Source organism: Curtobacterium sp. UCD-KPL2560 (genome assembly GCF_001705035.1).
Taxonomy (GTDB): Bacteria; Actinomycetota; Actinomycetes; order Actinomycetales; family Microbacteriaceae; genus Curtobacterium.
Map to the genome: position 1 here is coordinate 1 of NZ_MCIG01000004.1, position 56352 is coordinate 56352.

At 72.6% G+C, this 56352-nt stretch carries 56 protein-coding genes (1 of these 56 only partly in view); 39 read left to right on the plus strand and 17 right to left on the minus strand.

Annotation, left to right across the window (positions count from 1 at the left end; all coding sequences use genetic code 11):
- Positions 1-31: 31 nt before the first annotated feature.
- Entirely contained in the window at positions 32-922 is an 891-nt protein-coding gene (locus BEP24_RS02055) for an aminodeoxychorismate lyase (protein ID WP_065959775.1), read from the minus strand.
- A gap of 20 nt (positions 923-942) precedes the next feature.
- A complete protein-coding gene (locus BEP24_RS02060) occupies positions 943-1293 on the minus strand; it encodes a tryptophan synthase subunit alpha (protein ID WP_065959777.1) in 351 nt (116 codons plus the stop codon).
- A gap of 64 nt (positions 1294-1357) precedes the next feature.
- Here BEP24_RS02060 and BEP24_RS02065 point away from each other — a divergent pair, with 64 nt between their 5' ends.
- A complete protein-coding gene (locus tag BEP24_RS02065) occupies positions 1358-1888 on the plus strand; it encodes an 8-oxo-dGTP diphosphatase (protein WP_065959779.1) in 531 nt (176 codons plus the stop codon).
- Between the two features lie 56 nt (positions 1889-1944).
- Here the strand turns inward: BEP24_RS02065 and BEP24_RS02070 are convergent, their stop codons facing one another.
- The 3 genes from BEP24_RS02070 to BEP24_RS02080 all read right to left on the minus strand — a co-directional run bounded on the left by BEP24_RS02070 (position 1945) and on the right by BEP24_RS02080 (position 5739).
- Positions 1945-2232 carry a hypothetical protein gene (locus BEP24_RS02070; protein WP_065959780.1) on the minus strand — a complete coding sequence of 96 codons (288 nt, stop codon included), beginning with the start codon at positions 2230-2232 and terminating at the stop codon, positions 1945-1947.
- Between the two features lie 77 nt (positions 2233-2309).
- Positions 2310-3950 (minus strand): ABC transporter permease, encoded by a 1641-nt coding sequence (locus BEP24_RS02075; RefSeq protein ID WP_065959783.1) that lies wholly within the window; start codon positions 3948-3950, stop codon positions 2310-2312.
- A 100-nt stretch (positions 3951-4050) separates the two neighbouring features.
- The gene (locus tag BEP24_RS02080; protein WP_065959909.1) at positions 4051-5739 is read right to left on the minus strand and encodes a sodium:proton antiporter; all 1689 of its coding nucleotides are present in this window, start codon (positions 5737-5739) and stop codon (positions 4051-4053) included.
- Between the two features lie 115 nt (positions 5740-5854).
- On the opposite strand from BEP24_RS02080, the gene BEP24_RS02085 reads away from it, so the two are divergent.
- From BEP24_RS02085 to BEP24_RS02095, 3 genes are all read left to right on the plus strand, one after another.
- Entirely contained in the window at positions 5855-7111 is a 1257-nt protein-coding gene (locus BEP24_RS02085; RefSeq protein ID WP_065959785.1) for an inorganic phosphate transporter, read from the plus strand.
- Positions 7111-7407, plus strand: a complete 297-nt coding sequence (locus BEP24_RS02090; protein ID WP_065959787.1) for a hypothetical protein — start codon at positions 7111-7113, stop codon at positions 7405-7407. The genes BEP24_RS02085 and BEP24_RS02090 overlap by 1 nt, the downstream gene beginning before the upstream one ends.
- 247 nt (positions 7408-7654) lie before the next feature.
- On the plus strand, positions 7655-9145 hold the full coding sequence (locus BEP24_RS02095) for an aspartate ammonia-lyase (protein WP_065959791.1): 1491 nt from the start codon (positions 7655-7657) through the stop codon (positions 9143-9145).
- Positions 9146-9165: 20 nt separating this feature from the next.
- On the opposite strand, the gene BEP24_RS02100 is transcribed toward BEP24_RS02095, so the two are convergent.
- Complete coding sequence (locus BEP24_RS02100) at positions 9166-10260, minus strand: YihY/virulence factor BrkB family protein (RefSeq protein WP_065959793.1); 1095 nt, start codon at positions 10258-10260, stop codon at positions 9166-9168.
- 149 nt (positions 10261-10409) lie between these two features.
- Entirely contained in the window at positions 10410-11726 is a 1317-nt protein-coding gene (locus BEP24_RS02105; protein ID WP_083229997.1) for an MFS transporter, read from the minus strand.
- Between the two features lie 138 nt (positions 11727-11864).
- On the opposite strand from BEP24_RS02105, the gene BEP24_RS02110 reads away from it, so the two are divergent.
- The 3 genes from BEP24_RS02110 to BEP24_RS02120 all read left to right on the plus strand — a co-directional run bounded on the left by BEP24_RS02110 (position 11865) and on the right by BEP24_RS02120 (position 15497).
- A complete protein-coding gene (locus BEP24_RS02110; RefSeq protein ID WP_065959796.1) occupies positions 11865-12236 on the plus strand; it encodes an FKBP-type peptidyl-prolyl cis-trans isomerase in 372 nt (123 codons plus the stop codon).
- Positions 12236-13072 (plus strand): aldo/keto reductase, encoded by an 837-nt coding sequence (locus BEP24_RS02115; protein ID WP_065959797.1) that lies wholly within the window; start codon positions 12236-12238, stop codon positions 13070-13072. Before BEP24_RS02110 ends, BEP24_RS02115 begins: the two co-directional genes overlap by 1 nt.
- Positions 13073-13250: 178 nt before the next feature.
- Positions 13251-15497 (plus strand): AAA family ATPase, encoded by a 2247-nt coding sequence (locus BEP24_RS02120; protein WP_065959800.1) that lies wholly within the window; start codon positions 13251-13253, stop codon positions 15495-15497.
- 76 nt (positions 15498-15573) lie between these two features.
- Here the strand turns inward: BEP24_RS02120 and BEP24_RS02125 are convergent, their stop codons facing one another.
- From BEP24_RS02125 to BEP24_RS02135, 3 genes are all read right to left on the minus strand, one after another.
- Positions 15574-15843, minus strand: a complete 270-nt coding sequence (locus tag BEP24_RS02125) for a protealysin inhibitor emfourin (RefSeq protein WP_065959802.1) — start codon at positions 15841-15843, stop codon at positions 15574-15576.
- A 9-nt stretch (positions 15844-15852) separates the two neighbouring features.
- On the minus strand, positions 15853-17010 hold the full coding sequence (locus tag BEP24_RS02130) for a M4 family metallopeptidase (protein ID WP_083229998.1): 1158 nt from the start codon (positions 17008-17010) through the stop codon (positions 15853-15855).
- Positions 17011-17076: 66 nt separating this feature from the next.
- Complete coding sequence (locus BEP24_RS02135; protein ID WP_065959804.1) at positions 17077-18159, minus strand: glycoside hydrolase family 6 protein; 1083 nt, start codon at positions 18157-18159, stop codon at positions 17077-17079.
- Positions 18160-18303: 144 nt separating this feature from the next.
- Between BEP24_RS02135 and BEP24_RS02140 the strand changes: the two genes are divergently transcribed.
- The 3 genes from BEP24_RS02140 to BEP24_RS02150 all read left to right on the plus strand — a co-directional run bounded on the left by BEP24_RS02140 (position 18304) and on the right by BEP24_RS02150 (position 19985).
- Positions 18304-18750, plus strand: a complete 447-nt coding sequence (locus BEP24_RS02140) for a VanZ family protein (protein WP_139197315.1) — start codon at positions 18304-18306, stop codon at positions 18748-18750.
- Between the two features lie 121 nt (positions 18751-18871).
- Complete coding sequence (gene rpsO / locus BEP24_RS02145) at positions 18872-19141, plus strand: 30S ribosomal protein S15 (protein ID WP_058742593.1); 270 nt, start codon at positions 18872-18874, stop codon at positions 19139-19141.
- A 175-nt stretch (positions 19142-19316) separates the two neighbouring features.
- On the plus strand, positions 19317-19985 hold the full coding sequence (locus BEP24_RS02150; RefSeq protein WP_065959805.1) for a CE1759 family FMN reductase: 669 nt from the start codon (positions 19317-19319) through the stop codon (positions 19983-19985).
- 37 nt (positions 19986-20022) lie between these two features.
- Here BEP24_RS02150 and BEP24_RS02155 read toward each other — a convergent pair whose 3' ends face one another.
- A complete protein-coding gene (locus tag BEP24_RS02155; RefSeq protein ID WP_065959808.1) occupies positions 20023-21219 on the minus strand; it encodes a lytic transglycosylase domain-containing protein in 1197 nt (398 codons plus the stop codon).
- A gap of 289 nt (positions 21220-21508) precedes the next feature.
- On the opposite strand from BEP24_RS02155, the gene BEP24_RS02160 reads away from it, so the two are divergent.
- Positions 21509-23782 carry a polyribonucleotide nucleotidyltransferase gene (locus tag BEP24_RS02160; protein WP_065959809.1) on the plus strand — a complete coding sequence of 758 codons (2274 nt, stop codon included), beginning with the start codon at positions 21509-21511 and terminating at the stop codon, positions 23780-23782.
- An 82-nt stretch (positions 23783-23864) separates the two neighbouring features.
- Here the strand turns inward: BEP24_RS02160 and BEP24_RS02165 are convergent, their stop codons facing one another.
- Both BEP24_RS02165 and BEP24_RS02170 read right to left on the minus strand, forming a co-directional pair.
- Positions 23865-24392 (minus strand): YbhB/YbcL family Raf kinase inhibitor-like protein, encoded by a 528-nt coding sequence (locus tag BEP24_RS02165; RefSeq protein WP_065959811.1) that lies wholly within the window; start codon positions 24390-24392, stop codon positions 23865-23867.
- Between the two features lie 100 nt (positions 24393-24492).
- Entirely contained in the window at positions 24493-25140 is a 648-nt protein-coding gene (locus BEP24_RS02170; protein WP_171898698.1) for a TetR/AcrR family transcriptional regulator, read from the minus strand.
- 246 nt (positions 25141-25386) lie between these two features.
- On the opposite strand from BEP24_RS02170, the gene BEP24_RS02175 reads away from it, so the two are divergent.
- Positions 25387-26721 (plus strand): pitrilysin family protein, encoded by a 1335-nt coding sequence (locus tag BEP24_RS02175; protein ID WP_065959814.1) that lies wholly within the window; start codon positions 25387-25389, stop codon positions 26719-26721.
- Between the two features lie 5 nt (positions 26722-26726).
- Complete coding sequence (locus tag BEP24_RS02180) at positions 26727-27329, plus strand: histidine phosphatase family protein (RefSeq protein WP_065959919.1); 603 nt, start codon at positions 26727-26729, stop codon at positions 27327-27329.
- On the opposite strand, the gene BEP24_RS02185 is transcribed toward BEP24_RS02180, so the two are convergent.
- Positions 27326-27814, minus strand: a complete 489-nt coding sequence (locus tag BEP24_RS02185) for a GNAT family N-acetyltransferase (RefSeq protein WP_065959817.1) — start codon at positions 27812-27814, stop codon at positions 27326-27328. The two genes, BEP24_RS02180 and BEP24_RS02185, sit on opposite strands and share 4 nt — an antisense overlap.
- A gap of 23 nt (positions 27815-27837) precedes the next feature.
- On the opposite strand from BEP24_RS02185, the gene BEP24_RS02190 reads away from it, so the two are divergent.
- Positions 27838-28584, plus strand: a complete 747-nt coding sequence (locus tag BEP24_RS02190; RefSeq protein WP_065959819.1) for a dihydrodipicolinate reductase C-terminal domain-containing protein — start codon at positions 27838-27840, stop codon at positions 28582-28584.
- 53 nt (positions 28585-28637) lie between these two features.
- Positions 28638-29051: a tetratricopeptide repeat protein gene (locus BEP24_RS02195; protein WP_065959921.1), complete on the plus strand. Its 414-nt coding sequence runs from the start codon at positions 28638-28640 to the stop codon at positions 29049-29051.
- A 139-nt stretch (positions 29052-29190) separates the two neighbouring features.
- Here the strand turns inward: BEP24_RS02195 and BEP24_RS02200 are convergent, their stop codons facing one another.
- A complete protein-coding gene (locus BEP24_RS02200) occupies positions 29191-30102 on the minus strand; it encodes a TIGR01777 family oxidoreductase (RefSeq protein WP_065959821.1) in 912 nt (303 codons plus the stop codon).
- A gap of 160 nt (positions 30103-30262) precedes the next feature.
- Here BEP24_RS02200 and BEP24_RS02205 point away from each other — a divergent pair, with 160 nt between their 5' ends.
- From BEP24_RS02205 to dapF, 17 genes are all read left to right on the plus strand, one after another.
- Positions 30263-31093 (plus strand): thymidylate synthase, encoded by an 831-nt coding sequence (locus tag BEP24_RS02205; RefSeq protein ID WP_065959823.1) that lies wholly within the window; start codon positions 30263-30265, stop codon positions 31091-31093.
- Positions 31093-31635, plus strand: a complete 543-nt coding sequence (locus BEP24_RS02210) for a dihydrofolate reductase (RefSeq protein WP_083230003.1) — start codon at positions 31093-31095, stop codon at positions 31633-31635. Before BEP24_RS02205 ends, BEP24_RS02210 begins: the two co-directional genes overlap by 1 nt.
- Before the next feature lie 281 nt (positions 31636-31916).
- Positions 31917-32894 carry a 4-hydroxy-tetrahydrodipicolinate synthase gene (gene dapA, locus BEP24_RS02215; RefSeq protein WP_065959825.1) on the plus strand — a complete coding sequence of 326 codons (978 nt, stop codon included), beginning with the start codon at positions 31917-31919 and terminating at the stop codon, positions 32892-32894.
- A gap of 47 nt (positions 32895-32941) precedes the next feature.
- The gene (locus BEP24_RS02220; protein WP_065959827.1) at positions 32942-34618 is read left to right on the plus strand and encodes a ribonuclease J; all 1677 of its coding nucleotides are present in this window, start codon (positions 32942-32944) and stop codon (positions 34616-34618) included.
- A gap of 191 nt (positions 34619-34809) precedes the next feature.
- Complete coding sequence (locus BEP24_RS02225) at positions 34810-35847, plus strand: efflux RND transporter periplasmic adaptor subunit (RefSeq protein WP_065959829.1); 1038 nt, start codon at positions 34810-34812, stop codon at positions 35845-35847.
- Entirely contained in the window at positions 35844-36593 is a 750-nt protein-coding gene (locus BEP24_RS02230) for an ABC transporter ATP-binding protein (protein WP_065959831.1), read from the plus strand. Before BEP24_RS02225 ends, BEP24_RS02230 begins: the two co-directional genes overlap by 4 nt.
- A complete protein-coding gene (locus BEP24_RS02235; protein WP_065959834.1) occupies positions 36590-37834 on the plus strand; it encodes an FtsX-like permease family protein in 1245 nt (414 codons plus the stop codon). Before BEP24_RS02230 ends, BEP24_RS02235 begins: the two co-directional genes overlap by 4 nt.
- Before the next feature lie 48 nt (positions 37835-37882).
- A complete protein-coding gene (locus BEP24_RS02240) occupies positions 37883-40849 on the plus strand; it encodes a DNA translocase FtsK (RefSeq protein WP_065959835.1) in 2967 nt (988 codons plus the stop codon).
- Between the two features lie 19 nt (positions 40850-40868).
- Positions 40869-41507 (plus strand): CDP-diacylglycerol--glycerol-3-phosphate 3-phosphatidyltransferase, encoded by a 639-nt coding sequence (gene pgsA, locus BEP24_RS02245; protein WP_065959837.1) that lies wholly within the window; start codon positions 40869-40871, stop codon positions 41505-41507.
- A complete protein-coding gene (locus BEP24_RS02250) occupies positions 41507-42139 on the plus strand; it encodes a nicotinamide-nucleotide amidohydrolase family protein (RefSeq protein WP_083230005.1) in 633 nt (210 codons plus the stop codon). Before pgsA ends, BEP24_RS02250 begins: the two co-directional genes overlap by 1 nt.
- Positions 42140-42291: 152 nt before the next feature.
- Complete coding sequence (locus BEP24_RS02255) at positions 42292-42600, plus strand: helix-turn-helix transcriptional regulator (protein WP_058742950.1); 309 nt, start codon at positions 42292-42294, stop codon at positions 42598-42600.
- A gap of 178 nt (positions 42601-42778) precedes the next feature.
- Entirely contained in the window at positions 42779-43003 is a 225-nt protein-coding gene (locus tag BEP24_RS02260) for a DUF3046 domain-containing protein (RefSeq protein WP_065959838.1), read from the plus strand.
- A 335-nt stretch (positions 43004-43338) separates the two neighbouring features.
- Positions 43339-44400: a recombinase RecA gene (gene recA, locus BEP24_RS02265; RefSeq protein WP_065959841.1), complete on the plus strand. Its 1062-nt coding sequence runs from the start codon at positions 43339-43341 to the stop codon at positions 44398-44400.
- Positions 44397-45272 carry a regulatory protein RecX gene (locus tag BEP24_RS16320; RefSeq protein WP_083230006.1) on the plus strand — a complete coding sequence of 292 codons (876 nt, stop codon included), beginning with the start codon at positions 44397-44399 and terminating at the stop codon, positions 45270-45272. Before recA ends, BEP24_RS16320 begins: the two co-directional genes overlap by 4 nt.
- 140 nt (positions 45273-45412) lie before the next feature.
- The gene (gene miaB / locus BEP24_RS02275; RefSeq protein WP_065959843.1) at positions 45413-46909 is read left to right on the plus strand and encodes a tRNA (N6-isopentenyl adenosine(37)-C2)-methylthiotransferase MiaB; all 1497 of its coding nucleotides are present in this window, start codon (positions 45413-45415) and stop codon (positions 46907-46909) included.
- On the plus strand, positions 46896-47849 hold the full coding sequence (gene miaA / locus BEP24_RS02280) for a tRNA (adenosine(37)-N6)-dimethylallyltransferase MiaA (protein ID WP_171898699.1): 954 nt from the start codon (positions 46896-46898) through the stop codon (positions 47847-47849). Before miaB ends, miaA begins: the two co-directional genes overlap by 14 nt.
- Positions 47846-48736, plus strand: coding sequence for a diaminopimelate epimerase (gene dapF / locus BEP24_RS02285; RefSeq protein ID WP_065959845.1), 891 nt, complete (start codon positions 47846-47848; stop codon positions 48734-48736). Before miaA ends, dapF begins: the two co-directional genes overlap by 4 nt.
- Before the next feature lie 104 nt (positions 48737-48840).
- Here dapF and BEP24_RS02290 read toward each other — a convergent pair whose 3' ends face one another.
- On the minus strand, positions 48841-49455 hold the full coding sequence (locus BEP24_RS02290; protein WP_065959846.1) for a methyltransferase: 615 nt from the start codon (positions 49453-49455) through the stop codon (positions 48841-48843).
- A 61-nt stretch (positions 49456-49516) separates the two neighbouring features.
- Here BEP24_RS02290 and hflX point away from each other — a divergent pair, with 61 nt between their 5' ends.
- Positions 49517-51055, plus strand: coding sequence for a GTPase HflX (gene hflX, locus BEP24_RS02295; protein WP_065959931.1), 1539 nt, complete (start codon positions 49517-49519; stop codon positions 51053-51055).
- 338 nt (positions 51056-51393) lie between these two features.
- On the opposite strand, the gene lexA is transcribed toward hflX, so the two are convergent.
- A complete protein-coding gene (gene lexA / locus BEP24_RS02300; RefSeq protein WP_065959848.1) occupies positions 51394-52038 on the minus strand; it encodes a transcriptional repressor LexA in 645 nt (214 codons plus the stop codon).
- 236 nt (positions 52039-52274) lie between these two features.
- Between lexA and BEP24_RS02305 the strand changes: the two genes are divergently transcribed.
- The 6 genes from BEP24_RS02305 to BEP24_RS02330 form a co-directional block, all read left to right on the plus strand.
- Entirely contained in the window at positions 52275-52652 is a 378-nt protein-coding gene (locus tag BEP24_RS02305; protein ID WP_065959850.1) for a LysM peptidoglycan-binding domain-containing protein, read from the plus strand.
- Positions 52653-52862: 210 nt separating this feature from the next.
- Positions 52863-53969 (plus strand): histidinol-phosphate transaminase, encoded by a 1107-nt coding sequence (locus BEP24_RS02310; RefSeq protein WP_141693322.1) that lies wholly within the window; start codon positions 52863-52865, stop codon positions 53967-53969.
- A complete protein-coding gene (gene hisB, locus BEP24_RS02315; protein ID WP_065959853.1) occupies positions 53966-54568 on the plus strand; it encodes an imidazoleglycerol-phosphate dehydratase HisB in 603 nt (200 codons plus the stop codon). The genes BEP24_RS02310 and hisB overlap by 4 nt, the downstream gene beginning before the upstream one ends.
- Entirely contained in the window at positions 54565-55215 is a 651-nt protein-coding gene (gene hisH / locus BEP24_RS02320; protein ID WP_253181533.1) for an imidazole glycerol phosphate synthase subunit HisH, read from the plus strand. The genes hisB and hisH overlap by 4 nt, the downstream gene beginning before the upstream one ends.
- Positions 55216-55516: 301 nt before the next feature.
- Positions 55517-56263, plus strand: coding sequence for a bifunctional 1-(5-phosphoribosyl)-5-((5-phosphoribosylamino)methylideneamino)imidazole-4-carboxamide isomerase/phosphoribosylanthranilate isomerase PriA (gene priA, locus BEP24_RS02325; protein ID WP_065959937.1), 747 nt, complete (start codon positions 55517-55519; stop codon positions 56261-56263).
- 4 nt (positions 56264-56267) lie between these two features.
- Positions 56268-56352 carry the start of an SseB family protein gene (locus BEP24_RS02330; RefSeq protein ID WP_065959854.1) on the plus strand. Its footprint extends 788 nt past the window's final position, so the window shows 85 of its 873 coding nt (coding positions 1-85); it begins with the start codon at positions 56268-56270; its stop codon lies beyond the right edge, outside the window.

A 56352-nucleotide genomic window follows, 5' to 3' on the forward strand; every position in this document is an offset into this window, starting at 1 on the left:
CCTCCCGTCCGCCCTCCCCGCCCCCGGCGGGCTACTGCTCGCGGGACAGCAGGAAGTCGTTGATGCGCTCGGTCATGTCGAGGTCCATCGCGCGCGCGACCCCGTTGACCGAGCGGATCGGCGCCGCCTGGCGGACGCTGGACAGCAGCCAGAGCGCGTCGGCGGCCTCGAGGTCTGCGAGCGTCACGAGCTCGTACGACGTCGCGATGCCCTCGCGCTCGGCGAACCGGAAGACGTCGGCCTGCGTCGTGCCGGCGAGGATGCCGATGTCGGTCCGCGGCGTCACGAAGCGCCCGCCGACCGCCATGACGAGGTTGGCGCGTGTGCCCTCGAGCACGTAGCCGTCCGTCGAGACGAACAGGGCGTCGTCGGCACCGCGGCGCTCGGCTTCGCGCAGCGCGGCCATGTTCACCGCGTACGAGAGCGTCTTCGCGCCCTGCAGCAGCCACGGCGAGGTCCGCTCGACGTCGTGCCGGTAGCCGCGGTCGAGCGTCACGACCGCGATGCCCTCGGTGCGGGCCGCGCTCTGGTCGCCCGAGGGTGCGGCGTACACCCACCCGGTGGGGCGACCGCTGCCCTCGACCCCACGGGTCATCACGGTCTTCGCGAAGGCCTCGTGCACGGGGTCGAGCCGTGCGCACACCGCCTCGATCGCCCGGCGCCAGGCGTCGAGGTCGGGTGTGGGCAGGTCGAGCATCGCCGCGGACCGGACGAACCGCGCCAGGTGCGGTTCGAGGGCCTGCGGACGGCCGTCGACGACCGTGATCGTCTCGAACACGCCGTCGCCGCGGACCGCACCGAGGTCCTGCACCTGCAGGTGCTCCTCGAGCGGCTTCGCCCACGTGTACGCGTCGGCCGCGGGGTCGTGCGGCGCGGCGTCGCGCGAGGGCTGGTTGAGGACGGCGAGGACGGTGTCGGTCATGGCCCCCATCCAACCGCAGGTCAGTCGGCGCGGGGCAGCGACCCGAGGAGCTTCCACACCGCCGGGGTCAGTTCGGGGTGTTGCAGGGCGATGCGGCGCAGCCGGTGGTACTCCTCGCCGAGGGCGGTGCCCTGCCCGGAGGCCGGGTGACCCGACCAGTGCGCGCTGCGCTGGCTGATCGCCGCGTCGAGCTCGACGGCGTCGGCACGGAGGATGAGCACGACCTGCTCGTCGACGGACGGCAGGGTGGGCATGAACTCCCACGGGTCCTCGCCGGCGCGGCTGCGGTGCTCGACGATCACCGAGATCTCCTCGGCGGCCTCGGCGCGCAGCACTTCGAGGCTGCGCCCGGTCCTGCGGGACTCAGCCACGGTGCCCCCACAGCACGCCTGCCATGCGCCAAGCCTACGTCAGCGGATCGGCCACACTGGACGCGTGACCCCGCGCGACCAGACGAAGTCCCAGCACCCACCGGTCGTCGTCGTGTACCTGCTGCGCGACGGCTCGGACGGCCCCGAGGTGCTGCTCGGCGAGAAGCGACGCGGGCTCGGCGCGGGGCGCCTCGTCGGTCCGGGCGGCAAGGTCGAGCCGGGGGAGCCGCCCGTGGCGGCCGCCGTCCGCGAGGTGGCCGAGGAGGTCGGCCTGCGGCTCGACCCCGCCGACCTGGAGGCGCGTGGCACGTTGGACTACCGGTTCCCGTACCGCCCGTCCTGGTCCCAGGTCTCGGACGTGTTCGTCTGTCGCCGCTGGCAGGGGAGCCCGACGGGCAGCGACGAGCTGGTGCCGCGCTGGATCCCGGTCGACGCCGTGCCGTACGACGCGATGTGGGACGACGCCCGCTACTGGCTGCCCGGCGTGCTCGCGGGCGGGACGGTGGACGCGCGGTTCACCTTCGCCGAGGACGACGCGACGGTCGCCGGGTTCACCGGCACGGGGGTGCGGGCGGAGGGCCGCCCGTCCCGGTAGTCGCTCGGCGCTCGTCGTCGGTCAGGTCAGCGCCGGGCTTGCGTCCTGGGGGCAGCTCAGCGCTGGGGCTGCGTGCGGGTGCTGCCGGTGCGGGCCTCCTCGGCCGCGGCGAGCACGTCGGCGTCGCCGCTGCGCCCACCGAGCGGCCGGACGAAGAAGTCGACCACGCCCGCGGCGATCGCGGCGAGCACCGCGAAGATCGCCCAGCCCACGAACAGCCCGGCGACGTTGCGCCCGTCGGCCGGGGCGAGCAGCACGCTCGCGGCGTACAGCCCGGCCGCGACCACGAGGAACACGACGACGACGGTGACGAGGGCGCGGTGCCAGGCGGTGCGGGAGGTCATCGGCCCAGGATACGCCCGCCGCTCGGCCGTTCCGCGTCCTGCCCGCGAGCCCGACGCGCCGCGGGTCGCCCGCGCCGTCACCGCTCCGCGTGCCGCCCGTGGGTGCGGGAGCGGTCCGCCGTGTCGGGCCGGGCCGTCGCGTCCGCGCGCCCGGACGCGACGGACCGGGCCGGTCCGTCGGGCCGGGCCGACGTCCTGGACCCGTCCACCCGCGGGACGGGACGGGTGCGCGGACCGTTCCCCGCGCCTCCCGTCCGGGTCGGACCGGAGCGGTCCGCCTGCCGCACCACGGGGATGCGTCCGGTCGGGGTCGTCTCCGTCTCGAGGCCGTCCCGACCCCCGGTGAAGACGTCCCCGGAGACGCGCTCGTCCTCCCAGTCGTCACGGAGGACGCTCAGCGTGCCCGTCTCGGTCGAGGTGAGGCCGTGCCGCTCGAGCTCGGCGTCGCGCTGCTTGCCGAGGAACTCGCGGTTCGCGTTCTGGGCGTCCTGGAACATCGTGGTGCGGTTGTTCACGATCGCCGAGATGCGGCGTCGCTCCCACCACTGCTTGCCGAAGAACATCAGGACGAGCCCGGCGGCGGCGTAGCAGCCCATCGTCAGCAACCCGCGGCCGAAGCCGGGGCCGACGCCGTAGACCTCGTGCTTGATCATGTCGACCATGCTCGAGCCGACCACCACGTGGTTCAGCCACGCGAACGGCTCGGGCATGAACCACTTCGGGTAGGCGCCACCGGACGACGGCATCGACAGGAAGACGAAGCAGATCATCGCGGGCGCGGCGATGAACCGCCCGACGAAGTAGCTCAGGCCGTTGACCGCGAGGCCGATCGCGACGATCCAGCCCCAGGCGATGAGGACGAGTTCGATCCAGTGCCCGTGGATCGCGCCGACCACCGGACCGGCGAGGGTGTTCGTGATGAGCGAGATGACGAGGCCGCCGACGACGATGACCGCCATCCGGGTGCGGTGCCGCAGCGGACCGCCCATGATGCCGATGAACATCGCGACCATGTAGCCGCCGATGCACCAGGCGAGCATGACGTACATCGCGACGGTGCCGTACTCGTCGTAGGCGGGCAGCGGCGCGAGCTCGGTGACGGTGGGGGCCGGGCCACCGGTGGCCTCGATCACGCTCGAGAGCGTCGCGGGCACGAGCGACGCGACCTGGAACTGGTGCGCGCTGGCCTTGAAGACCTCGTTCGCCGACGGGTCGACCGCGACGGCCATCGTGCCCGCGAGCACGTCGCGCTTCGCCTGTGCGAGGGAGTCGTAGACGTGGAAGACGTACTCGCCCGGCAGGGCCTTGTCGACCGCGGCGACGAGCGTGGGGTCGCTGCCGACCAGGGCGACCGGGACGTCGTGCGGGTGCGGGGCGTGGAACGCGAAGACGTAGCAGAGGCAGAAGCCGACGATGAAGAACAGCGGCATCCAGAGCTGCAGGCCGATGAGCTGCAGGGAGGGGTGCAGCGTGCCGTACCAGCGGCGGTACCGGCTGACCTTCTGCGGTGCGGGGACGGGCGCCTGCCGGACCTGGGACGTCCGGGAGACCGAGCGGCTGCCGGCGACCGGGGCACCGCGGCGGGGCTTCGATCCGCCGCGCGTGGACGGTCGGGTCTGCCGGGACTTCGGTGCGGGCTTCGGCGCGGTGGTGCGCGGCGCTCCGTCTCGGTCAGGGAGGTCGGTGTTCCTGGGGACGTCGTTCCGCGGCTCGCTCACTCGGCGCTGTGCTCCTTCTCCTGGTCGGAGCGTCACGATACGCCCGGGTTGCTCCCCGCGTGCCGTGAGCGGGCGCGGCCGCCGTCCCGCGCGGGACGGTTCAGGACCGGCTGCGCGACGCCTGTGCCGAGTCCATCGCGAGCTCCTCGGCGTCGAGCGTCACGAGCACGCGGCGCATGACCTCCTCGTCGAGGTTGCCCTTCTCGCGCTCCTCGAGCACGATCTCGCGCCGACGGTCGAGCAGCTCGCGCCGGATGTCCTGGATCTGCGCACCACGGAGGCGCATCGGGGCGTTGCGTTCTTCGTCCTCCTCTTCCTCGGCGTCACGGCGGAAGGTCTCGGCCTGCCGCTCGAGGCGCGCCTTGAGCCGGTTCACGACGGAGTCCACCGCCTGCGGGCCGTACTGCTCCGACCAGGCCGAGCGGCGGCGTTCGAGGAGCGCGATCGCGGCCTCGGTCGTGCGCTGGTTGAGCCGCATCTCGCTGCGGACGTCCTCTTCGCCCTCGCGCGGGTCCTGCACCTTGAGCGCGCGGATGACGAAGGGGAGCGTGAGCCCCTGCAGCAGGAGCGTGCCGACGGTCACGACGAACGCGATGATGAAGATCGTGTCCTGGGCCTTGATCTCGACCGGGTCCGCCACGACCGCGACCGCTGCGGCGAGCGTCACCACGCCGCGCATGCCGGTCCACGAGACGACGGTGAGCTCGCGCCAGTTGAGCTTCGGCTCCGCCGAGCCGCGGATCCAGCGCAGGGAGGGGTGACCGCGGGACAGCCGGATGCGCAGGGGCCGGACCCACCGCCCGTGGAAGCGGTTCCGCACGTACGACTCGAAGACGAACAGCGGCCGGACCAGGACCACGACGACGAGCACGACGGCCGCGGCGGTCAGGGTCTGGCCGAGGCTGCGGTCGCTCTCGACGAGGTCCTGCACGACGGTGTTCAACTGCAGGCCGATGAGCGCGAACACGAAGCCCTCGAGGATGACGTCCATGCTCGTCCACAGCGGGCGCTCCTGCAGGCGGGTCGCGTAGCCCTCCTTCGGCGAGTTGTAGCCGATGTACAGGCCCGCGGTGACGACCGCGATGACGCCGGAACCGGACAGGTGCTCGGCGAGGACGTAGGCGACGAACGGCAGCAGGATGCTCATGATCGTCTCGACGACCGGGTCGTTGATGCGCATCCGGATCCAGTGCACCGCGACGCCGAGCACGATGCCGACCGCGAAGCCGACGCCGATCGCGAGCGCGAAGATCCCGAGGTCCTGCCAGATCGTCAGCGAGGTGCCCGCCGCGATGAGGGTGAACACGCGCACGAGCGTCAGCGAGGCGGCGTCGTTGATGAGGCTCTCGCCCGACAGCACGGTCATCACCCGACGGGGGAGCCCGAGCTTGCGGCCGATCGACGCCGCGGACACCGCATCCGGCGGGGCGACGACGGCACCGAGCAGGATCGCCGCGGGCCAGTCCATGTCCGGGATGATCAGGTAGGCCGCGAGGCCGACGGCCAGCGCGGTGATGATCACGAGGAAGACGCCGAGTCGTCGGATCTGCTTGATCGACTGCCGGAAGCTCTGCCACGACACGTCGAGTGCCGCCGAGTACAGCAGCGGCGGCAGGACCACCGTGAGGATGACCTCGGAGTCGATCTTGATCTCGGGCAGCCCCGGGACGAACGACACCGCGAGCGCGACCGCCGTCACGAGCAGGGGCGCTGGTAGTCCCTTGGCGCGGGCGAAGCCGGTCACCGCGAGCGAGCCGACCAGCAGGATGAGGAGCTCGACGATGTCCATGGCCTCCATCCTCCCATCCGGTGGTTCCGATCCTGAACGACCCCGAAGGCCGGGTGGACGCGGGATGAACGACAGGGTTTGTGCTCAGGGGGCAGGCCTGGGACACTCGTCCGCGGTGGACATCACACTCATAGTCGTCCTGGTCATCGCGTTGGCCCTCTTCTTCGACTTCACAAACGGTTTTCACGACACCGCCAACGCGATGGCGACACCGATCGCCACGGGCGCCATGAAGCCCAAGGTGGCGGTCACGGTCGCCGCGGTGCTCAACCTCATCGGTGCGTTCCTCAGCACCGCCGTGGCGACGTCGATCTCGCACGGACTCATCAACGAGGGGCCCGGTGGCGTCGCCATCACCCCCGAGATGATCTTCGCCGGGCTCATCGGCGCGGTGGTCTGGAACATGATCACGTGGCTGCGCGGCCTGCCGTCGTCGTCCTCGCACGCGCTGTTCGGCGGGCTCATCGGTGCCGCGATCGTCGGTGCCGGGTTCGGCTCGGTGAACTACGCCGCGCTGCTGACGGTCGTGATCATCCCGGCGTTCCTGTCCCCGGTCATCGCGGCGCTCGTCTCGCTGCTCGCGACCCGCATCGCCTACCGCGTCACCCGCCGTCCGGTGTTCCCGAACGAGCGCGGCGGCTTCCGGATCGGCCAGGTGTTCACGAGCTCGATGGTGTCGCTCGCGCACGGCACGAACGACGCGCAGAAGACCATGGGCGTCATCACGCTGACCCTGATCGCCTCCGGCTCGCAGTCGGCGGACTCGGGCGTCCAGTTCTGGGTGATCGTCGCGTGTGCGCTCGCGATCGCCCTCGGCACGTACACGGGCGGCTGGCGGATCATCCGCACGCTCGGCTCGGGCCTCACCGAGATCCGCGCGACGCAGGGCTTCGCGGCCGAGGCGTCGACCGCCGCGACGATCCTGGCGTCGAGCCACCTCGGCTTCGCCCTCTCCACCACGCAGGTCTCCTCGGGCTCGATCATCGGTGCCGGTCTCGGCCGTCGCGGGTCGAAGATCCAGTGGTCGACCGCGGGCAAGATCGTGATCGCCTGGTTCATCACGCTCCCCGCCGCCGCCGCGGTCGGTGCGATCGCCTCGGCCATCGCCCTGCTCGGCGTCCCCGGCCTGGTGATCGACGCGGTCGTCGGCGCGGCCGTGATCCTCGGCCTGTACCTCTGGTCGCTCCGCAAGCCGCACGACCAGGCCGCCGCGATCGAGGTCGACGTGGCCGCGAACGCCGTGTTCACCCGCAAGGAGCTCCGCGACATGCAGCGCAAGAAGCGTGCCGCCCGGGTCGCGGAGCGTCGCGCCGAACTCAGCCGCGAGCGCACGCTGCGCCGCATGGCCGGACGCAACGGAGGACGCCGCTGATGAGCATCGACTGGTTGGCCTTCCTCACCGTCGCCGTGGTCGCGGTCGTCTCCGCGTGCTTCGTCGTCCTCGTGTACTCGATCGGGCTGCGCCTGTGGAGCGAGGCCGACACCCGTGCGGGCAAGTACACCGTGAAGGACGACGGCACGATCGGCCCGGCAACGGCCGGCTTCCCGCAGCCGGGGGCGGTGCAGCCCGCCGTGCGCGCGTTCCGCGCGCTGTCGATCGCGTGCTTCGCGGTCACCGGCGCCGCCGTGCTGTACGGGATCTCCCTGATCGTCCCGCAGTTCCACTGATCCCCGAGTCCCACCGGCGCCGGTCGCGGGACGCGACCGCGTGACGGACGGGAGGCCCGTGGCGACGCCGCCACGGGCCTCCCGTCCGTCCACCGGTCACCGCGACCACCCGGCGGCCGCCCGTCGGACCGTCCCGTCTCGCGGTGCCGTGCGCCCGGTGCGGCCGCCCGCCCGTCGTTCGGTCCGACGCCACGCAGCGCCGTGCGCGCTGCCGGACCGGACCGACCGGACGGGCTAGCCTCGTGGGGTGACCGGCAACGAAGCAGCACGCACCCGCACCGAGACCGACTCCCTGGGATCCCTGGAGGTCCCCGTGGACGCCTACTGGGGGATCAACACCCTGCGGGCGCTCGAGAACTTCCCGATCACCTCGGTGCCGATCGCGGTCTACCCGGACCTGATCGTGGCGCTCGCGACGGTCAAGCAGGCCGCCGCCCGTGCGAACAAGGCGATCGGGGTGCTCGACGCCGAACGTGCCGACGCGATCGACCGTGCCGCGCAGGAGGTGCGCGACGGCGCGCTGCGGGAGCAGTTCGTCGTGGACGTCGTGCAGGGCGGTGCCGGGACGAGCACGAACATGAACACGAACGAGGTGCTCGCGAACCGCGCCCTCGAGCTGCTCGGCCGCGAGAAGGGCGACTACGGGTACCTGCACCCGATCGACCACGTCAACCGCAGCCAGTCGACCAACGACACGTACCCGACGAGCGTCAAGCTCGCGATGATCCTCGGCGTGCACCGGCTGACCGAGCAGCTCGAGCTGCTGTCGAAGGCCTTCGCCGAGCGGGGCCGCGCGTTCCAGGACGTCCTCAAGGTCGGCCGCACGCAGCTGCAGGACGCCGTGCCGATGACCCTCGGGCAGGAGTTCACCGGCTTCTCGCACACCATCCAGGAGGACGTCCTCCTGCTCCGCACGGTGACGCCGCTGCTCGCGGAGACGAACCTCGGCGCGACGGCGATCGGGACCGGGATCACCGCGGATCCGCAGTACCGCGACGAGGTCCGGCGGCAGCTGCAGCTCGCGAGCGGGCTCGACATCGTGACGGCGCCCGACCTCATCGAGGCGACGAGCGACGCCGGCGCGTTCATGACGCTGTCCGGCACCGTGAAGCGCAGCGCCGCCAAGCTCTCGAAGATCTGCAACGACCTCCGGCTGCTCGCGTCCGGTCCGCAGGCCGGCCTCGGTGAGATCACGCTGCCGGCTCGTCAGGCCGGGTCGTCGATCATGCCCGGCAAGGTCAACCCGGTCATCCCCGAGGTGGTCAACCAGATCGCGTTCGCCGTCGCGGGTGCCGACACCACGGTGACGATGGCGGCCGAGGGCGGACAGCTGCAGCTCAACGCCTTCGAGCCGATCATCGCGCACTCGATCCTGCAGTCCCTGCAGTGGATGGCGAGCGGGTGCGCGACGCTCCGGGTGAACTGCGTCACCGGGATCGAGGCGAACGAGGCGAAGCTCGCCGCCCAGGTGGACACGAACGTGGGCGTCGTCACGGCACTGACGCCGTACATCGGGTACGCGGCGGCGGCGTCGATCGCGCACACGGCGCTGACGACCTCGACGCCGATCGCGACCCTCGTCACGGCCGCGGGGCTGATGGACGAGGACCAGGTGACCCGCGTGCTCTCCCCGGCACGGCTGTCCGGCATCGAGCTCGCGACCGGGGCGATCCCGGTCGTGACCGAGGAGATGCTCGACGCCGAGGCGGCACGGGTGGCGCGGGAGCGCGAGCAGTAGTCAGGGCTGACGCGGGCGCGTCAGGGCATCGGGGGTTCGCCGACGCGCACCTGCCGGGACAACGCCCGCAGGTGCTCGGCCGTCGGGTCCGGCTCCTCACCGGTCGACTCGTCCGCCGCCGCCTGCTCGGCAGCCGCCAGCCGGACGTGGTGCGCGGTCGCGATGTCCTGGTCCCGCCACCGGGCCAGCACGAAGTTCCGCGTGACGTCGCGCAGCGGCAGCCGGATCGACTCGTCGGCCTCGATCCCGGCGAGCAGCTGCCGCATCCGGATCACCTCGGAGTCGAGCTCCCCGCCGACCACGAGCACGAAGTTCGAGATGTACAGGTAGACGAGCAGCAGGATCGCGCCGCCGAGCCACCCGTACGCCTTGTTGCTGCCGCCGATCGTCTCGACGTAGAGGGCGAAGCCGACCGTGGCGACGGCCCAGGTCCCGATCGCGAACGCGGCACCCGCCGAGACCCACCGCAGCTGCGGCGTCTTCACGTTCGGCGTCGCGTAGTACAGCACCGCCACCATCACGACGAGGTCCACCGCGAGGACGGGCCACTTCGCCACGTTCCAGAGGTCGTCGACCCACGACGGCCAGCCCAGCTGCGTGATCACCGCGGCCGAGATCGTCGGGGTGACGAGCAGGATGACGATCGCGATCGCACCGCCGACCATCACGAGCAGGGTGACGAGGAGCATCATCGCGCGGAACTTCCAGATCCGCCGGCCCTCCTCGACCTCGTAGGCGGTGTTCATCGCGCGGCCGAACGCGGTCGCGTACCCGGACAGCGACCACAGCGTCAGCACCAGGCCGATCGTGAAGCCGGCCCACGGGTTGTCCAGGGAGAGCAGCTGGCGCAGCGGCCCCTCGAGGTGCTGCGCGGTCTCCGGCCGGACGATGAAGCCGAGCACCTGCACCACGTCGGTGAGGCTGTCGCCCTGCCGGTCGACGACCGACAGCGCGGACACCACGGCGAGGGCGCTCGGGAACACGGTGAGCAGGGCGAAGAACGTCAGCGAAGCTGCCGCGTCCACCACCCGGTGCCGGATGACGGAGTGGTAGGTGCGCCGGACGACCGCGCGGAGGCCGGTCCGCTGCAGGTCGCGCGAGGCGCTGTCGGGCATGCCGAGAACGGTACCCGACCCCGGGACGGACGTCAGGCGCGGTGCCGGGCCGCCACGCGCCTCCCGCTGCCGCGGTGCGGACCGGAGGCGCGGTGCCGGGCCGCCACGCGCCTCCCGGCTGCCGCGGTGCGGACCGGAGGCGCAGTGCGTCAGTTCGCGTGCGGGTGCAGCGCGTCGTAGCGGCGGAACGACGGCACCAGCCGGAGCAGCAGCGCGACGAGCCCGATGATGAGCACGCCGCCGATCACCGGTGGGTACGCGATCCCGGCGGCGACCACGAGCCCGGCGTACAGGTCACCGAGGCGCGGACCGCCGGTGACGACCACGATGAAGATGCCCTGGAGTCGGCCGCGCATGCCGTCCGGCGAGGCGGCCTGCAGGATCGTGTTCCGGAACACCGAGCTGACGTTGTCCGCGCCGCCCGCCATCGCGAGGAACAGTGCGGCGAGCCCGAGGGCGGGCAGGATCTCGACGCCGAACGCCTCGCCGGACCGGCCGCCGAGCGCGTGCGCGAGTGCGATGACCACGCCGAACGCCGCGATCGCCCCGCCGTACGCGGTGATCGCCCAGCCGACGGCCTCGCCCTGGCGGCGCACGTGCCCGAGCGGGCCGGAGAACACGCTCGACAGCAGGGCACCGATCGCGTAGGCGGCGGTGAGCGTGCCGACGGTGATCGATCCGCCGCCGATGACGAGCGCGCCGATCGCGGGGAAGAGCACGCGCGGCTGGCCGAAGGTCATCGCGACGATGTCGAGCACGAAGGTCATCGTGATGTTGCGGGAGCGCCGGAGGAAGCGCGCACCCTCGACGAGCGAGCTCAGCCCGGGCTTCAGCGCGTCGCGGTCGGCCGCCATCCGCGGCAGCGTGAACACCCCGAGGAACGCGAACGTGAACAGGACGACGTCGATCGTGTACGTCGGCGCGAACCCGACGCTCGCGATGAGCACGCCCGCGATCGCCGGGCCCACCGTGACCTGGAACCCGGACGCGATGCCGCCGAGGGCGCTCGCCGCGGGGAGCAGGTCGGTGCCGACGAGCCGCGGCACGATGGCCGACCGGGAGGCGTTGCTCACCGTGGCGGCGACGGCGTTCACGGTCGCGAGCACGTAGAGGAGTGCGACGCTCTGCAGCCCGAGCCAGGCGTGCGTGGCGATGAGGGCCACCGCGGCCCAGGCGATGATCGAGGACACCAGGGCGACGAGCCGCCGGTCGAAGGCGTCGGCGAGCATGCCGCCGTACAGCCCCGCGACGATCATCGGGAGGAGTGCGATCACCCCGACGAGCGCCACCGCGAAGGTCGAGTGGGTGATCTCGTACACCTCGAGGCCGACTGCGACGGTGGTCATCTGCGTGCCGATCCCGGCGATCGCGGTGCCCGCCCAGAGCCGCGCGAACGCGGGGGAGCGGCGGAGCGGGGTGAGGTCGGCGAGCAGGCGGCGGCGGGGCGCGGTGTCAGGTGGTGTCACGGTGGAACCATTCTGGTGCCTGGCGCGTCCGTCCGCGCGTCCGCGCGTTCGCGCGTTCGCGCGTCCGCGCGTTCGCGGGGAGCGAGACCCTGCGCGGCCCGGGATCGCCCAGACTGACGACCTGGTTGACTGGCGCGCATGACTGACCTCAACAGCAAGCCCGAGTTCGACGCCCCCGAGGGCCCGGCCCCCACCGAGCTCGTGATCACCGACATCGTCGAGGGCGACGGCCCCGAGGCCTCCGCGGGTTCGACGGTCAAGGTGCACTACGCCGGCGTCGAGTACGAGACCGGCGAGGAGTTCGACAGCTCGTGGAACCGCGGCGAGCCGATCGACTTCCCGCTCGCGGCGCTCGTGCGCGGCTGGCAGGAGGGCATCCCCGGCATGAAGGTCGGCGGACGCCGCAAGCTCGTCGTCCCGCCGGAGCTCGCCTACGGCCCGGCCGGCGGCGGCCACTTCCTGTCCGGCAAGACCCTGATCTTCGTGATCGACCTGCTCGGGGTCCGCTGATGCGCGTCGGCGCCCCGACGATCGAGCTGAACGACGGCCACCGGTTCCCGGAGCTCGGGCTCGGCACGTACGGGCTGAACGGCGACGAGGGCGCCGCGGCGGTCGGCGCGGCGATCACGAGCGGCTACCGGCTGCTCGACACCGCGCTGAACTACGGCAACGAGGACGCCGTCGGTCGTGCCGTGCGGGAGTCCGAGGTGGACCGCGAGGACCTCGTCGTCACGTCGAAGCTGCCCGGCCGGCACCACGGCTACGACGAGGCGCACCGCTCGGTCGAGGAGACCCTGGGCAACCTCGGCCTCGACCGCGTGGACCTGTACCTCATCCACTGGCCGAACCCGTCCGTGGACCGGTTCGTCGACACGTGGAAGGCGCTCGTCGACCTGCGTGACAGCGGCACCGTCCGCTCGATCGGCGTCTCGAACTTCACGCCGGCGCACCTGGAGCGGATCATCGACGCCACCGGTGTCGCGCCGGCGGTGAACCAGGTCGAGCTGCACCCGTACTTCCCGCAGGCCGAGCTCCGCAAGGTGCACGCGCAGTACGGGATCGTGACCGAGAGCTGGAGCCCGCTCGCGAAGCAGTCCCAGCTGCTCACCGAACAGCCCGTGCTGGACGCGGCGTCCGCGCACGGGGTCACCCCCGGCCAGGTCGTGCTGCGCTGGCACGTGCAGCTCGGCGCGGTGCCGGTGCCGAAGTCGGGCGACCCGGACCGGCAGCGCGAGAACCTCGACGTGTTCGGCTTCGCGCTCACCGACGACGAGGTGCACGCGATCTCCGCGCTCGAGCGCGGCCGCCTGTGGGACGGCGACCCGGACACCCACGAGGAGATGTAGGGGCTGACGCCCCGACGGTCGGTGCGTCCCGCACCGACCCGCTGCGGACGGGAGGCGCGGTGCCAGCAGGCACCGCGCCTCCCGTCCGTCCGCGGTCGCGTCCCGAGCCCGCACCTGCGTCCTGGGTGTCGGTGCGCCGGGACTACACTGGACACCCCTGTTTCCCGAAGGGTGGCGTGTGTCCGAACCGACCGAGACCGACCGCGAGCGCGGCTACGTGGACGGGCTCTTCGCCCGTCTCGACGACCTGACGGCCGAGGCCGAGCAGCGACTCGCCGAGACCCGCCGCCAGGCGGTCGGTGGCAACCACCAGAGCCGCAGCGAACGCGACGCGTACGCCCGCCTGTACGAGGACACCATCGCGACGCTCGAGCGCGTCGGCGACCGGCTGGTGTTCGGCCGGCTCGAGGTGTCCGAGCCCGCCGACGACGAGGACGCCTTCCGCTACATCGGCCGCGTCGGCCTCCGTGACGACGAGCACCGGCCGCTCCTGCTCGACTGGCGCGTGCCCGGGGCGAGCGCGTTCTACCAGGCCACCGCGGCCCACCCGATGGGGATGCGGGCGCGGCGGCACCTGACGCTCGAGGGCCGCCGGGTGGTCGGCGTCGAGGACGAGGTGTTCGACGCGACGCTCTACGACGACGAGCGCACCCACCTGCAGGGCGAGGGGGCGCTCCTCGCGGCCGTGACCGCCGAGCGCACCGGCCGGATGACCGACATCGTCGCGACGATCCAGGGCGAGCAGGACCGCGTGATCCGCTCCCCGCTCGAGGGCGTCCTCATCGTGCAGGGCGGCCCCGGCACCGGCAAGACCGCGGTCGCGCTGCACCGCGCGGCCTACCTGCTCTACACGCACCGTGACCGGCTCCGCGGGTCCGGCGTGCTCATGGTCGGGCCGTCCTCGGCGTTCCTGACCTACATCGAGCAGGTGCTGCCGTCGCTCGGCGAGACCGGCGTCGTGATGGCCTCGCTCGGCTCGCTGTACCCGGGCGTCCACGCCACCGTGCACGACTCCCGGGACGTCGCCGCCGTGAAGGGCTCCGGGCAGATGGCCGCCCTGCTCCGCCGTGCGGTGCGCTCGCGGCAGGTCGTGCCCACCGAGTCGGTCGTGCTCGACGTCGAGGGCGAGCGCCTGGCCGTCCCCGCGCAGCTCGTCGCCGACGCGGTGAAGCGGGCGCAGGACCGGGGCAAGCCGCACAACGTCGCGCGCGTGACCTTCAACAAGATCGCCCTCGACGCCATGACACGGCTGCTGGCCGACCAGCTGCGGGAGCGCGGTACGACGGTCGACGAGGCCGACGAGAAGGTCCTGCGCGAGGACATCCGCAGCTCGTACGACGCCCGGGTGCTGCTCAACACCGCGTGGCTGCCGCTGCCGCCCGAGAAGTTCCTCGAGGACCTCTACGCCCGGCCGAACTGGCTCGCCTCGCTGACCCCGGACTGGACGCCCGAGCGGCGTGCGCTCCTCGCCCGTCCGCGCGGCGCCGGCTTCACGGTCGAGGACGTCCCGCTCCTGGACGAGGCGGCCGAGCTCCTCGGTCCGTTCGACCCGACCGGCGGCGCGGCCAAGCGGCAGGCCAAGGCGAGCCGGGACCGCGACGTCGAGAACGCCCGCCAGGCCATCGAGAACATGGGCGTCGAGGGGATCGTCACCGCCGAGCAGGTCGCCGGGTCCTTCGCCGAGGGCGGGGACGGCCGGACCACGGCCGAGCGCGCTGCGGCCGACCGTGAGTGGACGTACGGGCACATCGTCGTCGACGAGGCCCAGGAGCTCTCGCCGATGCAGTGGCGTGTGCTCGCCCGGCGCAACCCGCTGCGGTCGTTCACGATCGTCGGGGACATGGCGCAGGGTTCCTCGCCGGGTGCCGCGCGGACCTGGGACGACGTGGTCGGTGCCCTCGCCCGCCGGCGTCGCGGTCGTGCGCCGCTCGTGCCGATCGACCACCGCATCGCCGAGCTCACGGTGAACTACCGCACCCCGCGCTCGATCGTGCAGGCCGCCGGGGAGTACGCCGACGCCGCCGGGCTCACCGTGACGCGCAACGAGGCCGTGCGCGACGGCGACCCGGTCGACCGCGTGACCGTGCGTCGTGCCGACCTGCTCGACACCGTGGCCGACCACGTCGCCGCCGAGCGGGAGCGCATCGGGTCGGGCACGATCGGCGTCATCACCCCGGAGGTGCTCGTCACCGCGGTGCGGGAGCGGCTCGCGGCGACGCAGGCCGACGTCCGCGGGCTCGGGTCACCGCGTCCGGGGTCGGTCACGGTGCTCACCGGTGCCGACGCGAAGGGGTTGGAGTTCGACGGGGTCCTGCTGGTGGACCCGGAGCGGGTCGGTGCCGACGCGGCACGTCCGGCGGCGGCGGTCTACGTCGCGATGACGCGACCGACCCGCCGGTTGGTCGTCGTCGACGTCGAGGACTGACGCGGCGGGCGGTGCGCCGGCCGGACCTGCCCGCCACCGCCCCGTCGTCGTCGTGGACGGCCGCTGCGTGCGGCCATCAGTCCGGGTCGCCCTGGTCGCGCACCCGCGCGACCAGGGTCGCCCACGGCCCGTCGAGCTGACTGCCCGGGATCGTGACCGTGGTCCGCGCGACCGTGACGGTCCACGTGAAGTCGTCGGGCGGTGTCCGGTGGCGGACGGGGGCCTCGCGCGGCAGGGCACCGACCAACTCGTGCCAGGTCTCCGGGTCGTCGCACGTGTCGGTGTCGATCCGCCAGCCCCGCGAGGTGCCGGCGAACCCACCCGAGCGGCGGACGACGATCTGCATGGCCGGAGGCTACGCCCTGTGGCGCGGGCCGTCCCCGCTGCCGTCCCCGCTGCCGTCCGTGACGGCGTCGCCGTCCGTGCCCACGTCGCCGTCCGTGTCCGTGGTGCCGGCTGCCGTCGCCCCGAGCACCCCGACCGTCCGCCAGGCGTCGGCGACCGCGGTGGCCTCGGCCGAGCCCCGGCCGAACCGTCGGGCCGCCGCGTCGACCGTGACCCGCGCGAAGCCCGCGAAGTCGATCGACTCCGTGGTCGCGTCGGAGGTCAGGGCGTCCCACCACACGGCACCGGCGCCCTCCCACGCGTTCCCGCCGATGGCCGTGGCCGCCAGGAAGAAGGCGTGGTTCGGGATGCCGGAGTTCAGGTGCACCCCGCCCGAGTCCTCGGTGGTCTGCACGTACCCGGCCATCGTGGAGGGCTGCGGGTCCTTGCCGAGGACCGGGTCGTCGTAGGCGGTCCCCGGCGCACGCATCGACCGCAGCGCGACGCCGTGCACCGCGTCCGTGAAGAGGCCCTCGCCGATGAGCCACGTCGCCTGCTCGGCGGTCTGGCCGGCGGCGTACTGCGCGACGAGCGAGCCGAAGACGTCGCTCACCGATTCGTTCAGCGCACCCGACTGCCCCTCGTACGTCAGGTCGGCGGTGTACTGCGTGACCCCGTGCGCGAGTTCGTGGCCGATCACGTCGAGCGCGACCGTGAAGCGGCGGAACACCTCGTCGTCCCCGTCGCCGAACACCATCCGCTGCCCGTCCCAGTAGGCGTTGTCGTAGTCCTGGCCGTAGTGGACCGTCGCGTCGAGGGGGAGTCCGGCGCCGTCGATCGACACGCGGCCGAACACCTCGAGCCAGAACGCGTGCGTCGCGCCGAGGCCCGCGTACGCCTCGTCGACCGCGGCGTCGCCGGTGGCGGGCTCGCCCTCGCGTCGGACGACGGTGCCGGGGAGCGTGGTCGTGCCTGCGGCGTCGGCGATCGTGCGCTGCGGTGACCGGTCGGGCGTGGCGGCGAGCTGTCGCGGTCGGACGCGGTGCTCGTGCTTGGGCGCGCTGACCGCGGACATCTCGGCGAGGGCGGTGCGGGCGGCCGCGGCGGCACGGGGGTGTTCGGCCGCCCGGGCCACGGCCTGCAGCAGGTAGGGCGGGACGACGGAACGGAACCGGTCGTGTGCGGTCATGGCGTCATGCAACCACCGACCGCCGACGGTCGCGTGGCCCGTGCGGGGAACGGCGGGCGGCGCGGCTCAGTCCTGGCGGCGGTTCGCCACCAGGTCGAGCGCGTAGGACTCCCACCACTGCCCGGCCGCCGGGCCGCCGTTGCAGGTGCCGTCGCTCAGCCCCGGGGTCTTCACCCACAGCAGCGCGTCGAGCCGGGTCGTGCCCCGGGTCACGTGCGGCGGCTGCCCGAGCCCCGCGCCCTCGGGGTTGCACCACGTGCCGCGCCAGCCCTGTCCGTTGCGGGAGACGTCGACGACGAAGTGCGGGTCGCCGCCGATCGCGTCGGCCAGCCGGTCGGCGTAGGCGCGCTCCTGGTCGACGCGGTAGAAGTTCGACACGTTCGTCGCGAAGCCCTGCACCCGGTCGACCCCGGCCTGTCGCAGCCAGCGGGCCATCGTCGCCACGGGGACCCGGTCCTCGTTGCCGCCGTCGAGGTACACCGTCAGGCCCCGCCCGGTCAGCTCGTCGACGGCCTGGCGCAGCAGGTGCAGTCGGTCGGCGCCGAGCCGCTCGCACACGTGGATCTGCGCGATCGAGTCCGGCTCGACCAGGACCACGGCGTGCGAACCGGCCATCGCCCGCACCGCCGACCGGACCCACGGCAGGTAGTCGCGCTCGGCCGTCCCGCCCTTCGAGAAGCTCCCGCAGTCCCGGTCGGGGATCGCGTACAGGACGAACACCGGGGTGCGGCCCTGCTGCCGGGCGTCCCGGACGACCCGGCGCACGACCTGGCGCGTCGCGGTCTCGTCGGGGTCGGTGAGCCAGGTCGCGACGGGCTGGTCGGCGATCACCGCGAGCCGCCCGGCGGTGCTCGTGTCGCCGGCGGCGCGGGCGTCGGCCTCGCGCCGGCCTGCCTGGTTGTCCTGCACGGGCTGCTGTGCGAGCCCACCCGGGAAGGCGGCCGCCGCGGTGCGCCGCACGGTGATCGTGCGGTCGTCGTGGTGGTCGGGCGGTCGGACCAGCACGACGGCGGTGACGATCGCGACGACGAGGAGCGCGACGGCGCCGATCCACGCCCACTGTCGGCGCCCGCTGTCCCGACGGGCACCGCGCGTGCGCCCGCCCGGACGTCCGGTGTCGCCCCGGCCGTGGTCCCCTTGCTGCGGCATGCGTCCATGCTGGCAGGTCGAGCGCCGGGGGACCACTGCACGACGTCGGGTCACAGGCTCGGCGGTCGGTCCGTTCAGGGTCGCCGGGCGTCCGCACAGCCCGGACGCCGGGTCCTGCCAGGCGTGCACCCCGATACTTGCCGGATGTTCCGGAAGGCCCTGCTCCTCGCCACCACCGTCGGCTACGGCTGGGTGATCTGGCGGATGACGCTGACCCCGCGGGTCTTCTCGCACGCCCAGGACGCGCTGGTCCTCCGGGCGATCGCCTGGGTGCAGCAGCTGCCGCACGGCACGTGGTTCACCTACGACCGGGTCGAGTTCCTCGCGAACATCGCGATGTTCGTCCCCGTCGGCGTGCTCGCGGCCCTCTGGCTGCCGCGGCGCTGGTGGGTCCTCGGCGCCGTCGTCGCGGTGGGCCTGTCGACCGGCATCGAGCTGGCGCAGGCCGCCTTCCTGCCGTACCGCGTCGCCGACCCCCGCGACGTGCTGTCGAACGGTCTCGGCGGACTGCTCGGGGCGACGCTCGTCGGCCTCGTCCGGAGCCTGCTGCCGGCGCCGCGCCGCCGCCGGCTCCGCGTCCGCACGGTGTGACCGGCGGCGTCGGCGTGCCCGATCTCTGGTAGTCTCGTCCGGTTGCCGTCGAACGGCCGCGGACAAAGAGCGCTCGTGCATCAGGCACGGGCACCGCGCAACGGACAGAGAGGGGATCACCATGGCACTTGACGCGAAGGTCAAGCAGGAGATCATCGAAGAGTACGCGACCCACCCGGGCGACACCGGATCCCCCGAGGTCCAGGTCGCCGTTCTGACGCGTCGCATCAACGACCTGAACGAGCACCTCAAGGAGCACAAGCACGACCACCACTCGCGTCGTGGTCTGCTGCTCATGGTCGGTCAGCGTCGCCGTCTCCTCGGGTACCTCTCCGACGTCGACATCAGCCGCTACCGTGCGCTCATCGAGCGCCTCGGCCTGCGCCGCTAGTCGTCTCGCAGACACTGCTCGACCGGACGCCCCGGTCCTCCTCGTGAGGACCGGGGCGTTCCTCGTTCCCACCCGGCGCGGACGGAGGTGCTCCTCGTCCGCACCGGGAATGGTTGCGTCCGCCTCCCGGTTCGGTAGGATGTTCATGCAAACGCATCGAAAGACAGGACGCACCATGACCACCATCGCCGTCGTCTCCGCCGGGCTCTCCGAGCCCAGCTCCACGCGCCTGCTCGCCGACCGCCTCGCCGAGGCCACGGTCGCCGCCGTCGCGGCCGACCAGGCATCGGCCGGCCCGACGACGGCCGACCGGACGACGGGTGACGGCCGGGGAGGCGCGGTGCAGGTCCGCCACGTCGAGCTGCGTCCGATCGCGCACGAGATCGTCGACGCGATGCTCACCGGGTTCGCCGCGCCCGCGCTCGCCGCCGCGCAGGCGACCGTCCTCGAGGCCGACGCGGTCGTGTTCGTCACGCCGGTCTTCACGGCCGGGGTGAGCGGCCTGGCGAAGAGCTTCCTCGACGTGCTCGACAAGGACGCGCTCGTCGACGTGCCCGTGCTCCTGGCGGCCACGGGCGGGACCGCGCGGCACTCGCTCGCGATCGACCACGCGCTGCGGCCGGTCTTCGCCTACCTCCGTGCGGCGGTCGTCCCGACGGGCGTCTTCGCCGCGACCGACGACTGGGGGAGCGCCGCCGACTCGGCCGCGCTCGACGCGCGCATCCGCCGGGCCGGGGTCGACCTGGCCTGGGCGATCCGCGCCTCCCGGCGGACGCCGCAGCGGGCCGACGCCCTCCCGGAGACGGTCGACGTCGCGTCCCTGCTCGGCGGCCTCGGCCACTGAGCCGAGGGGCCGGCCGACCGACGGTCCGGTGGGCCCGTCAGTACCAGTGCGGGTTGACGCTCATCTCGTGGTGCCACGCGCCGCACGGCGACCCGTAGGCGTCCCGGATGTACGCCAGGCCCCAGTCGACCTGCGTCGCCGCGTTCGTGCGCCAGTCGGCCCCGGCCACCGACATCTTGTTCGCGGGGAGTGCCTGCGGGATGCCGTAGGCCCCGCTCGACGCGTTGAGGGCGTTCGCGCGCCACCCGGACTCCTGCGTCCACAGCGACACGAGGCACGAGTACTGGTCGGAACCCCAGCCGTAGCTGCCGAGCCGGCTCTGCGCGTACGCCTTGGCGCCCGCCGGGTCGACCGCGACGCCGTCGGTGCTCGGGTAGGCGTTCCCGCCGCCCGACGACGCCGACGATCCCGACGACCCCGCCGCCTGTCGTGCCTGCTCCGCCAGGGCGGCGGCCTGCGCGGCGCGGGCCTGTGCGGCGGCCTGTGCCGCGACCGCCTGGCCGACGGCGTACTGCTGCTCGGTCGCCGCGGTCGTGTCCTTGAGCGCCGCGAGCTGCGCGTACAGCTCGTCGCTGTGCTGCTGCGTGCTGTCGACCGCCTGCTGCGCGGCGTCCGACGCGGACGTGGCGGCGTCGGACTTCTGCTCCGCCGCCGCGGCCAGCGCGGTCCGCTCGTCCTCGGCGCGGAGGGCCTGCTCGTGCAGGGACGACGCCGTGTGCGCCGCGACGGACGCGTCGTCGAGGACGTCGGTCCAGGTGCCGGTGAGCTGGTCGAGTGCGCCGAGCTGGTAGAGCAGCTCGTCCGGGTCGTGGGCGCTCGCGATGCGGGTGGTCATCGCGCCCTGGTTGCCGTCCCGGTACAGGCTCGCCGCCAGTTGGCCGGCACGGGTCTTCGCCCGGTCGGCGGTCTGCTGCGCCTCCGTCGCCTGGGCCTGGAGGCTCGTGGCGGTCTGGGTGGCCACGGTCAGGTCCGCCTCGGCGCGGTCGGCGGCCGCGGACGCGTCGAGCGCGGCCTGCGACTTGGTCGCGGCGTCGGCCTGTGCCGCGTGCAGGGCGTCCTGGATCGTGGCGACCTCGGCCTGCTTCGCCTGCTCGTTGCCCTTCGCGGCCTCGACGTCCTGCCACGACGGGTAGGTGGTGGCGCTGGCGGGGACGGCGGTGACGACCGGGGCGACGAGCGCGCCGGCGACCAGGGCCACCGCGACGAGCACCGTCCGCGAGGGAGAGGAGCGCATGGCGGCAGGTTACCGGGGACACGCCCGTTCGCCACGAGCCTCGCCGTCCGGCGCCCGAGGGCTGGTAAAGTCCTCATCGTCCAGGGACCGATCCCCGGACGTCACACACGCTGTGACACCACAACATCGCGCAGACCGGGCACGGAGCTGGTCATCGGTGGTGGTTCGCGGGCCGTCCGGAGTCCCGAGTGCTTCTACTGCTGGCCAGACATGCGCCCCGACACATCGGCGCGCACGCACCACGAGTGCCGTCGCCCAGGTCTGCCGAACACGTCAAGGAGGCACCCTTTTGGAGGGTCCCGAGATCAAGTTCGCCGAGGCTGTCATCGACAACGGCCGCTTCGGCACGCGCACCGTCCGGTTCGAGACCGGTCGGCTCGCACAGCAGGCCCAGGGCGCGGTCGCCGCGTACCTCGACGAGGAGACCATGCTCCTCTCGGCCACCAGCGCCGGCAAGCACCCGCGTGAGGGCTTCGACTTCTTCCCGCTGACGGTGGACGTCGAGGAGCGCTCGTACGCCGCCGGCAAGATCCCCGGTTCGTTCTTCCGTCGCGAGGGCCGCCCCTCGACCGAGGCGATCCTGGTCTGCCGTCTCATCGACCGGCCGCTGCGCCCGTCGTTCGTCGACGGTCTCCGCAACGAGGTCCAGATCGTCATCACCGTCCTGAGCATCGCGCCGGACGAGTTCTACGACGCGCTCGCGATCAACGCCGCGTCGGCGTCGACGCAGATCTCCGGTCTGCCGTTCTCCGGCCCGATCGCCGGTGTGCGCCTCGCGCTCATCGACGGCCAGTGGGTCGCGTTCCCGAAGGCGTCGCAGCTCGCCGAGGCCGTCTTCGACCTCACCGTCGCGGGCCGTGTCGTCACGGACGAGGCCGGCAACGAGGACGTCGCGATCATGATGGTCGAGGCCGAGGCCACCGAGCACAGCTGGGACCTCATCCAGGCCGGCGCGACCAAGCCCGACGAGGCCGTCGTCGCGCAGGGCCTCGAGGCGGCCAAGCCGTTCCTCAAGGTCCTCGTCGAGGCGCAGGCGAAGATGGCCGCCCAGTCGGCCAAGGAGATCCAGGACTACCCGGTCTTCCCGCCCTACGCCCCCGAGGTCTACGACGCCGTCGAGGCGATCGCCCTCGACGAGCTCAAGGACGTCTACCAGATCGCCGGCAAGATCGAGCGTCAGGACAAGGACGACGCCCTCAAGGCCCGCGTCAAGGAGGCCATCGCCGCCAAGGTGACGGCAGGCGAGCTCCCCGAGAGCGCCAACGGCCAGGTCAGCGGCGCCTACAAGTCGGTCACGAAGAAGGTCGTCCGCGGCCGCATCCTGACCGAGCAGGTCCGCATGGACGGTCGCGGCCTCGCCGACATCCGTCCGCTCGACGCCGAGGTCGCCGTGATCCCGCGCGTCCACGGTTCGGCGGTGTTCCAGCGCGGCGAGACGCAGATCCTCGGCGTCACCACGCTGAACATGCTCAAGATGGAGCAGCAGATCGACTCGCTGTCGCCCGTCACGAAGAAGCGTTACCTGCACCACTACAACTTCCCGCCGTACTCGACCGGTGAGACCGGTCGCGTCGGGTCGCCGAAGCGTCGCGAGATCGGGCACGGCTTCCTCGCCGAGCGCGCCCTCGTGCCGGTGCTGCCGTCGCGTGACGAGTTCCCCTACGCCATCCGCCAGGTGTCCGAGGCGCTGAGCTCCAACGGCTCGACGTCGATGGGCTCGGTCTGCGCGTCGACCCTGTCGCTCCTCAACGCCGGTGTGCCGCTCAAGGCCCCGGTCGCGGGCATCGCGATGGGCCTCGTGTCCGACACCGTCGACGGTCAGACCCGCTACGCGGCGCTGACCGACATCCTCGGTGCCGAGGACGCACTGGGCGACATGGACTTCAAGGTCGCCGGCACGGCGGACTTCGTCACGGCGATCCAGCTCGACACGAAGCTCGACGGCATCCCGTCGTCGGTCCTCGACGCCGCGCTCAAGCAGGCGAAGGAGGCCCGCTCGGCCATCCTCGGTGTCCTCAACGAGGCCATCGACGGACCGGACGAGATGGCCGACACCGCCCCGCGTGTGATCTCGGTGCAGATCCCCGTCGACAAGATCGGCGAGCTGATCGGCCCGAAGGGCAAGACGATCAACGGGATCCAGGACGAGACCGGCGCCGACATCTCCATCGAGGACGACGGCACCGTCTACATCGGCGCCGTCGACGGCCCGTCGGCCGAGGCCGCCCGTGCCCAGGTCAACGCGATCGCGAACCCGACGAACCCGGAGATCGGGGACCAGTTCCTCGGCACGGTCGTCAAGATCGCGACCTTCGGTGCCTTCGTGTCGCTGCTCCCGGGCCGCGACGGTCTGCTCCACGTCTCCGAGGTGCGCAAGCTCGCCGGTGGCAAGCGTGTGGAGAACGTCGAGGACGTCCTCGGCGTCGGCCAGAAGATCCTGGTCGAGGTCACCAAGGTGGACGACCGCGGCAAGCTCTCGCTCGCGCCGGTCGTCGCCGACGAGGTGGACACCGAGGGCCGCGAGGGTCACGAGAAGCACGCCGAGGCTCCGGCCGAGGGCTGAACCCCAGCGCGCTGACACACGGACGGCCGCCACTCCCCGCCGGGAGTGGCGGCCGTCCGTCGTTCGTGGTCCGGTCCCGCCGTCAGGAGGCGGGGGTCTCCTGCGTGCCGGTGAGCTGCGCGCGCCCGAGCAGGTGCTCGCGCAGCAGGAACCCGACGACCGCGGGCGTGGCGTCGGCGGGTGCCTCGAGGACCGGGACGTCGAGCGCGCTCACCGTGAAGACGTAGCGGTGCGGTCCGTGTCCGGCGGGCGGTGCGGCGCCGAGGAAGGTGTCGGTGCCGTACTCGTTGCGGCGACGCAGTGCCTCGGCGGGCAGCAGCGCGTCGTCCGTGCCGGCGCCGCGCTCGAGCGACGTGGTCGACGCGGGGAGGTCGGTCAGGCTCCAGTGCCAGAAGCCGGAGCCGGTCGGGGCGTCGGGGTCGTACACCGTGAGCACGTAGCTCTGCGTGCCCTCGGGTGCCCCGGACCACTCGAGCGCAGGGGAGCGGTCCTCGCCACCGGCGTCGCCGCCGCGTGCCCAGTCGGGCAGCACGCCGCCGTCGGCGAAGTCGGGACTCGTCAGGGTGAACGTGGGGACCTCGGGGAGGTTCCAGTTGGGGTCGTTGGCCATGGGACCAGCCAACACCCGCGCCCTGTCCCGGGGACGGGACGGACGGGAGGCCCGTGGCGGGCCCGCCACGCGCCTCCCGTCCGGGGCGTGGACCGGTCGGTCAGGCCGCGATGACGCGGTCGACCACGCGACCGAGCGCCGCCGTCGCGGCGATCGCGTCGCCCGCGTAGGCGCCGGACATCGCGCCGTCGCGCGCGAGCATGAGCTCGTCGGCGCCGTCGCCCGGCAGCGGGTGGCCGGCGCGCTGCAGCAGGGCGAACAGTTCCTCCGTGTACCAGTCGCGGTGGCTGGCGACGACCTCGCGCACGGGGTGCCGGGGGTCGTGGTACTCCGCGGCGGCGTTGAGGAACGCGCACCCGCGGAACTCGGCCCGGCTCACCTCGCCGGAGACGGCGGCGACCCAGGCGCGGACGGCCTCGGTGGGGGTCTCGGCCTCGGCGACGAGCTGTTCGAAGCCGGCGCGGACGCGCTCGTGCTGGGCGTGCACGTAGGCGAGGATCAGGTTGTCCTTCGAGCCGTAGTGCTTGTAGAAGGTGGCCTTCGTGACGCTCGCGGCCGAGATGAGCCGGTCGACGCCGACGCACTGGATGCCCTCCTCGTAGAAGAGCCGCGACGCGGTCTCGAGGATGCGGACCTTCGCGCCGCCGGAGCGGGGAGTCGGGGGGACGCTCGACCCGTCCGGCGACGCGAGGTTCGTGCTCGGGCCGGGGAGACGCTGGACGGCCGGTTGGGGGGAATCGACCGTCACAGCGTTGCTCCTCGGACTCATCGGCTCCGCGGGGGAGTGGGGGGACTCCGCCGCGCAGGACTGATGTCCCGAGCCACCGGGTCGGAATCTAGGGGGGCTTCCGACCCGATGAGAAGAACTGTACCACAGTGAGGACAGACAGACGAGTCTTTCTATCCTCCACGGATGTACCCCAGTTCGAGGCACGCGGCGTGTGGCTGGGGAAACTGGGCGGCGCGCTCGTGCGGATCAGTAGGCTCTCCTGCGATGAACCAACCAGTGCCGTTGCCGCTCGAGGCCCCTGACACGTCGTTCCTGACGTCCGGTGGTGCATTCGTCCGTCGAACCGTGCTGCCGTCCGGTGTGCGGGTCCTCACCGAGACCGTCCCGGGGGCCAGCTCGACGAGCCTCGGCTTCTGGGTGGGCGTCGGGTCCCGCGACGAGCGCGAGGGGCAGTACGGCTCCACGCACTTCCTCGAGCACCTGCTCTTCAAGGGCACCGAGCGTCGCAGTGCGCTCGACATCGCGATCTCCTTCGACTCCGTGGGCGGCGAGCACAACGCGGCGACGGCGAAGGAGTACACCTGCTACTACGCCCGTGTCCGGGACACCGACGTCCCCATGGCGGTCGAGGTGATCGGCGACATGGTCACCGGATCCGTGCTCGAGGCCGAGGCGTTCGACGTCGAGCGCGGCGTCATCCTCGAGGAACTCGCGATGGCGGCCGACGACCCCGCCGACGTCGCGGGCGAGGCGTTCTTCGCCGCGGCCTTCGGCGGGCACCCCCTCGGTCGCCCGATCGGCGGCACCCCCGAGAGCATCCGCGCGGTCGGACGCGACGAGGTCCTGTCCCACTACCGCGAGCACTACGCGCCGAACGGCATCGTCGTGACCGCGGCCGGTGCCGTCGACCACGACCGCTTCCGCGAGCTCGTCGAGCAGGTCTTCCGTGACGCCCCGGACGCCGCACCGCTCGCCCGCCGGACCCCGAGCGCGGCGGCCGACCCCGCGGTCTCCGAACTCACGGTCACGCACCGGCCGACCGAGCAGGTCAGCATGCTGCGCGGCTCGCAGGGGCTCGACCTCCGCGACGACCGCCGCCCGGTGCTCAGCGTGCTCAACGCCGTGCTCGGCGGCGGCATGAGCTCTCGGTTGTTCCAGGAGGTCCGCGAGCGTCGCGGCCTCGCCTACGCCGTGTCGTCGTTCGCGCCGGCCTACCTCGACAACGGTGCGTTCGGCGTGTACGCCGGGTGCGCGCCGGACAACGTCGCCGGGGTCGTCGAGATCATCGACGCCGAGTTCCGCCGCATGGTCGACCACGGCATCACCGAGGACGAACTGCGCCGCGCCAAGGGCCAGATCGAGGGCGCGCTCACCCTGTCGCTCGAGGACTCCGACGCCCGGATGACCCGGCTCGGCCGATCCGAGCTCGGCACCGGGGAGTTCACCGACCTCGGCACCGCCCTGCAGCGCGTCGACCGGGTCACGCAGGTCGACGTCCTCGAGCTGGCGCGCGACCTGCTCACCCGTCCGACGATCACCTCGGTGGTCGGTGCCGTGCAGCAGTCCGAGCTGGCCGCGGCCCTCGGCGTCGAGGGGTGACGGACGTGTCGCACTACCTGTACCTCGTCCGCCACGGTGAACACCAGGACGCCGAGCACGGCCTCCGCGACGGCAAGCTCTCCGAGCGCGGGAAGCGGCAGTCGATGCTCGTCGCCGACCGCCTGGGCGGCGTGCCCTTCGACGGCGTGTACCACTCGCCGCTCGACGCCCCGAGCGAGACCGCGTCGTTCCTGGCGAAGCGCCTGCCCGCGATCCAGCCGCAGCCGTCGACCCTGCTGTTCGACTGCATCCCGTCCGGACCGACCCCGGACATGCCGCACGCCTACCAGGGCTGGTACGGCGGCGTGACCGAGGAGGAGATCGTCGCCGGTCAGGCCCAGATGGGCGACGCCGTCGCGGAGTGGTTCACGCCCGCGCGCGAGGACCGGCACGACCTGCTCATCACCCACAACGCCGTCATCGGGTGGTTCGTCCGCGAGGCGTTCCAGGCACCCGAGTGGCGGTGGATGGGCACGAACGTCGCGCACACGGCACTGACGATCATCCGCATCCGCAGCGCCAAGCCCGCCGAGGTGGTCACGCTGAACGACCTCGCGCACCTGCCGGTCGAGCTGCGCACGGGCCTGCCGGTCGACCAGCCCGTCTAACGGCTCCCGTCCGCGAGCGGCAGCCGGTACCAGGCGGTCGCGTTCGGGTTGTCGTTGAACGGCTCCGTCCGCCGGTAGCCACGACCGCGGTACATCGCCCCGGCCGCGACGAGCGAGTCGTTCGTGTCGAGCACGACGCTCGTCGCCCCGGCGTCGCGGGCGGCGGCCTCGAGGGCGTCCATCACGGCCGTGGCGACGCCCCGTCCGCGACCAGCGGGGGAGACGTACACGTGCTTCACCTCGAAGCGGACGTCGTCGCCGTCGTCCGCCATCCGCCGGAGCCCACCGCAGCCGACCGGGACGCCGTCGTCGTTCGCGACCACGAAGGTGCCGCGCGGTGCCGTGAACTCGACCGCCGGCGTGCGCTTCCGTGCGTACGTCCCCTGCGCACTCGGGAAGGTCGCCTCGCGCTCGTCGAGGTACGCGTCGAGCAGCACGTCCACCTCGGGTGCGTCCGCGGGCACGGTCCTGACCTGGAGCGTCATGCGTCGATCCTAGGATGGGAGGCATGGTCACTCCCGTCGCCGTCGTCGGCGCCACCGGTCGTCTCGGAGGCCTGGTGTCCTCCGTCGTCGAGTCGCTCGAGGGCTTCGCGCTCGTCGCGTCGCTCTCGTCGCGGGACGGCGCCCACGAGGCACCCCCGTCGGTGTTCGGCGGTGCCGCGCTCGTGGTCGACGTGACCGTCCCCGCGCTGAGCCCCGCGATCGTCGACAACGCCCTGGCGAGCGGTGCGAACGTGCTCGTCGGCACGTCCGGCTGGTCCGCCGCACGGCTCGCGACGCTGCGCTCCGGGCTCGAGGACCGCCCCGAGCAGGGTGTCCTCGTGGTGCCGAACTTCTCGATCGGGTCGGTGCTGGCGACCCACCTCGCGACGATCGCCGCGCCCTGGTTCCCCTCCGCCGAGATCGTCGAGACGCACCACGCCGGCAAGGTCGACTCGCCCTCGGGCACCGCGGTGCGCACGGCCGAGCTCATCGCCGAGGCCCGCCGCGACGTCGGTCCGGTCGAGGCCCCGCACGTCGACCAGCGGGCCCGCGGGCAGCAGGTCGCGAGCGTGCCGGTCCACTCGCTCCGTCTGCCCGGGGTGAAGGCCGTGCAGGACGTCGTGCTGAGCGGGCCGGGCGAGACCGTCACGATCCGGCACGACACGAACGACGACGTCGCCTACGTCGCCGGCATCCGGGCCGCGCTGGCCGACACCGTCGGAGCCCGCGGGCTCACGGTCGGCCTCGGCAGCGTGCTGGGCATCGCGTGACCGAGCGTCCGTTCCTCCGGGCCGTCCGCTCCCCGTTCTGGGGCGCCGCGCTCATGGCCGTCCTGCTCGCGCTGTACATCGTGCTCGTCGGGCAGCGCGCGGTCGCGTTCGTCGCCACCGGGCAACCGATCGGGATCGGCATCGGGGTCGCGCTCGTCGTCGTCGCCGTGATCGGCGCGCTCCTGCTCGTCCTCGAGTTCCGCTTCGGCATCCGGATCACCCGCCTCGGCGCGCGCCTCGAACGCGAGGGCGGGACGCCGCAGGAGGTCGTCGCGCTCCTGCCGAGCGGTCGCCCGGACCGCGCGGCCGCCGACGAGCTGTTCCCCGCCCACCGCGACGCGGTCGAGGCGGACCCGGATGACTGGCGGGCGTGGTTCCGCCTCGGCGTCGTCTACGACGCCGCCGGCGACCGCAAGCGCGCCCGAGCGGCGATGCGGACCGCGCTCGCCAAGGCGAGCACGCGCTGACGGGAGGCCCGTGGCGGGCCCGGCCCGCGCCTCCCGTCCGGCGCCGCGCCGGTCAGGAACGGACCAGCGGGGCCGACCCGCGCCTCCCGTCCGCAGCGCCGTGCGTCGGGACGCGGCCTGCGTCGGGACGCGACCTGCGTCAGAACGCGGCGTCGACCGCGTCCTCGGCGCGCTCGTACCGGAACCGGTAGCCGGTGTCGAGGAGCTTCCTCGGCACCATCCGCTGGTTCGACAGGAGCATCTCGTCGGCGGCCTCGCGCAGCAGCGCCTTGAGCGCGAACGTGGGCACGCTGACGAGGTAGGGGCGGTGCAGGTCCTCGGCGACGCGCTTCGTGATGCGGTCGGCGACGGCGGGCTCGGGTCCGGCGAGGTTGACCGGGCCGCGGACCTCGGCGGCGTCCGGGCTGGTCGCGAGGTGCACGATCGCGCCGACCTCGTCGTCGAGTCCGATCCACGGCCACCACTGGCCGCCGGTGCCGAGCTTGCCGCCGAGGCCGGCCTTCGTGAGCGGGACGAGCGGTGCGAGCGCGCCGCCGCCCTGGCCGACGACGACGCCGGTGCGGAGCAGCACGACGCGGACGCCCTCGGGTGCGGCGGTCGCGGCGGCCTCCCACGCGGTGCAGACGTCGGCGAGGAAGCCGCGGCCGGCGGGGGCGTCGTCGTCGAGCACGTCCGCGGGGCGGTCGCCGTACACGCCCGAGGCGGACCCGGACAGGAAGAGCGCGGGCGGGGTGGGTGCCTTCCGCATGGCCGCGACGAGCGTCTCGGTCGCCTGCACGCGGGAGTCCAGGATCTGTCGCTTGTAGGACTCGGTCCACGGGAGCTTGCCGATGCTCGCGCCCGCCAGGTTGACGACCACGTCGGCACCGTCGAGGACGGCCGGGTCGAGCGGGCGGGAGCCGGGCGACCAGCGGAACTCCGACGCGGTGCGCGGCTCGCGTCGCACGAGCGTCGTCACGTGGTGTCCGGCCTCGCGCAGGGCACGGACGAGGGGGGTCCCGATGAAGCCGGACGCACCGGCGACGAGGATCGAGAGCGGCTCTGTCGTCATGCCGTCGACGTTACTCAGCCAGCTGACGGGAGGCCCGGTGCGCGTCCGGTGGTCGGCTCGCCGTGGCGGCGGCGCGCGTCCCGCGCTCGGCTCGCCGTGGCGGCGGAGCGCGTCCCGCGCTCGGCTCGCCGTGGCGGCGGAGCGCGTCTAGGCTGCTGGCGTGACCGACAGCGTGACCGTGCAGCCCGACCCCACCGTCCCGACCCCGTACGAGGACCTGTTGCGCCGGGTGCTCGAGGAGGGCGCGCCGAAGGGCGACCGCACCGGGACCGGCACGCGCAGCCTGTTCGGCGCGCAGCTGCGGTACGACCTGTCGCAGGGCTTCCCCCTGGTCAGCACGAAGCGGGTGCACTTCAAGTCGGTCGCGTACGAGCTGCTCTGGTTCCTGCGCGGCGACGGGAACGCCCGCTGGCTGCAGGAGCACGGCGTCCGGATCTGGAACGAGTGGGCGGGTGAGGACGGTGACCTCGGCCCGGTGTACGGCGTGCAGTGGCGCTCGTGGCCGACGCCGTCCGGGGAGCACGTCGACCAGATCGCCCAGGTCATCGAGCAGATCCGCACGAACCCGGACAGCCGACGGCTCATCGTCTCGGCGTGGAACGTCGCCGACGTGCCGGACATGGCGCTCGCCCCGTGCCACGCGTTCTTCCAGTTCTCCGTCAACGACGGCAAGCTCTCGTGCCAGCTGTACCAGCGGAGCGCGGACATGTTCCTCGGCGTCCCGTTCAACATCGCCTCGTACGCGCTGCTGACCCACATGGTCGCGGCGCAGACCGGGCTCGAGGTCGGCGACTTCGTCTGGACCGGCGGCGACTGCCACGTGTACGACAACCATGTCGAGCAGGTCCGCGAGCAGCTCACCCGGACCGCGTACCCGATGCCCCGGCTCGAGCTCGCGCCGCGCGACTCGATCGACGACTACGTCTACGAGGACATCACGGTCGTCGGGTACGAGCACCACCCGGCGATCTCGGCCGCGGTCGCGGTCTGATGCCGGAGGCCCCCTCGACCGACCCCGTGCGGACCGACCCGACGTGGACCGAGCCGGCGAGCGGCGTCGGGCTCGTCTGGGCACGCACGGCCGCCGGCGTGATCGGTGCCGACGGCGGCATCCCGTGGCACGTGCCCGAGGACCTCGCGCACTTCCGGCGGGTCACCGGCGACGGCGTCGTCGTCATGGGGCGCCGCACCTGGGACTCGCTGCCGCCGCGGTTCCGGCCGCTGCCCGGACGCCGCAACGTCGTGCTCACCCGGGACGCGACCTGGTCGGCCCCCGGCGTGGAGGTCGTGCACGACCTGGCGACCGCGCTCGACACCGACGAGCCCGTGTGGGTGATCGGCGGGGGAGCGGTGTACGCCGACGCCGTGCCGTTCGCCGACCGGGTGTCCGAGACGATCGTCGACCTCGAGGTGCGGGGCGACACCCGGGCGCCCGACCTCGGCGACGGGTGGACGCTCGTCGAGGACGGGCCGTGGCAGGAGTCTCGCGTGGACGGCACCCGCTACCGCTTCCGGGAGTGGCGCCGCGCCTAGGGCCCGATGCACGCCGCGGTCGCGGCGCGACGTGCTCGCGCACAACCGGAAGCACGTCGCGCCACGCGATCCCGCGGCGCGACGTGCTTCCGGTTGTGCACGGCGCCAGTCCCGGTCGCGAGCCGAGCACCGGGCGTGACCACGCGCCTCCCGGCCTGGACCGTCCGGGCGTGACCACGCGCCTCCCGGCCTGGACCGTCCGGGCGCGACCACGCGCCTCCCGGCCTGGACCGTCCGGGCGGACTGCGGAGCGGACGCACCGGGCCGGTACGCTGGTCGGCGTGTCCCAGCGTGAGAATCCCTTCGGTCAGGTCCTCGTCGCCCTCGTGACGCCGTTCACGGCCGACGGCGAGGTCGACTGGCCCGGCGTCGAGCAGCACATCGACGACTGCATCACCGCCGGCGCCGACGGCATCGTCGTGACCGGCACCACCGGCGAGACGAGCACCCTGACCGACCCGGAGAAGCTCCGCCTGGTCGAGGTCGGCAAGTCCGTCGCCGCGGGCCGCGCGAAGATCATCACGGGCGGTGGCTCGAACGAGACCGCGCATGCGATCCACCTGTACAAGCAGAGCGAGCGGGCCGGCGCGGACGGCGTCATGATCGTCACGCCGTACTACAACAAGCCGACGCAGGCCGGCGTGCTCACGCACTTCCGGATGATCGCGGACGCCACCGACCTGCCGGTGATCCTGTACGACATCCCCGGACGCACCGGCATCCCGATCACGTACGAGACCATCGTGCGCGCGTCGAAGCACCCCAACATCCTCGCCGTGAAGGACGCCAAGGGCGACTTCGCCGAGGTCTCGCGCGTGCTCAACAACACCGACCTCATGTACTTCTCGGGCGACGACACGAACGTCCTCCCGCACCTGTCGATCGGTGCCACGGGGCTCATCGGCGTCACCGCGAACATCACGAGCACGCCGTACCGCACCATCGTCGACGCCGTGAACCGCGGCGACCTGGCGACCGCGACCGCCGAGCACAAGCGCGTCGAACCCCTCGTCCGTGCGATCATGACCCACGTCCCCGGGACCGTCGCCGCGAAGTACGTGCTGCACGGGCTCGGCCGGATCGGCAGCCCGCGCGTGCGGTTGCCGCTCGTCGGCCCCGAGGACAGCGAGGCGTACGCCATCGAGACCTCGCTCGAAGCGGTCCGGGACGTCCCCGGCGCCGACTTCTCGAACTTCCGTCCGGACCGCAACGCAGCGGCGGGCGGCGCACTGCCGAAGGTGCCAGGCACCACACGTTAGGAAGACCGCGGCGCGCTGGTGGCGCGTCGCACGACAGTCAGGACCGAATGCCCACCCAGATCTCCACACCGCAGCCGCTCGAACCCGGAACCCTCCGCGTGATCCCCGTCGGGGGTCTCGGCGAGATCGGTCGCAACATGACCGTCTACGAGTTCGAGGGCAAGCTCCTCGTCGTCGACGCCGGCGTGCTGTTCCCCGAGGAGCACCAGCCCGGTGTCGACCTCATCCTCCCGGACTTCTCGCTCATCCGGGACCGCCTCGACGACGTCCTCGGCGTCGTGCTCACCCACGGGCACGAGGACCACATCGGCGCGGTGCCGTACCTGCTCAAGCTCAAGGGCGACATCCCGCTGATCGGCTCGACGCTGACCCTCGCGCTCGTCGAGGCGAAGCTCAAGGAACACCGGATCAAGCCGTACACGCTCGTCGTGGCCGAGGACCAGACCGAGCAGCTCGGCCCGTTCCACCTCGAGTTCGTCGCCGTGAACCACTCCATCCCGGACGCACTCGCCGTCGCGATCACGACCCCCGCGGGGCGCGTGCTGCACACGGGTGACTTCAAGATGGACCAGCTGCCGCTCGACGACCGGATCACGGACCTCCGTGCCTTCGCGCGCCTCGGCGAGCAGGGCGTCGACCTGTTCCTGCCCGACTCGACCAACGCCGACGTCCCGGGCTTCACCGCCCCGGAGCGCGACATCGGCCCGGTCCTCGAGAGCATCATCTCGAAGGCCCGCAAGAAGGTCGTCGTCGCGAGCTTCTCGTCGCACGTGCACCGCGTGCAGCAGGTCCTCGACGCCGCCGCGGCCGCGAACCGCAAGGTCGCGTTCATGGGCCGCTCGATGATCCGCAACATGACGATCGCCGCCGAGCTCGGGTACCTGCGGGTGCCGGAGGACGTGCTGATCGACACGAAGAAGGCCAAGAACGTCCCCGACGACCAGGTCGTCTACATGTCGACCGGCTCGCAGGGCGAACCGATGGCCGTCCTCGCGCGCATGGCGAACCTCGAGCACCAGATCGAGATCGGCGAGGGCGACACCGTCATCCTCGCGTCGAGCCTCATCCCGGGCAACGAGAACGCCGTCTACCGCGTCATCGACGGGCTGACGAAGCTCGGCGCGAAGGTCGTCCACAAGGGCAACGCGAAGGTGCACGTCTCGGGCCACGCATCGGCTGGCGAGCTGCTCTACTGCTACAACATCCTCCGCCCGAAGAACGTCCTCCCCGTGCACGGCGAGCACCGCCACCTGTACGCGAACGCCGACCTGGCGATCCAGACCGGTGTCCCGCCGCGCAACGTGATCCTCGGGCAGGACGGCATCGTCGTCGACCTCAAGGACGGCGCCGTCACGGTGGCCGGCCAGCTCGACATCGGCTACGTCTACGTCGACGGGTCGACCGTGGGCGAGATCACCGACGCCGACCTCAAGGACCGCCGGGTCCTCGCGGAGGAGGGGTTCATCTCGGTCTTCTGCGCCGTCGACTTCACCACGGGCCAGTGCGTGGTCGGGCCGGAGATCCAGTCGCGCGGTTTCGCCGAGGACGACTCGGTCTTCGACAGCGTCCGCCCGCAGATCACCAAGGCCATCGCCGAGGCGGCGGCGAACGGCACGCGCGACGCGCACGCCTTCAGCCAGGTCGTCCGGCGCACCGTCGGCCGCTGGGTGAACACGAAGCACCGTCGGCGCCCGATGATCGTCCCGGTGGTCATCGAGGCGTAGCGCGCACGGCGCGCTGCGCGCCGCAGGGCCGGCCAGGAGGCGCGGTGCACGTCCGTCAGGAACGTGCACCGCGCCTCCTGGCCGTCCACCGTCCGTGGTCCGTCGGCCGACGGCGGTCCCGTCCCACGGGCCAACCTGGTTCATCCCACAGGATGATGCTCCCTCGGTATGTCAGCCAATACCGTCCAGAGGTGACCGTCCTGCGACGCTGGGTGTGGCCCGGCCTGAAGTTCCTCGTGTTCGCCGCCATCGCGGTGGCCCTCCTCCGCCTCGCGTTCTTCGCGGCCCAGCCCGACGGCGAGGAGACCACGCCGACCGCGCAGCTCGAGGACCCGACGGTCGCCGTGACCACCGGCGACGTCGTCAACGACGTCGAGGCGACCGGGACCGTCGAGTCCGTCCCGTCGACCGCGGTGCGCGCCACGGCCGAGGGCACCGTCAACCGGGTGTTCGTCGCGAACGGCACCGCCGTGCAGCAGGGCACGCCGATCCTCGACCTGCGCGTCGAGACGCCGTCCACCGCGACCGCCGAGGACGGCTCCGCGCTGCCGCCCAAGGTGACGTTCGCCACCGTCGTCGCACCCGCGGCCGGGAAGGTGTCCGGCCTCGACCTCGTGGCGAAGCAGCCCGTCGCGATCGGTGACACCGTGGCGCGGGTCGCCCCGGACGCCTACCGGGTGTCCGCGACGCTCGCCGCGGCGCAGCTGTACCGTCTGACCGCGCGCCCGTCCGAGGCGACGGTCACGGTCACCGACGGCCCGGCCCCGTTCACCTGCACGAACCTCACGTTGACGAGCGCCGGCCAGGACGCCGGCTCGCCCGGGTCCGCCGCGGGCGGGTCGCAGTCGGGCGACCAGGGCGCGGGCACCGGCACCGAGGGCGGCGCCGGGACCTCCGGCGGCACGCAGCTGCAGTGCGACGTCCCGGGCGACGTCACGGTGTTCCCCGGGCTCGAGGTCAAGGTCGCCGTCGCGGCGGGTTCGGCGAAGGGCGTGCTGACCCTGCCCACCACGGCCGTGCAGGGCACCGCGCAGCAGGGCGTCGTGACGGTCGTCGACGACGAGGGGAAGCGCAGCGAGCGCACCGTACAGCTCGGCCTGAACGACGGCGAGACCGTCGAGGTGCGCGCCGGCGTGGCCGAGGGCGACACCGTGCTGCAGTTCGTGCCGGGCAAGCAGGAGCAGCCCGAGGACGACGCGACCGAGGGCGGGACGGTGACGGGCGGATGAGCCTCGTCCACGTGCGCGGGCTCCGGAAGTCCGTCCCGCTGCCCGACGGGTCGACGCTGGAGATCCTGCGCGGGGTCGACCTCGACGTCGAGGCGGACAGCCGCGTCGCGATCGTCGGTCGCTCCGGCTCGGGGAAGTCCACGCTGCTCAACGTCCTGGGGCTGCTCGACACCCCGACCGACGGGCTGCACGAGTTCGACGGACGCGACGTCGGGCGTGCCGGTTCGGTGCGCCGCGACGGCATCCGGGGCGCCGACGTCGGCTTCGTGTTCCAGCAGTTCAACCTGCTGCAAGGCCGGACCGCGGTCGAGAACGTCGAGGTCCCGTTGCTGTACGCGAGCGGGCGTACCTTTTGGACGCGCCGCCGTGCCGCCCTCGAGATGCTCGACCGCGTCGGGCTCGCCGACAAGGCCGACACCCAGCCGCACCGGCTGTCCGGCGGTGAGCAGCAGCGGGTCGCGATCGCCCGGGCGCTCGTGCGCGGGCCCCGGCTGATCCTGGCCGACGAGCCGACCGGCGCGCTCGACGTCGACACCGGACGCGTCGTGATGGAGCTGCTCGAGACGGTGGCGTCGGAGACCGGAGCGGCGCTCGTCACGATCACGCACGACCCCGCGGTGGCCGCACGGGCGGACGTGGTGCACACGATCGACCACGGGGTGGTCGTGGACGGGCCGGTCCCGGACGGGGGCGGCGCGGGTCCCACCGAGGAAGTGCGCGTCGCCGGTGCGGGGGTCGTCGCGTGAACCGGCTGCTCACCACCGTGGTCGGGACGTTCGTCGAGTCCTGGCAGGAGCTCCGCGTCCACCGGGGCCGCGTCGTCCTCAGCCTGGTCGGCGTCACCATCGCGGTCGCCTCGCTCGCGGTCGTCGTCGGGTTCGGCTCGCTCGCGGAGCGCGTCACCGCCGCCTACAGCGAGCAGTACGGCGGCCGGGCGGCGACCTGGACCTTCAGCGGGACCTCCCCGGCCTCGTCCGGGACCGGTCCCGCGGCCGTCGCGGACGCCGCCGCACTCGACCGGGAGCTCCGGGCCGGGGCCGAGCGCTACCGCGTGCGGTACGTCACCGAGGCGACCTACCTGCAGCGCGACGTGCAGTTCCCCGACGGCGTCGCCTCGGTGTCCGGCACGACGGTCGACCCCGCCTACGCCGAGATGCACCGGGTGCGCCTCGGTGCGGGGGAGTGGTTCACCGAGGCCGACCGAGACCGACTGGCTCCCGCGATCGTCGTGAACCAGGCGTTCCTCGACCGCATCGGGAACCCCGACATCAGCACCCACCCGACCGTCCGGCTCCCCGGGAGCCCGGCCGTCACCGCAGTGGTGATCGGGTCCGTCGTCACGTCGGAGTACGACACCGAGCCCACGATGTTCCAGCTCGCGAACTCCGTCGCCACCGCGAACGCCACGGCGTCCCCCGACCTCGGGACCCAGCGCGCCTTCGAGGTCTGGGTCCCGGAGGCCGACGGCAAGGCGGTCGCGAAGCGCATGGCGTCCGACGCGGAGCGCGCGCTCGGCCCCGGGTGGACGGTCGAGCCCTCGCGGTCGGACGCCGGCGGCTCGGTGGGCGGCGACCCGCTCGGTGCGCTCCGCTGGGTGATCGCGGGCACCGCCGTCCTGGTCCTGGTGCTCGGCGGCCTCGGGCTCCTCAACGTCTCGCTCGTCAGCGTGCGACAGCGCATCCGCGAGATCGGCATCCGGCGCGGGGTCGGCGCGACCGCGGGCCGCATCTTCGTCGCGGTGCTGCTCGAGAACGTGCTGGGAACCCTCGTCGCCGGCGGGATCGGCGTCATGGTCGGCGCCGCGGTGCTCGGCAACGACACCGTGCGCGGGCTCATCACCGACGGTGTCGAGATCGGCGGGGCACCGTTCCCCGTCGAGGCGGCGCTCGTCGGGGTCGGTTCGGCGGTGCTCGTCGGGGCGCTCGCCGGCTTCCTGCCGGCGCTCGTCGCGGTCCGGGTCAAGGTGATCGACGCGATCCGGTACTGATGGCGGGGCATCCACGGAATGTCCCGGCCGGGGATTAGGGTCGACGCCATGGCCGGAGGCACCAAGTCGACCACGCGCTCGCGCGCGTCCACGTCGTCCCGCGGGAGCGGGTCGCGCGGGACGTCGCGCACGCAGGCGACCACGAAGAAGCTGCCGCAGGCCGCCCCGACACCGGTGTTCCGCGAGCAGAACCCGCTCGTCACCGCGTGGCTCGGCATGGCGCACGGCGTCGGCGCGCTGTTCCGCCTGCTCGGCAAGGAGTCCCTGGCCGCCGACGAGCGGCGCGACGGCTTCCCGTTCCTGCTGTTCGTGCTCGCGCTCGCCGGTGGCGTCGTCGAGTGGCTCAACCCGACGAACCCGGTGTCGATCGCCCTCGACGCCTACACGTTCGGCGGGATCTTCGGCCGTCTGGCGTTCGCGCTCCCGGTCATCATGATCGTCTTCGCGGGCTGGCTCTTCCGGCACCCCGCCTCGGTGCACGACAACACCCGGATCGGGATCGGCCTCGGGCTGCTCCTGGTGTCCATCGCCTCGCTCTGCCACGTGTTCGGCGGGCAGCCGAGCGCGGCCGACGGCATGGTCGCGCTCGCGTCCGCCGGTGGTGTCCTCGGCTGGGTCGTGATCAGCTGGCTCGTCGCGGTGGCCACCGTGTGGGTCGCGGTCCCGGTCGCCGTGGTGCTCCTCGTGCTCTCGCTCTTCATCATCACCAAGACGCCGCCGAACAAGACCGGCCGACGGCTGCACGAGCTCTACGCGTACCTGTTCGGCGCCCCGGCGCCCGCGGACACCGACGACGTCGACGAGGCGGCCGCCCCGGCGCAGCCGACGCCGCGCACCAAGGGGTCGCGTCGGACGAAGCAGGACGGACCCGAGCTCCAGCTGTTCGACGACCTCGGGTTCGACGAGCAGGGCGACCCCGAGGCGGCCGACGCCGAGGGCAGCACCGTGCCCTGGTGGCGGCGGAACAAGTCCGGCCGCGAGGAAGACCCGGCGTACGACAGCCCCGTGCTGCCGGCCGCCGCGACGCAGCAGGCACCGCCCGTGCCGCCGACGGTCGCCGCGCCCTCGGTCTCGCCGAACGCCGGAGCCGCCGCCGGTCTCGTCGACCACACCCCGGCCGTGCCCTCCTCGGTCAACCTCAACGACTCGGTCGAGCAGGACGTCGAGCACGACCTCGACGTCGCCGAACAGGCGCTGCGCAACTCCGGGGTCGCCGTGCCCGAGCGGCCCGCCCCACCCGTCGTCCGTCCCGACGCGGGTGTCTCGCCGGTCGTGTCGGCCTCGGCGCCCGAGCCCGACGACGCGGGACCGCTCGCCGCGACGGACGCCGACGAGGACCCCGCCGCGCCGTACCGCCTGCCCGCCGCGACGACCCTGAGCGCCGGCACGCCCTCGGTCGCCCGCAGCCAGGCGAACGACGACATCGTCGCCGCGATCACCGGCGTGCTCACCGAGTTCAAGGTCGACGCGAAGGTCACCGGCTTCTCGCGCGGCCCGACGGTCACGCGCTACGAGATCGAGCTCGGCCCGGGTGTGAAGGTCGAGCGCGTCACGGCGCTGTCGAAGAACCTGTCGTACGCGGTCGCGTCGAACGAGGTCCGGATCCTGTCGCCGATCCCGGGCAAGAGCGCCATCGGCGTCGAGATCCCGAACACCGACCGCGAGGTCGTCTCGCTCGGCGACGTCCTCCGTTCGAACGCGGCGACCAAGTCGAAGCACCCGATGACCATCGGCGTCGGCAAGGACGTCGAGGGCGGCTTCGTCGTGGCGAACCTCGCGAAGATGCCGCACATGCTCGTCGCGGGTTCGACCGGCTCCGGCAAGTCGGTGTTCATCAACTCGATGATCACCTCGCTGCTCATGCGCGCGAAGCCGTCCGAGGTCCGGATGGTCCTGGTGGACCCGAAGCGCGTCGAGCTCTCGATCTACGCCGGTGTCCCGCACCTCATCACGCCCATCATCACGAACCCGAAGAAGGCGGCCGAGGCGCTGCAGTGGGTCGTGAAGGAGATGGACATGCGGTACGACGACCTCGCGTCGTTCGGGTTCCGTCACGTCGACGACTTCAACAAGGCCGTGCAGAACGACGAGATCATCCTGCCCGCGGGGAGCGAGCGGAAGCTCAAGCCGTACCCGTACCTGCTCGTCGTCGTCGACGAGCTCGCGGACCTCATGCTCGTCGCGCCGCGTGACGTCGAGGAGTCGATCGTCCGCATCACGCAGCTGGCACGTGCGGCCGGCATCCACCTCGTGCTCGCGACGCAGCGACCGTCGGTCGACGTCATCACCGGTCTCATCAAGGCCAACGTGCCGTCGCGCATCGCGTTCGCGGTGACGAGCGTCACCGACTCGCGCGTCATCCTCGACCAGCCGGGAGCCGACAAGCTCATCGGGCAGGGCGACGCGCTGTTCCTGCCCATGGGGTCCTCGAAGGCCGTGCGCGTGCAGGGCGCCTGGGTGCAGGAGAGCGAGGTCGCCGAGGTCGTCGCGCACGTCACCCGGCAGGCCCGCCCCGAGTACCGCCAGGACGTCCAGGCCGTGGTCGAGCGCAAGGAGATCGACGCCGACATCGGCGACGACCTCGAGCTCCTGCTCGCGGCCGTCGAGCAGGTCGTGTCGACGCAGTTCGGCTCGACGTCGATGCTGCAGCGCAAGCTCCGCGTCGGGTTCGCGAAGGCCGGACGGCTCATGGACCTCATGGAGTCCCGGGACATCGTCGGGCCGTCCGAGGGGTCGAAGGCGCGCGACGTCCTCGTCACCCCGGACCAGCTCGCCGGTGTGCTGGCGAAGCTGCGCGGCGAGGACCCGCCGGCCGCGGTCGCTCCTGCCGCTCCTGCCGTCGGTGCGGCGTCCGACGGCATCGGTGGCGCCGCGGGAGCAGCGGGCGGTGCGGTGTCGTCGGACGGCGACGACGACCGCTACGGGGCCGACCCGGTGGCGGACATGACCCGTGGGTACCCTGAGGAGGACGAGGGGCCGGACGAGGACGCGTGGGGGTTGACGGGTCGTGACTGACGGACGAGGGACGGGTGCGATGAGCGGGACGGGCAGCAGCCGCAGCGCGGCACGGTTCCCCTGGCGGGGCCGCGTGCTGCGCAAGGGCCCGGGGCCGGCGTCGACGGCGAACGTGGCGAACGTCATCACCGTCGTGCGCATCCTCATGGCGCCGCTGTTCTTCGTCATGCTGCTCACCGACGGCGGGCAGGACACGTCGCTGCGCATCTGGGCGGCCGTCGTGTTCGTCGTGGCGATCGTCACGGACAGCGCCGACGGGATCATCGCCCGCCGACAGGACCTCGTCACCGACTTCGGCAAGCTCGTCGACCCGATCGCCGACAAGGTGCTCATCGGCGGCGCGCTCGTGGCGCTGTCGATCCTGGGCGAGCTGCCCTGGATCGTGACGGTGCTCATCATGGTCCGCGAGATCGGCATCACGGTGTTCCGGTTCGCGGTGCTGTCCGACCGCGTCATCCCGGCGAGCCGCGGCGGCAAGGTGAAGACCGTGCTGCAGGCCGTCGCGATCACCCTGGCGCTGTTCCCGTGGTGGAACCTCGTCGGCGACCTCGCGCACTGGGTGAACGGCATCCTCATGACCGCGGCCCTCGCGGCGACCGTCCTGAGCGGTGTGGACTACCTGTGGCAGGCCTGGAAGCACAACCGGACCACGTCCTGATGGCGACCGACCCGGGGGCGCACGACGCCCCGGCGACGCGGGTCGCGCCTCCCGGCCCGTCGTCTGGCGACCACGTGCCGGACGTGCCCGACCAGTCGGAGCCGACCGGCCAGGCGGAGCCGACCGCCCGGCCGGACGCGACCGCCGGGGTGGCCCGGGCACTCGTCGCGGCGCTCACCGAACGCGGCGAGACCGTCGCGGTCGCCGAGTCCCTGACCGGGGGCCTGGTCGTCGCGACGCTCGTCGGGGTCCCCGGTGCGAGCGCCGTCGTCCGCGGTGGGGTCGTGGCGTACGCGACGCCCGTGAAGCACACCGTGCTCGGGGTCGATGCAGCGCTCCTCGCGGCGAACGGCGCCGTGGACCCGGAGGTCGCACGGCAGATGGCGAGCGGCGTCCGCGCCGCGCTGGCGGTCGACGGCGAGCCCGCGACGTGGGGGATCAGCACGACGGGTGTCGCCGGTCCGGACCCGCAGGACGGCAAGTCCGTCGGCACCGTCTTCGTCGGCATCGCGTCGGCCGACGGGGCCCGGGCGGTCGAACTGCACCTCGACGGCGACCGCGGGGCAATCCGGGACGCGACCGTCTCCGAACTCCTGACACGGATGTCGGCGACGGTGCACGAGGGGGAATAGGCCTCGTTACCGCTGGGTTACATCCCACGCAATCTCCAGCAGGACGGCAGGCAGCGTCGCTAGCATGCTGCGATCGGCAACGTCACTGTTGCAACCCGACCCCGGTCACCCGGACCAGGCGGGCGCGGAGACGACAGGAAGGAGGAGTCCACATGGTTCTCGTTCGTCAGGAGATCGGCGACGTGCTTCGGGACTTCCGCTTGCAGAAGGGCCGGACCCTCCGTCAGGTCGCGTCCAAGGCCAGCGTCGCGCTCGGTTACCTGAGCGAGGTGGAGCGTGGGCAGAAGGAAGCCAGCTCCGAGATCCTCGCCTCGGTGGCCGACGCACTCGACACCCCCATCTCGACCATCATGCGAGAGGTCGGAGACCGTCTCGCCGTCGTCGAGGGACTCACCCCGGTCCCCGACACGCTGCCCGACGACCTCGTCGCCGAGTTCGACAACGACCTCGCGGTGCGCTGACCCGTCCCGCCACGACACGTGACGCCCCTGCCGACCACGGCGGGGGCGTTCGTGCGTCCGGGGGCGTGCGTGCGGCCGTGACAGGTCGTGCTCCCGGCGGTGCTCGTGCGCTCCCGGCGGTGCCGGTGCGCTCCCGGGGCTGCGGGAGGCGTGGCTTCGGCCTCGGTACGCTGGACGGATGCGGGTGAGTGAGTTCTGGCGGGCCGTCGACCAGGTGTTCGGTGCGGCCTACGGTGCCGTCGTCACCCGGGACGTCGTGCTCGAGGAGCTCGGCGGCCGGTCGGCAGCCGAGGCCCTGGACGCCGGGGTCGACACCCGACGGGTCTGGGACGCCCTCTGCGAGTCGCAGGACGTCCCGCTCGACAAGCGGCACGGCAAGGGGCTCGCCGAGCCGCACGACTGACCGGGCGCGGGCTCGCTGGCGGACGCGGGCGGGGGCTCGCTCGCGGGCATCGGTGCTCCGGTGCCGGGCTCGTCGCGGGGCGCCGCGCCCGAACGTGTGTTCGGCGTGTTGCTCGAACGCGTGTTCGATCGGTGCTACGTTCCTCCACAACGGCGCTGTTCCAGAAGCTCGTCCACAGGACCCGCGGTCGTCGGCAGTGATGTCGGTGGCCCGCCCTAGGTTCGAGTCATCGGGAACAGCCCGAAGCCTTGTCGCACAGCACCGGCCCTGCACCACCGGCCGGGGTGGACGCGACAGCCTACAGGCGGCCGACATCGAGCACGAAGGAGCACCCCATGCCATCACCGGCAGACCGCGAGAAGGCCCTGGAGACCGCACTCGCACAGATCGACAGGCAGTTCGGCAAGGGCACGGTCATGCGCCTCGGCTCGGACGACCGGGCACCCGTCGCCACCATCCCCACCGGGTCCGTCGCCCTGGACGTCGCACTCGGCATCGGCGGCCTGCCCCGCGGCCGCATCATCGAGATCTACGGCCCGGAGTCCTCCGGCAAGACGACGCTGACGCTGCACGCCATCGCGAACGCCCAGCGCGCCGGGGGCATCGCAGCCTTCATCGACGCCGAGCACGCGCTCGACCCCGAGTACGCCAAGAAGCTCGGCGTCGACATCGACGCACTCCTCGTGTCGCAGCCCGACACCGGTGAGCAGGCGCTCGAGATCGCGGACATGCTCGTCCGCTCCGGCTCGATCGACCTCATCGTCGTCGACTCGGTCGCGGCGCTCGTGCCCCGCGCCGAGATCGAGGGCGAGATGGGTGACTCGCACGTCGGTCTGCAGGCGCGACTCATGTCGCAGGCGCTCCGCAAGCTCGCGGGTGGCCTGAACCAGACCCAGACCACGATGATCTTCATCAACCAGCTGCGCGAGAAGATCGGTGTGTTCTTCGGCAGCCCCGAGACCACCGCGGGCGGCAAGGCGCTGAAGTTCTACGCCTCGGTGCGCCTCGACATCCGTCGCATCGAGACGCTGAAGAGCGGCACCGACGCCGTCGGCAACCGCACGCGCGTCAAGGTCGTCAAGAACAAGATGGCCCCGCCCTTCAAGCAGGCCGAGTTCGACATCCTGTACGGCACCGGCATCTCCCGCGAGGGCTCGCTGCTCGACTTCGGCGTCGACCACGGCATCGTGAAGAAGTCCGGCGCCTGGTACACGTACGACGGCGACCAGCTCGGGCAGGGCAAGGAGAACTCGCGCTCGTTCCTCATCCAGAACCCGGACATCGCGGCTGACATCGAGGGCAAGATCCTCGTGAAGCTCGGCGTCGGTGGGGCGAAGGAGACGGACGCGAAGGTCGAGCCGATCGCGCCGAAGATCGCGGAGCGCAAGGGCGCGTGACGGACGAGCACGACCACGGCGAGGGTCTCGCACCGGTCACGGACCTGTTCGGTGCGCGATCCCGCCGTGGTCGCCCTCGCGCAGACGACACCGCGGGAGCAGGTGCCGCCGGGGGTGCACCGGGCGTCGATGACGGACCGTCGGTCGCCGCACAGGATTCCTGGGCGGACGACCGTGACGAGGACGGCGCTCCCGCTCCGGCCGAGTGGCTGTCCCCGGTCGTCGGTGACGGCACCGGGCGCAGCGCCCGTGCCGAGCTCGACGGCTACGACACGGACACTGCGGACGCGGCCGGCGCGTCGGTCTTCGCCATCCACTCCGGCGAAGCGCTCGACCCGGCGGATGCGCCGCGACCGATCGAGGAACAGCGCGCGGACGCCGAGCGACTGAGCATGCGCGCGCTGGGTCGCAAGGGCGTCAGCGAGTCCGAGATGCGTCAGGTGCTGACCAAGCAGGACCTCGACCCCGACGTCGTCGAACACGAGGTGGCACGCCTGACGCGCGTCGGTCTGCTCGACGACGTCGCCCTCGCGACCGACCTCGTGGACCGCCTGCACGACCGCAAGGGCCTCGGCCGGCAGGGCGTCGTCGCGGAACTCCGCCGACGGGGCATCGACCAGGCGGCGATCGAAGCCGCGCTCGACGCCGCTGCCGACGACGCGGACGACGAGTTCGTCCGCGCGATCGAGCTCGCCGAGAAGCGCGCCGGGCAGATGCGCGGACTCGACCGGGCGACCGCGGAACGACGACTGAGCGGCTTCCTCATGCGCAAGGGCTACGGCTCGGGCGTGGTGCGGGTCGCGGTGGCCCGGGCGCTCGACGGCGGGCCTCGGCGCCCCTCGCCGGGTGGCGGCGCGGTCCGCTTCGAGTAGCGGCGCGGGTCGGTCCGAGGGGTGCCCGGCAGGGGGCGCCGCTGCATCCCGGTGCATGCGCCTGGACAGCCGGAAGGGTGTGCCTGAGCGCCTCGGACCGGGCCCGGCGGCCGCGCCGTCAGACCTACACTGGGACGATCATGGCCACCGTCGCAGCGCCCACGCGCACCTACGAAGTCCGCACCTACGGGTGCCAGATGAACGTGCACGACTCGGAGCGGCTCAGTGGTTCGCTCCAGGCCGCCGGGTACGTCGCGGCGGACGGCGAGCAGGCCGACGTCGTCGTCATCAACACCTGCGCGGTGCGCGAGAACGCGGACAACCGGCTCTACGGCAACCTCGGGCAGCTCGCGGGCATCAAGCGGGAGCACCCCGGCATGCAGATCGCCGTCGGCGGGTGCCTGGCGCAGAAGGACAAGAACGTCATCCTCGAGAAGGCGCCCTGGGTGGACGTCGTCTTCGGGACGCACAACATGGGATCCCTGCCGACGCTGCTCGAGCGTGCGCGGCACAACGACGAGGCGCAGATCGAGATCCTCGAGGCGCTCGACGTGTTCCCCTCGACCCTGCCGACGAAGCGCGACTCGACGCACAGCGGCTGGGTGTCGATCTCGGTCGGCTGCAACAACACCTGCACGTTCTGCATCGTGCCGTCCCTGCGCGGCAAGGAGAAGGACCGCCGGCCCGGTGACGTCCTCGCCGAGATCCAGGCGCTCGTCGACGACGGCGCGATCGAGGTCACGCTCCTCGGGCAGAACGTCAACTCGTACGGCGTCGAGTTCGGCGACCGCCAGGCCTTCGGCAAGCTGCTGCGAGCGGCCGGTGCGATCGAGGGCCTGGAGCGCGTGCGGTTCACGAGCCCGCACCCGGCCGCCTTCACCGACGACGTGATCGACGCCATGGCCGAGACGCCGAACGTGATGCCGCAGCTGCACATGCCCCTGCAGTCCGGCTCCGACCGGGTGCTCAAGGCGATGCGCCGCAGCTACCGCAGCGAGCGGTTCCTCGGCATCCTCGACCGGGTGCGCGCGAAGATCCCGCACGCCGCGATCTCGACCGACATCATCGTGGGCTTCCCCGGCGAGACCGAGGAGGACTTCCAGGACACCCTCCGCGTCGTCGAGCAGTCCCGGTTCGCCTCGGCGTTCACGTTCCAGTACTCGATCCGACCCGGGACACCGGCCGCGACGATGGACGAGCAACTGCCGAAGGCCGTCGTGCAGGAGCGGTACGAGCGACTCGTCGCGCTGCAGGACCGGATCACCGCCGAGGAGCACGCGAAGCAGGTCGGCCGCACGGTCGAGGTGCTCGTCGCCACCGGTGAGGGCAAGAAGGACGACGCCACGCACCGGCTGTCCGGCCGCGCCGAGGACTCCCGCCTCGTGCACTTCGCGGTGCCGCAGGGCTCCGCGGTGCCACGTCCGGGCGACGTCGTCACGGTCGAGGTCACCCGTGCCGCCCCGCACTTCCTCATCGCGGACGGCGAGGCACCGCTCCGCATCCGCCGCACGCGCGCCGGCGACGCGTGGGACCGCGCCCAGGCGGAGAGCTGCGGGGTCCCCGCTGCGCCGGCCCCCGTCGGGAACGGCCCGCGTCCCGTCTCGCTCGGCCTGCCCACGCTCCGTGTCGGACGCTGAGCCCGCGACCCACGCCGCTGCCGTCGACCTGATCGCCGTCGTCGGCGCGACGGGGACCGGGAAGTCCGAGTTCGCACTCGCGATCGCCGAGCAGCTCGCGCGGTCCGGTCGCGCGGCGGAGATCGTCAACGCCGACGCCATGCAGCTGTACCGCGGCATGGACATCGGGACCGCCAAGCTCGACGTCGCGGAACGGCGGGGTGTGCCGCACCACCAGCTCGACGTGCTCGACGTCACCGACGAGGCCAGTGTCGCGGCCTACCAGCAGGAGGCCCGCGCCGACGTCGAGCGGATCACGGCGTCGGGGTCCGTGGCGCTCCTCGTCGGCGGCAGCGGGCTCTACGTGTCGTCGGTGCTGTTCGACCTCGCGTTCCCGGGCACGGACCCCGAACTGCGCGCACAGCTCGAGCGCGAGCACGCCGAGCTCGGACCGGGCGTGCTCGTCGAACGGCTGCGCGCCCTCGACCCGGCGGCCGCAGCCGACGTCGACCAGCGCAACCCGCGGCGGTTGATCCGGGCACTCGAGATCGCGAGCCGGTCCGAGGTCGTGACCCCGCGCCTCCCGTCCGCGCCCCGCGCCTGGCGACCCGCCCGCGTCCTGCACCTGCACCGCGAACGGACCGCCCTCGTCGAGTCGCTGCACGCGCGCGCAGCGCGCATGTTCGACCGGGGGCTCGTCGACGAGGTGGCCGGCCTGCGAGCGCGGGGACTCGAGCAGGGCCGGACCGCCCGGGCCGCGATCGGCTACTCGCAGGCGCTCGACGTGCTCCACGGGCGGGCGACCGTCGACGAGGCCGTCGAGGCGACCGCGGTCGCGACCCGCAAGTACGCGCGGCGGCAGGTGTCCTGGTTCAAGCGCTACGCCGACGCCGAGGTGCTCGACGTCACCGGGGCCGACGTCGCGGGGCTGCAGGAGGCGGCCCGTAGGATCGTCCCGTGACCGAGCTGCACTTCACCAAGGGCCAGGGGACCGGCAACGACTTCGTCCTGTTCGCCGACCCCGACGCGACGGTCGACCTGACCCCCGAGCGCGTCCGCGCCATCGCCGACCGCCGGTTCGGTGTCGGCGGCGACGGCGTCATCCGCGCGGTCCGCTCCGAGGCGCTGCCCGAGGGACGTCCGCTGCTCGCCGTCGCACCCGAGGCGACGTGGTTCATGGACTACCACAACGCCGACGGCTCGATCGCGGAGATGTGCGGCAACGGCATCCGGGTGTTCGCGCGGTACCTCACCGAGTCCGGGCTCGTCGACCTGGCGCCCGGCGAGACGCTGACCGTCGGCAGCCGGAAGGGGCTCGTCGACGTCCAGCGCACCACGAACGGCTTCTCGGCCGACCTCGGACGGTGGGGGCTCGGCATCGAGGGCGGCGGTGCGAACGACGTGCTGGTCCGTGCCAGGGAGCTCGACGGCGCACGACCGGGCCTGGGGATCGACGTCGGCAACCCGCACGTCGTCGTCGCGGTCGCCACCGAGGACGAGCTGTCCGGTCTCGACCTGACCTACATCCCGGTCCTCGACCCCGCACCGGAAGCCGGGGCGAACGTCGAGTTCGTCCTGCCCGGCGACCCGCTCGTCAAGGACGGCGTGGGCGAGATCACCATGCGCGTGCACGAGCGGGGGAGCGGCGAGACGCTGTCCTGCGGGACCGGGGCGGTCGCCGCCGCCCTGGCGACGCGGTACTGGGCCGGACCGTCCGCGCCGGACACCTGGCGCGTGCGCGTCCCCGGTGGCGTCGTCACCGTGCGGATGTTCGCGGCCGAGGACGGCGAGCACGTGGCGCTCGCGGGGCCGGCGGAGCTGGTGTTCTCGGGGGACCTGACCGTCTGAACGGCGGGCATCCCGCCGGACGGTCACGATCGGGCATCCCGCCGGTCGGGCATCCCGCCGGTCGGGCAACCTGCCGGTCGTGCGGCTGGGCGGCCGGCGACCCGCTACTCGGCGGCGCGGTGCACCCGGATGACGCGGAACCCCTTGGCCGTCGACGCCCGGCTGACCACGAACGCGCCGCCGAGCGTGTCCGCGAGCCACTTCTGCAGTGAGTCGCCACCGAGGTCCTTCGACACGACGAGCCAGGCGTCACCGCCCACCTCGAGCCGCGGCAACCACGTCGTGAGGATGGTGTGCAGTTCGTCCTTGCCGACGCGGATGGGCGGGTTGGACCAGATCGTGCGGAAGCGGAGGTCGGCGGGGACGTCGTCGGGGAGGGCGACGGTGACGTTCTCGGTCCCCGCGGTCTGCGCGTTGGCGCGGGCGAGTCCGAGCACGCGCTCGTTCACGTCGACGCCCCAGACCTGGGCGTCCGGGGACTCGAGCGCCATCGTGATCGCGATCGGGCCCCAGCCGCAGCCGACGTCGAGGAGGGCGCCCTCGGTCGCGGGCGGTGGCACGGCGCCGAGCAGGACGCGGGTGCCGCGGTCGATCCCGTCCGGGCTGAAGACGCCCGCTGCGGTGCTCAGGGTGAGGTCGCGGCCGGCGAGCGTGACGTGCACCTGGCGTTGACGCTCCTCCGACGACGGGTTCGCGGAGAAGTAGTGGTCGTTCGCCATGGAAGAACCGTACCGGCCCACCCGTGTGTCCCGGGCGTGGCGGCGGTACCCTGTGGAGAAGATGACGGAAACGAACATGAACGACGGACGGTCCGACGACAGCGCCGAGGGTGTCGTCGAGCGGGTCCTCCGCAACGCGGACTCCCGAGCCTCCTCGGCGATCTTCGCACCGGCCCAGGCGATCCAGACGCGCTCGGTCGACGACCACGACTGGACCGGCGACGGCGACCAGTACGACCGTGAGGACCGGGCCGCCCTGCGCCGGGTCGCCGGTCTCTCCACCGAACTCGAGGACGTCACCGAGGTCGAGTACCGGCAACTCCGGCTCGAGCAGGTCGTCCTCATCGGCGTGTACCCGCAGGGCGATGCGCAGGACGCCGAGAACTCGCTCCGTGAGCTCGCGGCGCTGGCCGAGACGGCCGGTGCGGTGGTGCTCGACGGGCTGCTGCAGCGACGACCCACGCCCGACCCCTCGACCTACCTGGGGAAGGGCAAGGCCGCCGAGCTCGCGATGGTCGTCAAGGCCACCGGCGCCGACACGGTCATCGCGGACACGGAGCTCGCGCCCTCGCAGCGTCGTGCGCTCGAGGACGTCGTGAAGGTCAAGGTGATCGACCGCACGGCCGTGATCCTCGACATCTTCAGCCAGCACGCCTCCACCCGCGAGGGCAAGGCGCAGGTCGAGCTCGCACAGCTCCAGTACTTGCTGCCGCGTCTGCGCGGTTGGGGTGAGTCGATGTCCCGGCAGGCCGGTGGTCAGGTCTCCGGCGGTGCGGGCATGGGTTCCCGTGGTCCCGGTGAGACGAAGATGGAGCTCGACCGCCGGAAGATCCACACCCGGATGGCCAAGCTCCGTCGGCAGATCGCCGGGTTCACCCCGGCGCGTGAGGCCAAGCGTGCCGACCGCGCCCGCAACGAGGTGCCGAGCGTCGCGATCGCGGGCTACACGAACGCCGGCAAGTCCTCGCTGCTGAACCGGCTGACGAGCGCGGGCGTGCTGGTGCAGAACCAGCTGTTCGCGACGCTGGACGCCACGGTCCGCCGGACCGAGAGCACGAAGGGTCGCGAGTTCACGTTCGTCGACACCGTCGGGTTCGTGCGCAACCTGCCGCACCAGCTGGTGGAGGCGTTCCGGTCCACGCTCGAGGAGGTCGGCCAGGCCGACGTCATCGTGCACGTCGTCGACGGCTCGCACCCCGACCCCGCGGCCCAGCTCGCGACGGTCCGGGAGGTCATCGGCGACGTGGGCGCCCGGGACATCCCCGAGGTGGTCGCGTTCAACAAGGCCGACCTGATCGACGAGTCGCAGCGGCTCGTCCTGGTCGGGCTCGTCCCCGACGCGGTGTTCGTCTCGGCGCGCACCGGCGAGGGCGTCCCCGAGCTGCTCGCCGCGATCGAGGAGCGACTGCCCGAACCGGACGTCGACCTCACCGTGGTGATCCCCTACGACCGCGGCGACCTGGTGTCGTCGCTGCACGACTCCGGCGCGGTCGAGTCGACGGAGTACGTCGAGGACGGCACACGTCTGCGGGTGCGCGTCTTCCAGCGCCAGGTCGCGGAGCTCGACCCCTACGTGGTCGCGCCGGTCGCGGCCGGCTAGGACCGGACCAGAGGACGGACGGGAGGCGCGGTGCCGGCTGGCACCGCGCCTCCCGTCCGTCCGTCGTCGCGTCGGACGSGAGCCGGCCAGGCCGCATCGGTCCGGCGTGGCGCGGCCGCTTCGCCTGCTTGCACCGCTACCTACGCGGCGCGGCGCGGCGTGTCGCGCACGCGCGTTGCGCGAGACGCGGGCGCGCCGCACAACGAGAAGCACGTCGCGCCACGTGATCACGTGGTGCGACGTGCCTCTCGTTGTGCGGCGGTACCGCGAGCCGCGCGTGGTCCGCCGCCGCGGCCGCCCACGGCGATCCGCGACCGCGATCGCCTGCGGCGCCGCGGCTAGATGGAGCGGAGGACCGCGACGACCTTGCCGAGCACGGTCGCGGCGTCGCCGAGGATCGGCTCGAACGCCGAGTTCCGCGGGAGCAGCCAGGTGTGCCCGTCGCGCTGGCGGAAGACCTTGACGGTCGCTTCCTCGTCGAGCATGGCGGCGACGATGTCCCCGTTGTCCGCGGTCTGCTGCGAGCGGACGACCACCCAGTCGCCGTCGCAGATCGCGGCGTCGATCATGGACTCGCCGACGACCTTGAGCATGAACAGGTCACCGGTCCCGACGAGCTGTCGGGGGAGCGGCACGAGTTCGTCGACGTGCTGCTCGGCGGTGATCGGGACGCCGGCGGCGATGCGACCGACGAGCGGCACGAGGGTCGTCGCGTCGACGTCCGGGGTGTCCACGTCGAGCGTGGGCTCGTCGACCAGGACCTCGAGCGCGCGGGGGCGGTTCGGGTCGCGGCGGATCCAGCCGCCGAGCTCGAGCTGGCCGAGCTGGTGGGAGACGCTCGAGAGCGAGGACAGGCCGGCCGCGTCGCCGATCTCGCGCATGCTCGGCGGGTAGCCCCGGTTCGCGACCGACGCACGGATCGCGTCGAGGATCGCCTGCTGCTTCGCCGTCAGCGGCTTCTGGCTCCGCAGTTCGTCCGCCACGTCGTCTCGCCCTTCGTCGGTGCCGGAGCCGGTCGGCGGGAATGTCGGTGGTCCCCGCTTGACTCGTCCCAGTCGATCGAAACAGTATCCGACCGCTCCAGGCCGGACAAACACCTGTTCGAGCGTGTCGGCAGAAAATCCCGCAGAAATCTCTCCCTGGGACTTGTGCGAGGTCTGGTTCGAAACTATGTTCGGTACACGACTTCGGTCCACCCGAACGGGAAGGCAAGAACGACATGAGCACCATCGCCATCGCTGACCACCAGCGCTCCGCGACGACCGCCGTCCGTACACGCCTGCGTCTCACGCGCCGCGGACGCATCGTCTTCACGACCCTCGCCGCGATCCCCCTGTTCGCCGCAGTGGCCGTGGCCGTCCTCAACGGTGGACAGGCCTCCGCCGGTGACGCCTCGCGCGCCGGGTCGACGGTCCACTTCGCGACCGTCACCGTGCAGCCGGGGGAGACCCTGTGGCAGCTCGCCGAGGAGACAGCGCCGCAGGCTGACCCCCGCGACTTCGTGCAGGACGTCGTCAGCCTGAACGCGCTCGACGGGTCGTCGCTGCAGGCGGGCGAGCAGATCGCCATCCCGGCGAAGTACACCCACGGCGACTGAGTCGGAGCGTCGGCCCGCGGGCCGCTCGACCGGCTGGCATGACGGGCAGCGCGGGCCGCTCGGCCGGCTGGCATGACGGGCAGCGCGGGCCGCTCGGCCGGCTGGCATGACGGGCAGCGCAGGTCGCTCGACGGTGGCGTGATCGGTCGCCCGTCAGTCACCGTCCGGACGGCCTGGGGCATGCAGCCCCCGTCGGCCTACGATGGATCGGTGGCAACCTCGCTCGACGACCTCCCCATCCGCGACGACCTCCGCGGGCAGAGCCCGTACGGCGCTCCTCAGAAGCACGTGCGTGTGCAGCTCAACGTCAACGAGAACACGCATCCCGTGCCGCAGGACGTCGCCGACGACATCGTCGCGTCCATCCGGCAGGCGCTGACCACGGTCAACCGGTACCCCGACCGCGAGTTCACGGAGCTCCGCGAGTCCCTGGCCGCGTACCTCGGCCACGGACTCACCGCGGAGCAGCTGTGGGCAGCGAACGGCTCGAACGAGGTCCTGCAGCAGCTCCTGCAGGCGTTCGGGGGCCCGGGTCGCTCGGTGCTCGGCTTCCCGCCCACCTACTCGATGCACTCGATCCTCGCGGCCGGCACCGGGACGACCTGGATCCCGGCAGAGCGTGACGACGAGTTCCGGATCTCGCCGGAGACCGTCGTCGCGGCGATCCGGGAGCACCAGCCCGACATCGTGTTCCTCTGCGGGCCGAACAACCCGACCGGGACCCCGCTGTCGATCGACACGATCCGTGCCGCCTACGACGCGACCGACGGCATCGTGATGGTCGACGAGGCGTACGCCGAGTTCATGCCCGCCGACGCCCCGAGCGCTGTGACGCTCCTGCCGGGACGCGAGCGCCTCGTGGTCTCCCGGACGATGAGCAAGGCGTTCGCCTTCGCGGGCGCCCGCGTCGGGTACATGGCAGCCGACCCCGCCGTGGTCGACGCGGTCCGGCTCGTCCGCCTCCCGTACCACCTGTCCGCCCTGACGCAGGCTGCCGCCGTCGCCGCGCTCCGCCACGCCCCGGAGATGCTCGCGATGGTCGATGACATCAAGGAGCAGCGCGACCGCATGGTGACCGAACTGGCCGCGATGGGCTACCGCACCTACGAGACGTGGTCGAACTTCGTGCTGTTCGGCGGTGTGGCCGATCCGAATGCGGCGTTCGAGGCCCTGCTCGAGCAGGACGTCATCGTCCGGGACCTCGGGATCCCGAACCACCTGCGGGTGAGCGCCGGTACCGAGGAGGAGACCACCGCGTTCCTCGAGGCCATGCGCCGCGTCGCCGTCGACCAGCCCCCGGTTAGGGTTGCAGCATGACCGCCCGTACCGCCGCCATCAGCCGGAGCACGAGCGAGTCGAGCATCGAGCTGTCGCTCGACCTGGACGGCACCGGCTCGTCCGACGTCTCGACGAGCGTGCCCTTCTTCGACCACATGCTCACGGCGTTCAGCAAGCACTCGCTGATCGACCTCCGCGTCCGGTCGACGGGTGACACCGACATCGACGTGCACCACACGGTCGAGGACACCGGCATCGTGCTGGGGCAGGCGATCAAGCAGGCCCTCGGCGACCGGTCCGGCATCGGCCGGTACGGTGACGCCCTCGTGCCGCTCGACGAGGCGCTCGCGCAGGCGGTCGTCGACGTGTCCGGCCGCCCGTACCTCGTGCACACCGGAGAGCCCGAGGGCTTCGCGTTCCACCGGATCGGCGGGCACTTCACCGGCTCGATGGTCCGCCACGTCTTCGAGGCGATCACGGTCAACGCGGGCATCACCGTGCACGTCCGGGTGCTCGGCGGTCGCGACCCGCACCACATCGCCGAGGCCGAGTTCAAGGCGTTCGCCCGGGCGATGCGTCGCGCGGTCGAGCTCGACCCCCGCGTCGACGGCATCCCGTCCACCAAGGGAGCATTGTGACCGAGCTGCTGACCGGCGCGAAGCCGGACGTCGTCGTCCTCGACTACGGGTCCGGCAACGTCCACTCGGCCGCCAAGGCACTCGAGCGCGCCGGGGCGAACGTCACCCTCACGGCCGACAAGCAGGCCGCGCTGCGCGCGGACGGTCTCCTGGTCCCCGGCGTCGGCGCGTTCGCCGCGGTCGTCGACCAGCTCGAAGGGGTGCGCGGCGGCGAGATCGTCGACCACCGCCTGGCCGGCGGACGCCCGGTGCTCGGCATCTGCGTCGGCATGCAGGTGATGTTCGCGCGCGGGATCGAGCGCGGGGTCGACGTCGAGGGCCTCGGACAGTGGCCGGGCACGGTCGAGCAGATCGAGGCCGACGTCCTGCCGCACATGGGGTGGAACACGGTCGAGGCCCCGGCCGACTCGGTGCTCTTCGACGGCCTGCACGACGAGCGGTTCTACTTCGTGCACTCCTACGGTGTCACGGACTTCCCGCTCGATGCCTACGGTCCCTTCCGTGCGCCGGGCCTGACCTGGGCCGAGCACGGGCAGCGGTTCGTCGCGGCGGTCGAGAACGGCCCCCTCACGGCGACGCAGTTCCACCCCGAGAAGTCGGGCGAGCCGGGCATCCGGCTCCTCCGGAACTGGGTGCAGTCGCTCTGATGCCCCGGCTCGGCGCCGCGTCGGCTCGGCTCGCTACGAGATGGCGCCTGCGCCGCGGACGCTCCCGGCGCGTGACCGCCGACCAGCCCCGCAGCGCCCGCGCGACCACGCGCAGCGGACGGTGACCAACCGCCCACGCGACCGCCGCGACGAGCGCGACCCGCGCCTCCAGACCGACACCAGCCCGACCGCCGCGACCAGCACGACCGCCACGACCAGCCCGACCGCCGCGACCAGCCCGACCAGCACGACCACCGCGACCACAGCCACCGACCCCCACCGCACCGGAGCCGACAGGACCATGACCGACCTCACCGCGACCCCGCCCCTCGTCCTGCTCCCCGCCGTCGACGTCGTCGACGGCCAGGCCGTCCGCCTCACGCAGGGCGAGGCCGGCAGCGAGACGTCGTACGGCGACCCGGTCGCCGCCGCCCGCACCTGGCGCGACCAGGGCGCGGAGTGGATCCACCTCGTCGACCTCGACGCGGCGTTCGGCCGTGGCGACAACCGCCGCCTGATCGCGAAGGCGGTCCGCGAGGTCGAGGGCGTGTCGGTCGAGCTCTCCGGCGGGATCCGCGACGACGCCTCGCTCGAGGCGGCCCTCGCGACCGGGGCGGCCCGGGTGAACCTCGGCACCGCGGCGCTCGAGGACCCGGCGTGGGCGGCCCGGGTGATCGGTGAGTACGGCGACCAGATCGCGGTCGGCCTCGACGTCCGCGGCACGACGCTCGCGAGCCGCGGCTGGACCGAGGACGCCGGTGACCTGTGGGAGGTGCTCGACCGCCTCGAGGCCGCCGGCTGCTCGCGCTACGTCGTGACCGACGTCACGAAGGACGGCACGCTCCAGGGCCCGAACGTCGACCTGCTGCGCGAGGTCTGCGACCGCACCGACCAGCCCGTCGTGGCCTCGGGTGGCATCTCGACGCTCGACGACCTCCGTGCGCTGCGCGAGCTGGTGCCGCACGGCCTCGAGGGCGCCATCATCGGCAAGGCGCTCTACTCGGGCGCGTTCACCCTGCCGGCCGCCCTCGACGTCGCCGGGGAGTAACGCCGTGGCGGGCATCTCGAACGGCCGCGGCACCGGTCCCGACGCCGGCGCGGACGCATCGGGGACCGCCGCCGGCGCGGGCGCACCGG

Bases quoted from the DNA above. Each gene is read 5' to 3' on its own strand.
- BEP24_RS02305 (WP_065959850.1), top strand. From the start codon at position 52,275: ATGAGCACCATCGCCATCGCTGACCACCAGCGCTCCGCGACGACCGCC.
- BEP24_RS02135 (WP_065959804.1), bottom strand. From the start codon at position 18,159: ATGCCGCAGCAAGGGGACCACGGCCGGGGCGACACCGGACGTCCGGGC.
- BEP24_RS02220 (WP_065959827.1), top strand. From the start codon at position 32,942: ATGCCCACCCAGATCTCCACACCGCAGCCGCTCGAACCCGGAACCCTC.
- BEP24_RS02240 (WP_065959835.1), top strand. From the start codon at position 37,883: ATGGCCGGAGGCACCAAGTCGACCACGCGCTCGCGCGCGTCCACGTCG.
- BEP24_RS02190 (WP_065959819.1), top strand. From the start codon at position 27,838: ATGGTCACTCCCGTCGCCGTCGTCGGCGCCACCGGTCGTCTCGGAGGC.
- miaB (WP_065959843.1), top strand. From the start codon at position 45,413: ATGGCCACCGTCGCAGCGCCCACGCGCACCTACGAAGTCCGCACCTAC.
- hisB (WP_065959853.1), top strand. From the start codon at position 53,966: ATGACCGCCCGTACCGCCGCCATCAGCCGGAGCACGAGCGAGTCGAGC.
- BEP24_RS02130 (WP_083229998.1), bottom strand. From the start codon at position 17,010: ATGACCGCACACGACCGGTTCCGTTCCGTCGTCCCGCCCTACCTGCTG.
- BEP24_RS02140 (WP_139197315.1), top strand. From the start codon at position 18,304: ATGTTCCGGAAGGCCCTGCTCCTCGCCACCACCGTCGGCTACGGCTGG.
- BEP24_RS02175 (WP_065959814.1), top strand. From the start codon at position 25,387: ATGAACCAACCAGTGCCGTTGCCGCTCGAGGCCCCTGACACGTCGTTC.
- BEP24_RS02255 (WP_058742950.1), top strand. From the start codon at position 42,292: ATGGTTCTCGTTCGTCAGGAGATCGGCGACGTGCTTCGGGACTTCCGC.
- priA (WP_065959937.1), top strand. From the start codon at position 55,517: ATGACCGACCTCACCGCGACCCCGCCCCTCGTCCTGCTCCCCGCCGTC.
- BEP24_RS02230 (WP_065959831.1), top strand. From the start codon at position 35,844: ATGAGCCTCGTCCACGTGCGCGGGCTCCGGAAGTCCGTCCCGCTGCCC.
- BEP24_RS02080 (WP_065959909.1), bottom strand. From the start codon at position 5,739: ATGGACATCGTCGAGCTCCTCATCCTGCTGGTCGGCTCGCTCGCGGTG.
- BEP24_RS02090 (WP_065959787.1), top strand. From the start codon at position 7,111: ATGAGCATCGACTGGTTGGCCTTCCTCACCGTCGCCGTGGTCGCGGTC.
- rpsO (WP_058742593.1), top strand. From the start codon at position 18,872: ATGGCACTTGACGCGAAGGTCAAGCAGGAGATCATCGAAGAGTACGCG.
- BEP24_RS02250 (WP_083230005.1), top strand. From the start codon at position 41,507: ATGGCGACCGACCCGGGGGCGCACGACGCCCCGGCGACGCGGGTCGCG.
- recA (WP_065959841.1), top strand. From the start codon at position 43,339: ATGCCATCACCGGCAGACCGCGAGAAGGCCCTGGAGACCGCACTCGCA.
- BEP24_RS02290 (WP_065959846.1), bottom strand. From the start codon at position 49,455: ATGGCGAACGACCACTACTTCTCCGCGAACCCGTCGTCGGAGGAGCGT.
- BEP24_RS02070 (WP_065959780.1), bottom strand. From the start codon at position 2,232: ATGACCTCCCGCACCGCCTGGCACCGCGCCCTCGTCACCGTCGTCGTC.
- BEP24_RS02165 (WP_065959811.1), bottom strand. From the start codon at position 24,392: ATGGCCAACGACCCCAACTGGAACCTCCCCGAGGTCCCCACGTTCACC.
- pgsA (WP_065959837.1), top strand. From the start codon at position 40,869: ATGAGCGGGACGGGCAGCAGCCGCAGCGCGGCACGGTTCCCCTGGCGG.
- BEP24_RS02210 (WP_083230003.1), top strand. From the start codon at position 31,093: ATGCCGGAGGCCCCCTCGACCGACCCCGTGCGGACCGACCCGACGTGG.
- BEP24_RS02115 (WP_065959797.1), top strand. From the start codon at position 12,236: ATGCGCGTCGGCGCCCCGACGATCGAGCTGAACGACGGCCACCGGTTC.
- BEP24_RS02185 (WP_065959817.1), bottom strand. From the start codon at position 27,814: ATGACGCTCCAGGTCAGGACCGTGCCCGCGGACGCACCCGAGGTGGAC.
- BEP24_RS02150 (WP_065959805.1), top strand. From the start codon at position 19,317: ATGACCACCATCGCCGTCGTCTCCGCCGGGCTCTCCGAGCCCAGCTCC.
- BEP24_RS02155 (WP_065959808.1), bottom strand. From the start codon at position 21,219: ATGCGCTCCTCTCCCTCGCGGACGGTGCTCGTCGCGGTGGCCCTGGTC.
- hflX (WP_065959931.1), top strand. From the start codon at position 49,517: ATGACGGAAACGAACATGAACGACGGACGGTCCGACGACAGCGCCGAG.
- BEP24_RS02260 (WP_065959838.1), top strand. From the start codon at position 42,779: ATGCGGGTGAGTGAGTTCTGGCGGGCCGTCGACCAGGTGTTCGGTGCG.
- BEP24_RS02055 (WP_065959775.1), bottom strand. From the start codon at position 922: ATGACCGACACCGTCCTCGCCGTCCTCAACCAGCCCTCGCGCGACGCC.
- BEP24_RS02110 (WP_065959796.1), top strand. From the start codon at position 11,865: ATGACTGACCTCAACAGCAAGCCCGAGTTCGACGCCCCCGAGGGCCCG.
- BEP24_RS02125 (WP_065959802.1), bottom strand. From the start codon at position 15,843: ATGCAGATCGTCGTCCGCCGCTCGGGTGGGTTCGCCGGCACCTCGCGG.
- BEP24_RS02195 (WP_065959921.1), top strand. From the start codon at position 28,638: ATGGCCGTCCTGCTCGCGCTGTACATCGTGCTCGTCGGGCAGCGCGCG.
- BEP24_RS02200 (WP_065959821.1), bottom strand. From the start codon at position 30,102: ATGACGACAGAGCCGCTCTCGATCCTCGTCGCCGGTGCGTCCGGCTTC.
- BEP24_RS02100 (WP_065959793.1), bottom strand. From the start codon at position 10,260: ATGCCCGACAGCGCCTCGCGCGACCTGCAGCGGACCGGCCTCCGCGCG.